Source organism: Mycolicibacterium chubuense (genome assembly GCF_001044255.1).
Taxonomy (GTDB): domain Bacteria; phylum Actinomycetota; class Actinomycetes; order Mycobacteriales; family Mycobacteriaceae; genus Mycobacterium; species Mycobacterium chubuense.
Genome location: NZ_JYNX01000096.1, coordinates 1 through 50,957 on the forward strand (window position 1 = coordinate 1; position 50,957 = coordinate 50,957).

The 50,957-nt window shown below is 68.4% G+C and carries 32 protein-coding genes and 2 pseudogenes; 15 read left to right on the plus strand and 19 right to left on the minus strand.

Features of this window, described 5'->3' with window-relative positions; translation table 11 throughout:
- The 12 genes and pseudogenes from MCHUDSM44219_RS28170 to MCHUDSM44219_RS28215 all read left to right on the plus strand — a co-directional run.
- On the plus strand, positions 1-926 hold a 926-nt coding region (locus tag MCHUDSM44219_RS28170; RefSeq protein ID WP_048421589.1), incomplete at its 5' end, for an HNH endonuclease signature motif containing protein.
- Between the two features lie 53 nt (positions 927-979).
- On the plus strand, positions 980-2,533 hold the full coding sequence (locus tag MCHUDSM44219_RS28175; protein ID WP_048421611.1) for an adenylate/guanylate cyclase domain-containing protein: 1,554 nt from the start codon (positions 980-982) through the stop codon (positions 2,531-2,533).
- 38 nt (positions 2,534-2,571) lie between these two features.
- Positions 2,572-2,967 carry a GtrA family protein gene (locus MCHUDSM44219_RS28180; RefSeq protein WP_048421612.1) on the plus strand — a complete coding sequence of 132 codons (396 nt, stop codon included), beginning with the start codon at positions 2,572-2,574 and terminating at the stop codon, positions 2,965-2,967.
- A gap of 32 nt (positions 2,968-2,999) precedes the next feature.
- Positions 3,000-4,382 (plus strand): decaprenylphosphoryl-beta-D-ribose oxidase, encoded by a 1,383-nt coding sequence (locus MCHUDSM44219_RS28185; RefSeq protein WP_048421613.1) that lies wholly within the window; start codon positions 3,000-3,002, stop codon positions 4,380-4,382.
- Positions 4,383-5,147, plus strand: a complete 765-nt coding sequence (locus MCHUDSM44219_RS28190; RefSeq protein ID WP_048421590.1) for a decaprenylphospho-beta-D-erythro-pentofuranosid-2-ulose 2-reductase — start codon at positions 4,383-4,385, stop codon at positions 5,145-5,147.
- Positions 5,147-7,009: a galactan 5-O-arabinofuranosyltransferase gene (locus MCHUDSM44219_RS28195; RefSeq protein ID WP_048421591.1), complete on the plus strand. Its 1,863-nt coding sequence runs from the start codon at positions 5,147-5,149 to the stop codon at positions 7,007-7,009. Before MCHUDSM44219_RS28190 ends, MCHUDSM44219_RS28195 begins: the two co-directional genes overlap by 1 nt.
- Before the next feature lie 4 nt (positions 7,010-7,013).
- Positions 7,014-8,161: arabinosyltransferase domain-containing protein (locus tag MCHUDSM44219_RS31505; protein ID WP_236695613.1), on the plus strand; the 1,148-nt coding region annotated here is incomplete at its 3' end.
- 69 nt (positions 8,162-8,230) lie between these two features.
- Positions 8,231-10,300 (plus strand): annotated as a pseudogene (locus tag MCHUDSM44219_RS31510) (arabinosyltransferase C-terminal domain-containing protein); the annotation flags it as partial.
- Between the two features lie 136 nt (positions 10,301-10,436).
- Complete coding sequence (locus MCHUDSM44219_RS29870; RefSeq protein ID WP_131722368.1) at positions 10,437-15,176, plus strand: P-loop NTPase; 4,740 nt, start codon at positions 10,437-10,439, stop codon at positions 15,174-15,176.
- 191 nt (positions 15,177-15,367) lie between these two features.
- Positions 15,368-18,649, plus strand: a complete 3,282-nt coding sequence (locus MCHUDSM44219_RS28205; RefSeq protein ID WP_048421592.1) for an arabinosyltransferase domain-containing protein — start codon at positions 15,368-15,370, stop codon at positions 18,647-18,649.
- On the plus strand, positions 18,613-21,813 hold the full coding sequence (locus MCHUDSM44219_RS28210) for an arabinosyltransferase domain-containing protein (RefSeq protein WP_162232112.1): 3,201 nt from the start codon (positions 18,613-18,615) through the stop codon (positions 21,811-21,813). The genes MCHUDSM44219_RS28205 and MCHUDSM44219_RS28210 overlap by 37 nt, the downstream gene beginning before the upstream one ends.
- The gene (locus MCHUDSM44219_RS28215; protein ID WP_048421614.1) at positions 21,810-22,688 is read left to right on the plus strand and encodes an MBL fold metallo-hydrolase; all 879 of its coding nucleotides are present in this window, start codon (positions 21,810-21,812) and stop codon (positions 22,686-22,688) included. Before MCHUDSM44219_RS28210 ends, MCHUDSM44219_RS28215 begins: the two co-directional genes overlap by 4 nt.
- On the opposite strand, the gene MCHUDSM44219_RS28220 is transcribed toward MCHUDSM44219_RS28215, so the two are convergent.
- The 16 genes from MCHUDSM44219_RS28220 to glf all read right to left on the minus strand — a co-directional run bounded on the left by MCHUDSM44219_RS28220 (position 22,685) and on the right by glf (position 45,436).
- Positions 22,685-23,998, minus strand: coding sequence for a serine/threonine-protein kinase (locus MCHUDSM44219_RS28220; protein WP_048421594.1), 1,314 nt, complete (start codon positions 23,996-23,998; stop codon positions 22,685-22,687). The genes MCHUDSM44219_RS28215 and MCHUDSM44219_RS28220 overlap by 4 nt on opposite strands.
- A gap of 25 nt (positions 23,999-24,023) precedes the next feature.
- Positions 24,024-24,455, minus strand: coding sequence for an RDD family protein (locus MCHUDSM44219_RS28225; RefSeq protein ID WP_048421595.1), 432 nt, complete (start codon positions 24,453-24,455; stop codon positions 24,024-24,026).
- Complete coding sequence (locus MCHUDSM44219_RS28230) at positions 24,439-24,867, minus strand: hypothetical protein (RefSeq protein ID WP_109778032.1); 429 nt, start codon at positions 24,865-24,867, stop codon at positions 24,439-24,441. The genes MCHUDSM44219_RS28225 and MCHUDSM44219_RS28230 overlap by 17 nt, the downstream gene beginning before the upstream one ends.
- A gap of 9 nt (positions 24,868-24,876) precedes the next feature.
- A complete protein-coding gene (locus tag MCHUDSM44219_RS28235) occupies positions 24,877-25,791 on the minus strand; it encodes a DUF4331 family protein (RefSeq protein WP_048421616.1) in 915 nt (304 codons plus the stop codon).
- Between the two features lie 26 nt (positions 25,792-25,817).
- Positions 25,818-27,392, minus strand: coding sequence for an acyl-CoA carboxylase subunit beta (locus MCHUDSM44219_RS28240; protein WP_048421596.1), 1,575 nt, complete (start codon positions 27,390-27,392; stop codon positions 25,818-25,820).
- Complete coding sequence (gene pks13, locus MCHUDSM44219_RS28245; protein ID WP_082162443.1) at positions 27,389-32,914, minus strand: polyketide synthase Pks13; 5,526 nt, start codon at positions 32,912-32,914, stop codon at positions 27,389-27,391. The genes MCHUDSM44219_RS28240 and pks13 overlap by 4 nt, the downstream gene beginning before the upstream one ends.
- A gap of 66 nt (positions 32,915-32,980) precedes the next feature.
- Positions 32,981-34,870 carry a long-chain-fatty-acid--AMP ligase FadD32 gene (fadD32, locus tag MCHUDSM44219_RS28250; protein WP_048421597.1) on the minus strand — a complete coding sequence of 630 codons (1,890 nt, stop codon included), beginning with the start codon at positions 34,868-34,870 and terminating at the stop codon, positions 32,981-32,983.
- A gap of 148 nt (positions 34,871-35,018) precedes the next feature.
- Positions 35,019-36,029 carry a carboxylesterase Culp6 gene (gene culp6 / locus MCHUDSM44219_RS28255; RefSeq protein WP_048421598.1) on the minus strand — a complete coding sequence of 337 codons (1,011 nt, stop codon included), beginning with the start codon at positions 36,027-36,029 and terminating at the stop codon, positions 35,019-35,021.
- A 15-nt stretch (positions 36,030-36,044) separates the two neighbouring features.
- Positions 36,045-36,482 carry a DUF732 domain-containing protein gene (locus MCHUDSM44219_RS28260; RefSeq protein ID WP_236695614.1) on the minus strand — a complete coding sequence of 146 codons (438 nt, stop codon included), beginning with the start codon at positions 36,480-36,482 and terminating at the stop codon, positions 36,045-36,047.
- 82 nt (positions 36,483-36,564) lie between these two features.
- On the minus strand, positions 36,565-37,449 hold the full coding sequence (locus tag MCHUDSM44219_RS28265; protein WP_048421599.1) for an esterase family protein: 885 nt from the start codon (positions 37,447-37,449) through the stop codon (positions 36,565-36,567).
- 133 nt (positions 37,450-37,582) lie between these two features.
- Positions 37,583-38,620 (minus strand): esterase family protein, encoded by a 1,038-nt coding sequence (locus MCHUDSM44219_RS28270; RefSeq protein ID WP_048421600.1) that lies wholly within the window; start codon positions 38,618-38,620, stop codon positions 37,583-37,585.
- Positions 38,621-38,840: 220 nt separating this feature from the next.
- A complete protein-coding gene (gene zomB, locus MCHUDSM44219_RS28275; protein ID WP_082162444.1) occupies positions 38,841-40,847 on the minus strand; it encodes a terminal beta-(1->2)-arabinofuranosyltransferase in 2,007 nt (668 codons plus the stop codon).
- A complete protein-coding gene (locus MCHUDSM44219_RS28280) occupies positions 40,825-41,763 on the minus strand; it encodes a decaprenyl-phosphate phosphoribosyltransferase (protein WP_048421601.1) in 939 nt (312 codons plus the stop codon). Before MCHUDSM44219_RS28280 ends, zomB begins: the two co-directional genes overlap by 23 nt.
- Positions 41,760-42,287, minus strand: a complete 528-nt coding sequence (locus MCHUDSM44219_RS28285; RefSeq protein ID WP_048421602.1) for a phosphatase PAP2 family protein — start codon at positions 42,285-42,287, stop codon at positions 41,760-41,762. Before MCHUDSM44219_RS28285 ends, MCHUDSM44219_RS28280 begins: the two co-directional genes overlap by 4 nt.
- On the minus strand, positions 42,280-44,211 hold the full coding sequence (locus MCHUDSM44219_RS28290; RefSeq protein ID WP_048421603.1) for a glycosyltransferase: 1,932 nt from the start codon (positions 44,209-44,211) through the stop codon (positions 42,280-42,282). Before MCHUDSM44219_RS28290 ends, MCHUDSM44219_RS28285 begins: the two co-directional genes overlap by 8 nt.
- A 1-nt stretch (position 44,212) precedes the next feature.
- On the minus strand, positions 44,213-45,436 hold the full coding sequence (gene glf, locus MCHUDSM44219_RS28295; protein ID WP_048421604.1) for a UDP-galactopyranose mutase: 1,224 nt from the start codon (positions 45,434-45,436) through the stop codon (positions 44,213-44,215).
- A gap of 179 nt (positions 45,437-45,615) precedes the next feature.
- Between glf and MCHUDSM44219_RS28300 the strand changes: the two genes are divergently transcribed.
- On the plus strand, positions 45,616-46,581 hold the full coding sequence (locus MCHUDSM44219_RS28300; protein ID WP_048421605.1) for an exported repetitive protein Erp: 966 nt from the start codon (positions 45,616-45,618) through the stop codon (positions 46,579-46,581).
- A gap of 150 nt (positions 46,582-46,731) precedes the next feature.
- The gene (locus MCHUDSM44219_RS28305; RefSeq protein WP_048421606.1) at positions 46,732-48,357 is read left to right on the plus strand and encodes an N-acetylmuramoyl-L-alanine amidase; all 1,626 of its coding nucleotides are present in this window, start codon (positions 46,732-46,734) and stop codon (positions 48,355-48,357) included.
- 1 nt (position 48,358) lies between these two features.
- Here the strand turns inward: MCHUDSM44219_RS28305 and MCHUDSM44219_RS28310 are convergent, their stop codons facing one another.
- The 3 genes from MCHUDSM44219_RS28310 to MCHUDSM44219_RS28320 are packed head-to-tail and all read right to left on the minus strand — an operon-like array spanning position 48,359 to position 50,685.
- Entirely contained in the window at positions 48,359-49,171 is an 813-nt protein-coding gene (locus MCHUDSM44219_RS28310) for a Cof-type HAD-IIB family hydrolase (protein WP_048421607.1), read from the minus strand.
- The gene (locus MCHUDSM44219_RS28315; RefSeq protein WP_048421608.1) at positions 49,168-49,911 is read right to left on the minus strand and encodes a lysophospholipid acyltransferase family protein; all 744 of its coding nucleotides are present in this window, start codon (positions 49,909-49,911) and stop codon (positions 49,168-49,170) included. Before MCHUDSM44219_RS28315 ends, MCHUDSM44219_RS28310 begins: the two co-directional genes overlap by 4 nt.
- Positions 49,912-49,914: 3 nt before the next feature.
- On the minus strand, positions 49,915-50,685 hold the full coding sequence (locus tag MCHUDSM44219_RS28320; protein ID WP_048421609.1) for a lysophospholipid acyltransferase family protein: 771 nt from the start codon (positions 50,683-50,685) through the stop codon (positions 49,915-49,917).
- Positions 50,686-50,722: 37 nt separating this feature from the next.
- On the opposite strand from MCHUDSM44219_RS28320, the pseudogene MCHUDSM44219_RS28325 reads away from it, so the two are divergent.
- A pseudogene (locus tag MCHUDSM44219_RS28325) lies at positions 50,723-50,957 on the plus strand (aminoglycoside 3'-phosphotransferase); the annotation flags it as partial.

A 50,957-nucleotide genomic window follows, 5' to 3' on the forward strand; every position in this document is an offset into this window, starting at 1 on the left:
CCTGCCGCTGCGCCACCCCGGACTGCCCGGCCGCGCAGCTCGACGACGGTCGTGGGTCGCGTTTCACGATCACCGTGATCGCCGAGCCCACCGCGCTGGACGCCACCGTCGACCCCCAGCTGCACGGCGAACCCGCCGAGCAGCCCGCGCCGGCGCCAGAACCGGAGCCGGAACCCGCCAAGCCACAACCGGATTCACAACCTGCGCCGCAGCCCGCGCCCGCACGCCGCACGGCGGCGTTGATTCCTGGCTTCCGCAATGCGATCCTGCCTGCGCCGCTGCTGGCCGAGTTGATCGCCCACGGCGCGACCGTGCGGTTCCTCACCGACCCGGCCGCCCTGGGCGCCACCGACGGCTACCGCCCCTGCGCTGCGCTGGAGCGGTTCGTCCGCGCCCGCGACCTGACCTGCCGCTTCCCCGGCTGCGACCGGCCCGCAGTGTTCGCCGACATCGACCACACCCAGCCCTACCCGTACGGCGCCACTCACGCCTCGAACACCAAATGCTATTGCCGCCAACATCATCTGGTGAAAACGTTCTGGGAAGGCTGGACCGACACCCAGGCCGCCGACGGGACCGTGCGGGTCACCACACCCACCGGACACACCTACACCACCAAACCGTTCTCAACACTGCTGTTCCCGTCCTGGAACACCACCACCGGACCCCCACCACCGGCATCGGGGACCACACCGCCACGCCACCCCGGGCGGACCTCAATGATGCCCACCCGACGACGCACCCGCACCCAGAACCGCGCCGCCTACATCACCCGCGAACGCGAACTCAACGCCCTCCAACGCCAACACGAGCGCAACGCCGACGCGCAAGCCACCGCCGAGCGCAACGCCAAACGCCAAACTCGACAACACGACACCACCGGCACACCCCCACCCGACTATGGCGACGACCCACCACCCTTCTGAGTGGCTGCTCCAAAGCCGGTGCGCGACGTCCGGGAAACCGTATGGTCAGGACTGTGCCGGAAACGTCGTACGCATCTTGCGGCGGTCTGAGCCTGGCCTATCAGGTGTTCGGAAACGGGCCGATCGACCTCGTGTTCGTCGGGTCGTTCGTCAGCCATGTCGAATTGGTGTGGACGGTGCCCGAATGCGTCGCGTTCATGGAGCGGCTCGGCACATTCAGCCGCGTGTTGCTGTTCGACAAAGCCGGGGTCGGGGTGTCCGATCCGGTTCCCCGGGTGCGCACCCTCGACGATCGTGCGGCCGAGATCGAGGCCGTGATGGACGCGGTCGGCTTCGACAAGGCGGTGCTGTTCGGAGGAAGCGAGAGTGGCCCCTCGTCGATCTTCTTCGCCGCCACCCGCCCCGAACGCACACAGGCGCTGGTCCTCACCGGGACATTCGCGTATTTCGGCTTCACCGGTTGGGACGATCTCGAGGTCGACCCGGTCGAGTTACGGGCGCGCTTGGTGACGGAACTGGGCGAGGAGTTCACGCCGTCGGTCCCCCAGCTCGCCCGCTGGCAGTCCTGGGCACGCGCCGCAGGCACTGAGTGGGGCAGCGGTGAAGCGACCAAGGCCCTGTTGCCCTCCGTCCGGTCGTTGCGCCAACTGGGCATGGTCGAACGCATGAGCGCCAGCCCGGGCATGGCGCGTGTGGCGCTGGAGGCGGTGTTCCGTCTCGACGTGCGCGCCATCCTGCCCACCATCAGCGTGCCCACCCTGGTCATCCACGCCCGCGACGAAGTCATCCCGGTCCAGGAAGGGCGCTACCTGGCCGCGCACATCCCCGGCGCCCAGCTGCTCGAAGTCGATGGCAGGGACCACGTCCCCTGGCTCAGCGATCCCGACACGATCCTCACAACGGTCGAGGAGTTCCTGACCGGCAGCCATGCCGCGCCGTCGCTGACCCGTCGGGCGCTGCGCAGCGTGCTGTTCACCGACATCGTCGCCTCCACCAGCCGGGCCGCCGCGATCGGCGACGAACGGTGGCGTGCGCTGCTACGCCGTTTCGACGAGATCACCCACGAGCTGACGCAACGATTCGGCGGCACGGTCTTGGACAGCACCGGCGACGGCCACCTCATCACCTTCGAGGGGCCGACCCAGGCGATCCGCTGCGCCGAAGCCCTCCGGGACGGCGCCCGCAGCGTCGGCCTGCAGATCCGCGCCGGCATCCACACCGGCGAATGCGAACTCGGCGACGACAGCCTGGGCGGCATCGCCGTGCACATCGCCGCACGCATCGTCGACCGGGCGGGCGCAGACGAGATCCTCGTCTCGCGCACCGTGCGGGATCTGGTCGTCGGCTCGGGCACGGGCTTCGAGGACCGCGGCAGCACCGAACTCAAGGGCGTGCCCGGCACGTGGCAGCTGCTCGCGGTCGACCGCCACGGTCCGGGTGCCGGATCCTCCGAAGCACGTCTGGTGTCCGCGGCCACCCCGGGACCCCGCAAGACCATGCGCCGCTCCGATCGCGCGGCCGCGACGGTCGCCAAACGCACCCCCTGGCTGCTGCGCGGCGTCGCCCGCATCGCGCCCGCCACCAGCCGCCGCGGCAGCGGACGGTGACCGCCAGCCCGTAAGCTGCCCCGGTGGCCGAGCCCCCGATGTCACCGCAGCTGAGCCTGACGACGCAGATCTGGCGCTTCGTCGTGACCGGCGGGCTCTCCGCGATCGTCGACTTCGGCCTCTACGTCGCGCTGCTCGCCGCGGGGTTGCACGTCAACATCGCCAAGACCCTGAGCTTCATCGCCGGCACGACGACGGCCTACCTGATCAACCGGCGCTGGACGTTCCAGGCGCCGCCGAGCCGCGCCCGCTTCATCGCGGTGGTCGCCCTCTACGCCGTCACCTACGCCGTCCAGGTCGGCATCAACTACGTCTTCTACATGCGGTTCGAGGACCAGCCGTGGCGCGTGCCGGTGGCCTTCGTCATCGCACAGGGCACCGCGACGGTGATCAACTTCATCGTGCAGCGCGCGGTCATCTTCCGGCTGCGCTAGCCGGACCGCCGCAGGCGGTACCCTCTGTGACGATGTTTCGCACCGAGTTCCCGACCACCACCAAGCGCCTTTCCGGCTGGGGCCGCACCGCCCCGACGGTCGCGCAGGTGCTGTCGACGCCGGATCCGGAGGTGATCGTCCAGGCCGTCACCCGCGCCGCGCAGGAGTCCGACCGCGGCGTTCTCGCCCGCGGCCTCGGCCGCTCCTACGGCGACAACGCCCAGAACGGCGGCGGCCTCGTCATCGACATGAATGCGCTCAACCGCATCCACTCGATCAACACCGACGACGCCACCGTCGACGTCGACGCCGGCGTGAACCTCGACCAGCTGATGCGCGCCGCGCTGCCCTTGGGCCTGTGGGTTCCCGTGCTGCCCGGCACCCGCCAAGTCACCATCGGCGGCGCCATCGCCTGCGACATCCACGGCAAGAACCACCACAGCGCCGGCAGCTTCGGCAACCACGTCCGCTCGATGGACCTCCTGACCGCCGACGGTCGGGTCCGCACGCTCACCCCGACCGGCTCCGACAGCGACCTGTTCTGGGCCACCGTCGGTGGTAACGGACTGACCGGCATCATTCTGCGCGCCACCGTCGCGATGACGCCTACCGAGACGGCCTACTTCATCGCCGACGGCGACGTCACCCACAGCCTCGACGAGACCATCGCCTTCCACAGCGACGGCACGGAGGACAACTACACCTATTCCAGCGCGTGGTTCGACGCCATCAGCGCCCCACCGAAGCTGGGCCGCGCCGCGATCTCCCGCGGCTCGCTGGCCACCCTCGACCAGTTGCCCAAAAAGCTTCAGAAGAACCCTCTGAAATTCGATGCGCCGCAACTGCTCACGCTGCCCGACATCTTCCCCAACGGGCTGGCCAACAAATACACGTTCATGCCGATCGGCGAGCTCTGGTACCGCAAGTCGGGCACCTACCGCGGCAAGGTCCAGAACCTGACGCAGTTCTACCACCCCCTCGACATGTTCGGAGAGTGGAACCGCGCCTACGGATCCTCCGGCTTCAGCCAGTACCAGTTCGTCGTCCCCACCGACGCCGTCGAGGAGTTCAAGGCGATCCTCGTCGACATCCAGCGGTCCGGGTTCTACTCGTTCCTCAACGTGTTCAAGCTGTTCGGACCGGGAAACCAAGCGCCGCTCAGCTTTCCGATCCCCGGCTGGAACGTCTGCGTGGACTTCCCGATCACCGCAGGCCTCAACGAGTTCCTCAACGGCCTCGACCAGCGGGTGCTCGAATTCGGCGGACGGCTCTACACCGCCAAGGATTCCCGCACCACCGCCGAGACCTTCCACGCGATGTATCCCCGCATCGACGAATGGATCGCGTTGCGCCGCAAGGTAGATCCCGACGGCGTCTTCGCCTCCGACATGGCTCGACGACTGGAGCTCCTCTAAATGGTGTTTGATGCCACCGGCAATCCCCAGACCATCCTGCTCCTCGGGGGCACCTCCGAGATCGGGCTGGCGATCTGCGCGCGCTATCTGCGCAACGCCAAAGCCCGGGTGATCCTCGCCTGCATGCCCGGCGACCCGCTTCGCGATGCCGCGCAGACCCAGATGCAGGAAGCCGGCGCAAAAGCGGTGGAGGTCATCGACTTCGACGCCGTCGATACCGACAGCCATCCCGCCGTCTTCGACAAGGCCTGGGCCCACGGTGACGTCGACGTCGCGATCGTCGCGTTCGGTCTGCTCGGCGACGCCGAGGAACTCTGGCAGAACCAGCGCAAGGCCGTGCAGATCGCCGACATCAACTACACCGCGGCGGTGTCGGTCGGCGTGCTGCTCGGTGAGAAGATGCGCGCCCAGGGTTCCGGGCAGATCATCGCGATGAGCTCCGCGGCCGGCGAACGCGTGCGGCGGTCCAACTTCGTCTACGGCTCCACCAAGGCCGGCCTCGACGGCTTCTACCTCGGCTTGGGAGAAGCGTTGCGCGAGTATGGGGTTCGCGTGCTCGTGATCCGGCCAGGCCAGGTTCGCACCCGGATGAGCGCCCACGTCAAGGAAGCCCCGCTGACCGTCGACAAGGAGTACGTCGCCGAGCTCGCGGTCACCGCCTCGGCCAAGGGCAAGGATCTGGTCTGGGCGCCCGGCGCCTTCCGCTACGTGATGGTGGTGCTGCGCCACATCCCCCGTCCAATCTTCCGCAAGCTGCCCATCTGATGCGCAGCGCCCTGGCCGTGCTCGGCCAGATGGTCGTTGCGACCGTCCTCGCCGCCCTGGTCGCGGTGATCAGCCTGGCTGCGATCGCGCGCGTCGAGTGGCCCGCCTACAACTCCTCCAATCAGCTGCACGCGCTCACCACCGTCGGCCAAGTCGTCTGCCTGACAGGCCTTCTCGCCGCCGGACTGGTGTGGCGGCGCGGCCGCCGCACCGTGGCCCGCGTCGGCGCGGTGCTCTTCCTCGCCGCCTTCTCCGTGGTGACGCTGGCCATGCCGCTGGGGGCCACCAAGCTCTACCTGTTCGGCATCTCCGTCGACCAGCAGTTCCGCACCGAATACCTGACCCGGCTGACGGACTCGGCGAGCCTGCACGACATGACCTACATCGGTCTACCGCCGTACTACCCGCCGGGCTGGTTCTGGATCGGCGGCCGGCTCGCCGCGCTGACCGGCACCCCGGCCTGGGAGATGTTCAAGCCGTGGTCGATCCTGTCGATCACCGTCGCCATCGTGCTCGCGCTGGTGCTGTGGTCCGCGATGGTGCGTTTCGAGTACGCACTGGTCGTCGCCACCGCCACCGCCGCCGCCGCGCTCGCCTACTCCCCCGCCGAGCCCTACGCCGCCATCATCACCGTGCTGCTACCGCCCGTCTTCGTGCTCGCCTGGTCGGGTCTGCGGGGTAAAACCCGGGCCGGCGGCTGGGCGGCCGTCGTCGCGGTCGGCATCTTCCTCGGTGGCGCCGCGCTGTTCTACACCCTGCTGTTGGGCTACGCCGCGTTCACGCTGACCATCATGGCCGTGCTGCTGGCCGTCTCCCGGCGCGCGCTCGATCCGCTGCTGCGCCTGCTCGTCATCGCGGCGATCTCCGGGGCGATCGCGCTGATCGGGTGGGGCCCCTACCTGATCGCCGCGGCCAAGGGCACCCCCGCGGACCGGGGCACCGCCCAGCACTACCTGCCCGTAGACGGCGCCCAGCTGTCCTTCCCGATGCTGCAGTTCACCCTGCTCGGCGCGCTGTGCATGCTGGGCACGCTGTGGCTGGTCGTGCGGGCGCGCAGCTCCACGCGGGCGGGCGGCCTGGCCGTCGCCGTGCTCGCCGTCTACGCCTGGTCGATCCTGTCGATGCTGACCACGCTGGTGGGCACCACGCTGCTGTCCTTCCGGCTGCAGCCGACGCTGACCGTGCTGCTGACCGCAGCCGGGGCGTTCGGCTTCCTCGAGACGGCCCGCGCCCTCGCCGCCCGCGTCGCCGCCCCGAACGCGCACCGCGTCATCGCCGTCGCCACCGCGGTCGGTGCGCTCGGCGCCGTCACCTTCAGCCAGGACATCCCCGACGTGCTGCGCTCCGACATCGTCGTCGCCTACACCGACACCGACGGCTCCGGTCAGCGGGCCGACCGCCGGCCCCCGGGCGCCGAGCAGTACTACCGGGAGGTCGACGCGAAGATCCAGGAGGTGACCGGTCGCCCGCGCAACGAGACCGTGGTCATGACCGCCGACTACAGCTTCCTGTCCTACTACCCCTACTACGGCTTCCAGGGCCTGACGTCGCACTACGCCAACCCGCTTGCCCAGTTCACCGAGCGAGCCGGCGCCATCGAGGGCTGGTCCATGCTGACGACCGCCGACCAGTTCGTCGCCGCGCTCGACGCGCTGCCCTGGCCCCCGCCCACGGTGTTCCTGATGCGCCGCGGCGCCAACGACACCTACACGCTGCGCCTCGCTGAGGACGTCTACCCGAACCAGCCCAACGTGCGCCGCTACCACGTCGCACTCGACGACGCGCTGTTCGACGATCCGCGCTTCGACGTGTCCACCATCGGGCCGTTCGTGCTGGCCATCCGCAAGCCATCTACCATCTAGCCCCGTGGTGAAGCAGCCGGGAACAGGGGGCAACCACCGCACCGCGCGACTGATCGCGATCGTCGCGGGCCTGCTGGGCACCCTGCTGGCGATCGCCACCCCGCTGCTGCCCGTCAACCAGACCACCGCACAGCTGAACTGGCCGCAGAACGGCGTGCTCGCCAGCGTCGACGCCCCCCTGATCGGCTACGTGGCCACCGACCTGCAGATCACCATCCCGTGCCGCGCCGCCGCCGGCCTGGACCGCCCCGGACGCACAGTGCTCTTGTCCACCGTGCCCAAGCAGGCGCCCAAGGCCGTCGACCGCGGACTGCTGATCGAGCGCGTCAACAACGACCTGCTCGTCATCGTCCGCAACACCCCTGTGGTCAGCGCGCCGCTGGACCAGGTTCTCAGCCCCGCCTGCCGTGAGCTGACGTTCACCGCCTACGCCGACAAGGTGACCGGCGAGTTCGTCGGCCTCACCCAGCCGCCCGACTCCTCCGACGCCGGCGAGCCGTTGCGCGGCGAGCGCGGCGGCTACGACTTCCGCCCGCAGATCGTCGGCGTGTTCACCGACCTGTCCGGCCCCGCCCCGCCGGGCCTGCAGTTCTCGGCGACCGTCGACTCCCGCTACAGCACGTCCCCGACGCTGCTCAAGCTCGTCGCGATGATCGTCGGGGTCGCGATGACGATCGTCTCGCTGGGCGCCCTGCACGTGCTCGACAGCGCCGACGGCCGCAGGCACAAGCGGTTCCTGCCGCCCCGCTGGTGGTCGCTGTCGCCGCTGGACGGGCTGGTCACCGCGGTGATGGTGTGGTGGCACTTCGTCGGCGCCAACACCGCCGACGACGGCTACATCCTCACCATGGCCCGGGTGTCGGAGAACGCCGGCTACATGGCCAACTACTACCGCTGGTTCGGCACCCCGGAGTCGCCGTTCGGCTGGTACTACGACCTGCTCGCGCTGTGGGCGCACGTCAGCACCACCAGCGTGTGGATGCGACTGCCCACGCTGCTGATGGGGCTGGCCTGCTGGTGGGTGATCAGCCGCGAGGTGCTGCCCCGGCTGGGCACCGCGGTCAAGCACAGCCGCGCCGCGGCGTGGACGGCCGCCGGACTGTTCCTGGCGTTCTGGCTGCCGCTGAACAACGGTCTGCGGCCCGAGCCGATNGCGGTCGCGGTGCCCTCGGTGCTGCTGTACCGGATCCTGACGTGCTGGCTGCCGGTGTTCATCGGCTGCCGATCATCGCGCTGGGCATCCTGCTCACCTGGTGCTCGGTGGAACGGGGCGTGGCCACCAGCCGGCTGCTACCCGTCGCGGTGGCCGTCATCATCGGGGCGTTGACGTTGTTCTCCGGACCCACCGGCATCGCCGCGGTCGGCGCGCTGCTGGTCGCCATCGGACCGCTGAAAACCATTGTCGCCGCGCATGTCTCGCGGTTCGGATACTGGGCGCTGCTGGCCCCCATCGCCGCCGCGGGCACGGTCACGATCTTCCTGATCTTCCGCGACCAGACGTTGGCCGCCGAACTGCAGGCCAGCAGCTTCAAGTCGGCCGTCGGCCCGAGCCTGGCCTGGTTCGACGAGCACATCCGCTACTCGCGGCTGTTCACCACCAGCCCCGACGGTTCGGTGGCACGCCGGTTCGCGGTCCTGACGCTGCTGCTCGCGCTCGCCGTGTCGGTGGCGATGTCGTTGCGCAAGGGCCGCATTCCCGGCACCGCCCTCGGTCCGAGCCGCCGCATCGTCGGCATCACGATCATCTCGTTCCTGGCGATGATGTTCACCCCGACCAAGTGGACGCACCACTTCGGGGTGTTCGCCGGGCTGGCCGGATCCCTCGGCGCACTGGCCGCCGTCGCGGTCTCCGCCGCCGCGATGCGCTCACGCCGCAACCGCACCGTGTTCGCCGCGGCCGTGCTGTTCATCGCCGCGCTGTCGTTCGCGACCGTCAACGGCTGGTGGTACGTCTCGAACTTCGGTGTGCCGTGGTCGAATTCGTTCCCCGAGTGGCACTTCGGCTTCACCACGATCCTGCTCGGCTTCTCCGTGCTCGCCCTGCTGGTCGCCGCGTGGCTGCACTTCTCCGGCCGCGACGGCGCCCCGGAGGACGAGCCGCGGCGGTGGCGGGGCATCGGGCGGGCGCCCCTGGCGATCGCGACGTGGGCGCTGGTGGTCTTCGAGGTCGGGTCACTGACCCTGGCGATGACGGGCCAGTACCCGGCGTGGACCGTCGGCCGCTCCAACCTCGAAGCCCTGACCGGGAAGACGTGCGGCATGGCCGAGGACGTCATGGTCGAACAGGACCCCAACGCCGGCATCCTGACCCCCGTGGGTGTGCCCGTCCGCGACTCACTGGGCGCGGCGCGGTCAGAGGGCTTCAGCGCCAACGGTATTCCGTCGGACGTCTCCGCCGACCCGGTGATGGAACAACCCGGCTCGGACAACTTCGCCGACAGCGACAGCGGCGTGGTTTCCGGCAGCGAGGCGGGCACCGAGGGCGGCACGATCGCTGCGGCCGGCATCAACGGCTCCCGCGCGCGGCTGCCCTACGGGCTCGACCCCGCCCGCGTCCCCGTGCTCGGCAGCTGGCGCAGCGGCATCCAGCAGCCGGCGTTCCTGCGGTCGGCCTGGTACCAGCTGCCCCCGGGCTGGAGCGAGGGCGACCGCTCCGACTCGCTGCTGGTGGTGTCCGCGGCGGGCCGGTTCGACCCGAGCGACGTCGCGGTGCAGTGGGCCACCACCGGTGACGACCCGGCCGGCAGCATCGGCTTCGCCGACGTCGGCGCTTCCCCGGCGTGGCGGAACCTGCGCGCGCCGCTCAGCGCGATCCCCGCCGACGCCACCCGGGTGCGCTTGGTCGCGACCGATGACGACCTGAGCCCGACGCACTGGATCGCGCTGACCCCGCCCCGCATCCCCCAGCTGCGCACCCTGCAGGACGTCGTGGGGTCCTCGGATCCGGTGCTGCTGGACTGGCTGGTCGGGCTGGCGTTCCCGTGCCAGCGCCCGTTCGGGCACCGCAACGGCGTCGTCGAGGTGCCCAAGTGGCGGATCATGCCCGACCGCTTCGGCGCCGAGGCCAACTCGCCGGTGATGGACTACCTGGGCGGCGGACCGCTCGGCATCACCGAGCTCCTGCTGCGCGCCACGACGGTGCCGACCTACCTGAAGTACGACTGGTTCCGCGACTGGGGCGCGCTGCAGCAGCTCACGCCGTACTACCCGGGCGCCCAACCCGCCCGGCTCGAGCTCGGTTCGGCAACGCGCAGCGGTCTGTGGAGCCCGGCGCCGCTGCGGCTGAGCTAGACCCGTTTACCATCGAGCCTCTTGCCTGCCCAAGCGCAACAATTTCCCTTCACGGGACCCGTCAAAGGGCAAAGCCGCGTCATGAGCGTTAGCCGACTTGGCACACTGCGCCAGAAGTATCTTTAGACTTATTCGAATGAGCCAAGATGGGGGACAGACGGCCACACAGGACGCGTCGGACACGCCAACAGCCGATGCAATGGAACTGATTCGATCTCACTTCGCCGGCGCAACGGTCGAACTTATCCGACCTCTGTCTGGTGGCAAGTCGGGCGCCCAAGTTCTGTTGATAGATCTCACAGACGCCACGCAAAGACGTGACGGGCAATATGTGGCCAAGGTTCAAGCCGCGAGGACCGCGCACGGCAACCCCAACGAACGGTTCCGCACGCTGGGGGCCTACACGCTCGGGCATACGCCTGAAATACCGCTTATTGAGGTGAAAGATGGCGTCTCCGTAGAGCTATATGATCTCGCTGGCTTCAGCACTAAAACCACGCGTACCTTCCGAGAAGTACGTAATCAGAACGACAAACAGCATATTTTGTCCGAACTGGTGCTGGGGCTCATAAGCGACCAATTTGATGTTGAATCTCGACGGGCATCCTATGATATCTCGCCTATTGACATCCTTCAGGAGTGGTTAGGTGAGAAGTTTTGGACCACTGAGCGTTACAAGAAACTATCCAGCGGCACTTCAATAGGTTTCGCGGACGAAGCGAAAGTCTTTCTATTTGCCGCAGAGCTGCTGCCAAACCCCATTTCTATCATTTCCGAGCTGGCGAAGCAGGATCACGCGCGCGTGGGTGTCATTGCCGGGTTGAACCACGGCGATCTTCACACAGCGAATATACTTGTTCAAGGTAGCACTCTCTCCACGCAAGTGCACCATTGGATCATCGACGCTAACTGGGCGGATGAATCTCCGCTTCTATACGACTATTCTTACCTCGAAGTGTCACTGATCCTCGACTCGCTATCATCTTCGACTCATCTCGAAATTCTGTCGGTTTTGAGATCGATCAACAAACAGAATGGGAACGAACATCAATTCGATCTCGGGCATACGGACCTTATTAGCAACATCTGCACAATTAGAGATATTGTTTGTGGTTACCTTGAGGAACACCAGCAACGGCGTGCCGACGTCTGGCAGCAGCAACTCCTGCTGTCGCGAATAGCCGCTGGCTTGAATTGGGCGTCGAAGCCTATGGACGCGAACCAAAGGTCCGTGGGTTTCCTGTACGCCTGTTGGGCTCTGCGCGACTGGCTCACTCGGTACTTGCCCGACTACTGGCAGTCCGCGGCCACGATAGCCGACAAGGGGTCGACCGCGGTTCGTGTAAAAGAAGCCGACGTATCGGTTGAGGACGGTGAGGCGAAGCTACGTCACTATTGGGAACTACTTCAGTCGATTCCCACAGACACCGATTTGATCATCGTCACGGGCAGAGTTCGTCACCTGAGCTCGCGCATCGAAACGCTGGCCACAATGAGGATCGCAGCAGTAGTAGATCTTGACCCGGACAGCGACACGGAGGGACTGCTCGGCGCGCTCGGCGACTACCTCCGAGTGAGTCGCCGTCTCAATGTGTTCGGCTCGAACGAGAACTTCGTGAGTACCAGGCGTTCGACAAACTGGTTAATGGCCAACGGCTGGAGCACGCGATCCGAGGCGACAGCCGATGAAGTAACCCAGTGGCGTCGCGGCGGGTACCTGGCTCGCGTTCGTCGCGTGATAGACAGTACGGTCGCCGCGAGCACATCGAGATCTGTGTATGTGCTGTCAATAAGAGACGAAACGACACGGGATATGGCGCTCAGAGTTTTAGAGTACATCGACGAAACATACTCGGGCATTGTCGAGCAGATTGACCTTTCCGCGACAATCGCGTCGCCATTCTCCGTACACCGCTTTGTCGATGCGCGCGAGAATGCAATACTCTCCGACGTTTCGAATTCAGCTGTTCGTATACCAGGTAGTAACGGGCGGGTTGAGGTCGATGTCGTCACGCTTCACCGGTATGAAGCGGACCTCGAGCTGCTTCACGATCAAATCCTGACGCGCCCAAGTTCCGCATCTTCCGCAGGGTTGGTCGATGAGTTCTGGCGCGGACGCCCACCGACGTGGGACGAGATAGCCGCCGGCATCGATATCCGCCGCCAAGAAGAAGCGACTTTCATCGACACATGCCGCAAAGCTATTAATGAGGGCCGATCAACGATTCTGCGTTTGGACCACTCCCCCGGTGCAGGCGCGACCACGCTGGTAAGACGAGTTGCTTGGGAACTCATGACAGAGATGCCTGTGGCTCTGGTAAGTAAGTTCGGGGACACAACTGGCGAGCTGATTGCCGAGATTTCTACTCTAGCAGACTTACCGGTGCTGGTATTCGCTGAGAGCGCCGTGGTCTCCGAGTCTGACCGAGACGCACTATTCGAGTCAATTACAGGCAACCACGGGAAAGCGACCATAGTCTGGATCAACCGGACCACGTCGCCCTCGAATCGGGCTATGCAACTCATAGATCCGATGACTCGGACGGAAAGTGCAAGCTTCATTCACGCATTCTCTGAGTTGAGTCAACACGCGGATTCCCGTGCCGACCTCCAGTCGCTGTTGACTAACTATGATTCCCAGCCCAAGCAGTTTCATTCGCCCTTCTATTACGGCTTAACGGCGTTCGAGCGCGACTTCAACGGAATTGAAGATTTTGTTACCAATCATCTGCATAACCTAGGCCCTCTTCAGATAAAGATCGCGCAGTATCTCGCACTTGTCACTCGCTTTAGCCAGGTAGGACTATACCCAGAGATAGTTCGGAGATGGCTTGGCAGGCCAGAGCGTCCACCGCACGAGATAACTGACGAGTATTTGGTCGAGCTGCTCGGAGCCGACTTAAGACATTTAGTCGTGTCGGATGGCTTTGCTTATCGGTTGCTTCATCCCATTATTGCCGACGGTGTACTAAGTTACTATCATGACAAATACGGGCAACTAAGCTTGGCTCAAATCTCCGTGCGTCTAATTGAGCAAGTGCATGATGTTCTGGGTGAAAGCAGTGAGCCCGCTCGGTCACTTCTTCGAAGCATCTTTATTACTCGATCCGGGGAGTTCCGCCGTGATGGCTTTTCCGAACTGGTTGGGAAATTCTCGCCAGAAGAAGGGCAGTTAGTATTCGAAAAACTTACCGATAAGTTCCCAAACGAACCTCATTTCTGGAACCATCGGGGCAGGTTCCACATTTACAAGGTGCGTGGAGATTACGAGACTGCGGAGTCATATCTAGAACGGGCAGTAGATACCGCGTCTGCCAACTCGAAGGGGACACACCTTCACACCTTGGGGATGGTTCGCAGGCTATGGGTCGAGCGGCAGATCGCCACAATCGCTTCTGGAGATGAAGGTCTTAAAGGCGTTGCACTGATCGAAGTTCTCAGGCCGACGTACGACTCCGCGATGACGGCCTTCCAAGAATCGCGAACATTAGGTTCCGGCTCAAATTATTCTTGGGTAACGCCAATCCAGCTAACAAATACCGTCGTTGAGTTTTTGATAAAGCAGTCTGGCGCAAGCAATCTTCACGAACTACTGGAAACGACAGGTGAGGTAAGTGACTGGGTCGCCGACCAGATGCATCAAGCGGAGAGTTTGCTTGACGTCGTGCGGGTGGACTCCCTGGAGCGCACCCATGACCGCGACTATTACGTCGAACTCAGCGGGAAGATTGACGCGCTATATGGGGACGTTGATACGCTGATTGAGCAGTGGCAAAGCATTCGGGATTCCGGAGCCGGAAACTCTGCGACGCTCGGCTGCTCAATGGCTCGGGCCGTATTCTCGTCGTCGGGCCGTTCATGGGCTCACGTCGATGAAGCGCGCGCGCGTCAACTCGCCGAGATGCTACAACCTGCTGTCGATTCGGGAACGGCATCCGACGCTGACCTCAGAACATGGATCCAGGCATACCGACGTTTGCCGGAATACTCCAGTTCTGCGGCTTTGGAGCGGGTTACGTATTACGCGTCAGAACGGAATTCTGTCGATGGCGCTTATTATGCCTACGTATTGTCGTTCCAGCTTTGGGCGAACGGTGGGCTAGTCGATCAAAATCGCGTGAGGCATTATCTTGACCTCTGCAAGCGTTCAACTCGAGACCGTCGGCAAGATTGGAGCTACGAGTGGATCTCCGTAAGCGGCAAGGCAGAGATCGTGCACTTCAGCGAGTTGGGTCGGTGGACACGCGACCGACGGCAAGTCTGGTCGCAGTCGGAGAAGCTTGGTCGAGTCCGCGGCGTTATCGAAGACGTTGACGACTATCGGAGTGGCTACACGCGCGTCGGCAAGGGCACCTTGACTGCCTTCTTTGCCCCTCAAGGTGAGGTATTGGCTTCTCGGGACATCAACGAACGTGCCGACTTTTATCTGGGCTTTAGTTACAGCGGCCTACGCGGGTGGTCGGTCAAACTGATTACCGACAAGAACGATCAGTCAGACAGCGATCGCTCGGCCGAAAACCTTGAGTACTCGCGTGTTCAGAGTTCAGCAGTTGCTGCACCTGCTAGTCCGAAGAGCATTGACAATGCGCCGACTACAGAAATCTCGGAATCGGCGCCTGTGGACACCTCGTCTCTTTCGGAATTGGACCGAAAAATAAGGGCTTTCTTGGCTCAAGTATGCCACGAACACCCAGGGGGTATCTTCGCTGGCGAGCTAAGCACCTTGGGAAATCTTCTTATTCAACAGTTTGGCGTTGCGGAATACCGGCAGTTTAAGTCCAAGTCGAAAACCTTGCATGCGGGAATACGACGACTGGGTTTCGAACTGCTGGCATCTGACGTCGGCTACTCGATAAAGCCTATCGATTCTTACTGACCGCTCAGCTGCCAACCGGGGAGCCCTTCTCCAGCGATTCGGATCGACGGCGCAACCCGTCGACATCGCCAAGCCGCAGCGGCACGCGCCATGGGCCATACTCGCCGTGGCAGCTTTCCTCCTTCGTGACTTAAGTACCTTGCGGCACGCCATATGTCTGGCCAAAGATTCGTCGCCTACCATCGAGCCTCGTGTCTGCCCGCAGTTCCCGTCTCGTCGCGATCGCCGCGGGCACTCTGGGGATCCTGGGAATCATCCTGTGCGCACTCGCGCCGCTGCTCCCCGTCCGGCAGACCACCGCCACCATCCTGTGGCCGCAGGGGGCCGGCGCCGACGGGAACGTCAGCAGCATCACCGCGCCGCTGGTGTCGGGCGCCCCGAAGTCACTCGACGTCACGATCCCCTGCACCGCGGTGGCGAGCCTGCCCGCCGACGGCGGGCTGGTGTTCTCGACGATCCCGCCGGGCGGCATCGACGCCGGGCGCAACGGACTGTTCGTGCGCGCCAACGCCGACGTCGTCTACGTCGCGTTCCGTGACACCGTCGCCGCGGTCGCGCCCCGCCCCGCGGTGAACACCGGCGCCTGCAGCGCACTGCGGCTGTGGGCCAACGTCGGCGCGGTCGGCGCGGACTTCGTCGGGATCCCCGGCGCCGCCGGCACCCTCAGCCTCGACAAGCGGCCCCAGGTGGCCGGGGTGTTCACCGATCTGCGGGTGCCGATGGACGCGGGAGCCGCCCCGGCGGCGACATCGGACACACGCCTGAACGCGCGCATCGACGTCGACACCCGCTTCATCACGACACCGACCGCGCTGAAGACCCTCGTGATGGTGCTCGGCGTGCTGTGCGTGATCGGGTCGATCGTGGCGCTGGCGCTGCTGGACCGGGTGTCGGGGCGGCGGCCGCCCCGCACGCGCGGCCGGGTCGGATGGGCGACCTGGGTCGCCGACGCCGGCGTGATCGGTGGCCTGCTGGTGTGGCACATCGTCGGCGCGCAGTCCTCCGACGACGGCTACAACCTGACGATCGCGCGGGTGTCCGGCGAGGCCGGCTACAGCGTCAACTACTTCCGCTACTTCGGCGCCTCCGAGGCGCCGTTCGACTGGTACCAGAGCGTGCTCGCCCACCTCGCCTCGATCAGCACCGCCGGGGTCTGGATGCGGCTGCCCGCCACCGCCGCGGGCATCGCGACATGGTTGATCCTGTCCCGGTGCGTGCTGCCGCGGCTGGGCCGGCGGGTGGCCGCCAACAAGGTCGCCGTGTGGACCGCCGGCGTGGTGTTCCTGGCCGCGTGGCTGCCGTTCAACAACGGGTTGCGTCCCGAACCGCTGATCGCGTTCGCGGTGGTCGCGGTGTGGATGCTGGTCGAGTCGACGCTGGGGACGCGGCGGCTCTGGCCCACCGCCGTCGCGATCGTGATCGCGATGTTCTCGGTCACGCTGGCACCGCAGGGCCTCGTCGCACTGGCGCCGCTGCTGGTCGGCGCCCGCGGGATCACGCGCATCGTCTCCGCCCGCCGCCGCGTCGACGGACGGGCGGCCTCGCTGCTACCGCTGGTGGCCGCGCTGTCGTTGGTGTCGGTCATCGTGTTCCGCGACCAGACGCTGGCCACCGTCGCCGAATCGGTGCGCATCAAGTACGTCGTCGGGCCGACCATCCCCTGGTACCAGGAGTTCCTGCGGTACTACTTCCTGACCGTCGAGGACAGCGTGGACGGCTCGCTGACCCGCCGCTTCGCGGTGCTGGTCCTGCTGCTGTGCCTGTTCGGCCTGATCATGGTGCTGCTGCGACGCGGCCGCGTGCCCGGCGCCATCAGCGGCCCGGTGTGGCGGCTGGCCGGCACCACCGCGATCGGCCTGCTGCTGCTGACGCTGACCCCCACGAAATGGGCGGTGCAGTTCGGCGCCTTCGCGGGGCTCGCGGGGGCGCTGGGCGGGGTCACCGCGTTCGCGTTCGCCCGGGTGGGTCTGCACAGCCGACGCAACCTGGCGCTGTACGTGACCGCGCTGCTGTTCGTGCTGGCCTGGGCGACCTCGGGCATCAACGGCTGGTTCTACGTCGGCAACTACGGGGTGCCGTGGTTCGACAAGCAGCCGGTGATCGCCCACTTCCCGGTGACGACGATCTTCCTGGTGCTGGCCATCGCGTGCGGCCTGCTGGCCGGCTGGCTGCACTTCCGGATGGACTACGCCGGCCACACCGAGGTCGCCGACACCAGCCGCAACCGCGCGATCGCCTCCACCCCGCTGCTCGTCGTCGCGACGATCATGGTGGTGCTCGAGTTGGGCTCGCTGCTCAAGGCGACCGTCGGCCGCTACCCCGTCTACACCACCGGGGCCGCCAACATCTCGGCGCTGCGCTCCGGCCTCTCCGACGAGAGCTGCGCGATGGCCGACGACGTCCTCGTCGAAGCCGACACCAACGCCGGCATGCTGGAACCGGTTCCCGGTCAGCGTTGGGGACGGTACGGCCCGCTCGGCGGCGAGAACCCGGTCGGGTTCACCCCCAACGGCATCAGCGACACCCTCGAGCCGGCCGAACCGGTCGCCGCGAACCCGGGCACCGTGAACTCCGACGGCCCGGTCGACAAGCCGAACATCGGCGTCGGCTTCGCGGCGGGCACCGGCGGCGGCTACGGCCCGGAGGGCGTCAACGGGTCGCGAGTGTTCCTGCCGTTCGGGCTGGATCCCAAGCGCACGCCGGTGATGGGTAGCTACGACGAGAACCAGCAGGCCGCCAAGGCCACCTCGGCCTGGTATCAGCTGCCGCCGCGCACCCCGGACCGGCCCCTGGTGACCGTCGCCGCCGCCGGCGCCATCTGGTACTACGAGGAAGACGGCTCGTTCAACTACGGCCAGTCACTCAAGCTGCAGTGGGGCGTGCACCGGCCCGACGGGTCCTACCAGGCCCTGGGCGAGGTCTATCCGATCGACATCTTCCAGCAGAAGGCGTGGCGCAACCTGCGCTTCCCGCTGACCACGGCGCCGCCGGAGGCCAACGTCGCGCGCATCGTCGCCGACGACCCGAACCTGTCCGAGGACCAGTGGTTCGGCTTCACCCCGCCGCGGGTGCCGGTGCTGCAGACCGTCGAGCAGTTCCTCGGCCCCGACACCCCGGTACTGATGGACATCGCCACCGCCGCCAACTTCCCGTGCCAGCGGCCGTTCGCCGAACACTTGGGTATCGCCGAACTGCCGCAGTACCGGATCATCCCGAACTTCAAGCAGATGGTCGCGTCGTCGAACCAGTGGCAGTCGGCCCAGGACGGCGGACCGTTCCTGTTCATCCAGGCGCTGCTGCGCACCGCGACGATCCCGACGTACCTGAACGGCGACTGGTACCGCGACTGGGGATCGCTGGAGCGCTACATCCGCGTGGTGCCGCGTGACCAGGCGCCCGACGCCGTCGTCGAGGAAGGATCGACCCGCGTGTTCGGCTGGAACCGGGGCGGACCCATCAGGGCCCTCCCGTGAACGACGTGAAGGTGGCGCGCTGGGTCGCGACGATCGCCGGTCTGCTCGGCTTCGTGCTGGCGGTGGCCACCCCGCTGCTGCCCGTCACGCAGACCACGGCGACGCTGAACTGGCCCCAGCAGGGCCGGTTCGAGAACGTCACCGCGCCGCTGATCTCCCAAGCCCCCGTCACGCTGAATGCCTCGATCCCGTGCGCGGTGATCCGCGGCATGCCCGCCAAGGGTGGCCTGCTGCTGGGCACCGCACCCGCCCAGGGCCGTGACGCCGCGCTGAACGCGATGCTGGTCAACGTCACCTCCTCGCGCGTCGACGTGATCGTGCGCAACGTCGTGGTGGCCTCGGTGAACCGCGACCGCGTCGCCGGGCCCGGCTGCCAGCGCCTGGACATCACGTCCTCGCACGACGGCACCTTCGCCGACTTCGTCGGCCTCCGGCAGGCCGATGGCTCCCCGCAGCGCACCGGGTACGCCGACCCGAACCTGCGGCCCGCGATCGTCGGGGTGTTCACCGACCTGGTCGGGCCCGCACCCCCCGGGCTGACGTTCTCGGCGACCATCGACACCCGCTTCACCAGCCATCCCAGCGCGCTCAAGCTCGCCGCGATGCTGCTGGCGATCGTGTCGACGGTGATCGCGCTGCTCGCGCTGTGGCGGCTGGACCGCCTCGACGGGCATCGCATGCACCGGCTGATCCCCCAGCGGTGGCGCACCGTCAGCGCCGTCGACGGCGTCGTGGTCGGCGGCTTCGCCCTCTGGTACGTGATCGGCGCCAACAGCAGCGACGACGGCTACATCCTGGCGATGGCCCGGGTGGCCGACCACGCCGGCTACATGTCGAACTACTTCCGCTGGTTCGGCAGCCCCGAGGATCCGTTCGGCTGGTACTACAACGTGCTGGCGCTGATGACCCATGTCAGCGACGCCAGCATCTGGATCCGGCTGCCCGACCTGATCTGCGCGCTGCTGTGCTGGCTGCTGCTGTCCCGCGAGGTGCTGCCGCGCCTGGGCCCCGCCGTGTCGGGCAGCCGGGCGGCGATGTGGGCGGCCGGCTTCGTGCTGCTGGCCGCATGGATGCCGTTCAACAACGGGCTGCGCCCCGAGGGCCAGATCGCCACCGGCGCGCTGGTGACCTACGTGCTGATCGAGCGGGCCATCACCTCCGGCCGGCTCACCCCGGCCGCGTTGGCCATCACCACCGCGGCGTTCACCCTCGGTATCCAGCCGACCGGCCTGATCGCGGTGGCCGCGCTGGTCGCCGGCGGCCGGCCGATCCTGCGCATCCTGATGCGGCGCCGCGCGCTGGTCGGCACCTGGCCGCTGGTGGCGCCGCTGCTGGCGGCCGGCACCGTGGTACTGACCGTCGTGTTCGCCGATCAGACACTGGCAACGGTGTTGGAAGCCACCAGGATTCGCACCGCGATCGGGCCCAGCCAGGAGTGGTACACCGAGAACCTGCGGTACTACTACCTGATCCTGCCGACCACCGACGCCGCGATCTCGCGGCGGGTGGCGTTCCTGTTCACTGCGATGTGCCTGTTCCCGTCGCTGTTCATGATGTTGCGCCGCAAGCGCGTTCCCGGCGTGGCCCGCGGGCCGGCCTGGCGGCTGATGGGCGTGATCTTCGCGACGATCTTCTTCCTGATGTTCACCCCCACCAAGTGGATCCACCACTTCGGGTTGTTCGCCGCGGTGGGCGGCGCGATGGCGGCGCTGGCGACGGTCATGGTGTCGCCGGTGGTGCTGCGTTCGGCGCGCAACCGGATGACGTTCCTGGCGCTGGTGTTCTTCGTGCTGGCGCTGTGCTTCGCGTCCACCAACGGTTGGTGGTACGTCTCCAATTTCGGTGCGCCGTTCAACAATTCGGTGCCGCAGCTGGGCGGGGTGAGCGTCAGCACGGTGTTCTTCGTGCTGTTCGTACTGACCGCGCTGTGGGCGTTCTGGCTGCACGTGCGGCCGGGTCGCGAACCGAGGCTGGTGCGGCTGCTGACCACGGCGCCGATCCCGATCGCCGCGGGCTTCATGGTGTTCGTGTTCATCGCGTCCATGGCGATCGGCGTGGTGCGCCAGTACCCGACCTACTCCAACGGGTGGGCCAACGTGCGGGCCTTCGCCGGGGGCTGCGGCCTCGCCGACGACGTTCTGGTGGAACCTGATTCGAACGCCGGGTTCCTGCAGCCGATGCCCGGCGACTACGGCCCGCTGGGTCCGCTGGGCGGCGCGACGCCGACGGGCTTCTCCCCCAACGGGGTTCCGGAGAAGATCATCGCCGAGGCGATCCGGATCACCAATCCGCAGCCGGGCACCGACTACGACTGGAACCGGCCCGTCAAGCTGTCCCGGCCCGGGGTGAACGGGTCGACGGTGCCCCTGCCTTACGGCCTGGACCCCGCGAAGATCCCGGTCGCCGGTTCGTATTCGACTGCGGCGCAACAGGAGAGCAAGCTCGCCTCGGCATGGTACGCGCTGCCCGCCCCCGACGACGCGCACCCGCTGGTGGTCATCACCGCGGCCGGGACCATCGCCGGCAGCAGCGTCGCCGAGGGCCTCTCGTCGGGTCAGACGGTGGAACTGGAGTACGCCACCCGCGGTCCCGACGGTAAGCCCGTACCGGCCGGCCGGGTCCAGCCCTACGACATCGGCCCCACGCCGTCGTGGCGCAACCTGCGCTACCCGCGCGAACAGATCCCCGCCGACGCGATCGCGGTCCGGGTGATCGCGGAGGACCTGTCGCTGGGCCAGGGCGACTGGGTCGCGGTCACCCCGCCCCGGGTGCCCGAGGTGCGCTCGGTGCAGGAGTACGTCGGCTCCAGCCAGCCGGTGCTGATGGACTGGGCGGTCGGCCTGGCGTTCCCGTGCCAGCAGCCGATGCTGCACGCCAACGGCGTCACCGACATCCCGAGGTTCCGCATCTCCCCGGACTACTACGCCAAGCTGCAGAGCACCGACACCTGGCAGGACGGCAAGAACGGTGGCCTGCTGGGCATCACCGATCTGCTGCTGCGCGCCTCGGTGATGTCGACCTACCTGTCTCACGACTGGGGGCAGGACTGGGGATCGCTGCGCCGCTTCGACACCATCGTCGACGCGCAACCCGCGCAGATCGATCTCGGGGAGACCACCCACTCGGGTCTGTGGACACCCGGGCCGATGCGCATCGAGCCGTGACCGGCACGACCGCGCTCGGCCGGGCCTCGCTCACGCGGGTGGTCGAGCTGCGGGTGCAGATGACGACGTCGCTGTTCGGTCAGACCCCCGCGCCGGCCTGGGCCGACCACGCCGACCTGCTGGAGCCGCTGTTCTGGGACCGCGCCGCCGACCAGTGGAAGATCGTCATGCAGACCTGGGTGGTGCGAGTGGACGGGCTGACCGTGCTCGTGGACACCGGCGTCGGCAACGATCGACACCGGCCGCACTTCGCACCGCTGCACCAGCTGCAGACCGGCTACCTCGACGCGCTGGCCGACGCGGGCGTGACTCCCGAGGCGGTGGACGTGGTGATCAACACCCACCTGCACACCGACCACGTCGGGTGGAACACTCGGCTGGTTGATGGGGAGTGGGCGCCGACGTTCCCCAACGCCCGCTACCTGATGCCCGAGCAGGACTACCGGCACTTCGCCCCCGACGGCGACAGCACCAACGAGGGCATGCGGATCGTGTTCTCCGACAGCGTCTTACCGGTGGCCGACCAAACCGAGCTCTACTCCGGAGACCACCAACTGAGCGAGTCGCTGTGGCTGCGGCCCGCCGCAGGCCACACGCCGGGCTCCTCGGTGGTCTGGCTGGACGCCGGCGCGCCCGCGGTCTTCGTCGGCGACCTGACCCACTGCCCGATCCAGCTGGTGCGCCCCGACGATCCGTGCGCGTTCGACGAGGATCCCGCCGCGGCGGCACGCACCCGGCACCGCGTGCTGACCGAGGCCGCGCGCAGGCGCGCCGCCGTCATCCCCGCGCACTACCCGGGCCGCGGCGGTGCGCGGATCACCGCCGATGACGACGTGTTCGCCGTCGACGACTGGCTCGACCTGCCCGCGATCTAGCCGTCGTTGGCGGTCGGATCGGCGTTCTCGCGGACGATGTCGCCGCGGCAGTCGTCCTGCGATCGGCTGGTCTGCTGCACGCACACCTGCACCGGGATGTCGCCGGTGCCGGTGGGTTTGGGGATGTCCGCCGAATAGAGCGACCACAGCGACTGATCCGAGCCGCTCACCCGTGCGCAGTACGCCTGCGATCCGGACTCGGTCACCCCGGCCGCACCCAGCATCGCGCAGTCCGCCCCGACCACGACGACCGGCACCGCGACCTTGTCGGGGCCGCGCGCAGGCTCGTCGTGCAGCACCACGAACAGTGCGGCCGCGACCGCCAGCAGCGAGAGCAGCAGCGCGAGTACGGCGAACATCCGGCCACGTGACCGCGGCGCGCGCCGGCCCGGGCGGGCGTGCCGCGGCCGGCCGGCCGCCTGCGCCGGCATCGTCGCCTCCGGGTCGGTGGTGCGCGGAAGCGCCACCGGGCCGGTGCGATTCGCCAGCGCGCGGGCGAAGTCGATACAGCGCTCGAACCGGTCCGCCGGCGACTTGGCCAGCGCCTTCTCCAGCGCCCCGCCGAGGCCGGACAGATCGGGCCGGGCCTCCGCGATCGACGGCGGCCGCGCCGACAGGTGCGAGCTGATCACGATCGCCGGATTGGAGTGCTGGAACGGCGGGGACCCGGTCAGCAGCTGATAGGCGGTGGCCGCCAGCGCGTACTGATCGGCCCGGCCGTCGATGTGCTTGTCGGCGGTGAGCTGCTCGGGCGCCGAGTACGCGACCGTGCCGACCGTCATGTCGGTGCCGGTGAGACTACTGACTTCCCCGACCCGGCGGGCGATCCCGAAGTCGGCGAGCATGATCCGCTCGTCGGCGGTCTCCGGGTCGGCGATCAGGATGTTGGCGGGCTTGACGTCGCGGTGCAGCAGGCCGCGGGCGTGGGCGTAGTCGAGAGCCTCACCGACCGCGGTGACGATGCGGACCACCAGATCGGGCGGCATGCCGCCGGGATACCGCTCGGCGAGCAGTTTCGCGGCGTCGGTGCCCTCGACGTGATCCATGGAGATCCACAGCCGGCCGTCGAACTCGCCGCGGTCGTGCACCGCGACGATGTGCGGATGCCACAGCGTGGCCGCCATGTCGGCTTCGCGGCTGAACCGCTCCCGGTACTCGCTGTCGGCACACACCGTCGGCGAGAGCACCTTCAGGGCGTCGTACCGGGGCAGCCGCGGATGCTGCCCGAGGTACACCTCACCCATACCGCCGGCGCCCAGCAACCGCACGATCGTGTAGCCCGCGAGCACGTCCCCCTCGGTCAGCGGCATGCGCGGATCCTATCGGTGCCTGTCGTCATGGGCGCGCGTAGACGACCCGGCTGCCGAACGCGATGTCCTGCAGCGACCTTCGGCGCGCATCCAGCGCCACCCAGGCCAGCCCCAACGGGAACACGACGCACGCCGCGGCGCGCAACAGCGCCACCACCGGCGCCAGCCGCCGCCCCCGGCGGCCCACCACCCGCAACCCCATCACGACCGCGCCGGCGGTGCAGCCCGACACCGCCCAGCAGCCGGCCAGGTAGAGCACCGCTGCACCGAACGCCACGGTCCCCGAGAACACCAGGTTCAGCGCCGGGAAACGGAACGCGCCCGGGTGCAGCGCGAGCCGGGTCAGGATCAGCCCGAGGTACAGCATCGCCAGCAGGACACCGACGACCACCAGGTCGATCACGGCCGCCACGCCCCGGCTGACCACTCCGGCGGCCCGCTCATCGTGGTCGGTCACGGAACCCCTGCCTGCGGCCCAGCACCCGGTCGACGAAACCGGACACCGCGTCGTCGGCACGCTCACCCTGCGTGCGGACATCGGTCATCACGTCGGCGGTCACGGTGCTCGTCGACTCGCGGATGATGGCCGGCAGGTTCACGCCGTCGATCACCTGCTCGGCCAGCCCCACCAGGTCGATGCGGGCGATCACCGCGTCGATCGCCTCCTTGGACACCCGGTCGCGCACGATCGCGGTCAGGTCGAGTTCGTCGATCACCGCCGTCACCAGCAGCGAGAGCACCGCCTGCGCCTCGCGCCTGCCGCGGGAGAACAAGCCGCCGACCAGGGGCAGTGTCTCGCACACCCGGTAGGCGTCCACCAGGGCGGAGTGCGCGGGAGCCGGCGTCGGTGCCGGGTCGGACGACGTCACGGCATGGCTCTAGTGCGGGGCGCAGAGGTAGGGGAAATCGGGAAGGAAGTCCTGGCGCGGTGCGACGTCGGTGAGCGGGGTGCGTCCGTTGGTGAGGAATCGCGCCCGGTAGTCGGCGACGTCGTCGGTCAGCGTGCGCCCGTTCGGGTACGCCGCAGGCTTACGCGGGTTGTAGGTCAGCACGTCCGGCAAGGTGCCCTCGGCGGTGATCGCGTCGATCGCCTCGGCGCGGGTGTAGCCGCCGGTCTCGACCATCAACTCGATCAGGTGCCCCATCCAGCGGCCCTGATCGCGGTTGGGCTCACCGGCGTTGAACTCGGCGAGCTGCTCGTCGTCGGGGAAGAACCCGCTGACCCACGGATGCCCGGCCCGGTCGGCGTGTACCCACGTCCCGTCGCGCACCACGCTCGCGCGGCCCCAGATCCGCACATCGGGGGCGGCGCCGAGGTAGTCGGTGGGCAGTTCGATCGCCATCGCGATCACGTTGGCGTTGGCGAACGATGCGTCGGCGCGCGCCCCGGCGAAGAACGAGAACGACCCCGACCGCGACCGCCACAGGTGCGGTTCGTCGTCGAACGACACGTCGAGCCCGCCGAAGATCTCCGACCCGGCGGCGGCGTCGACCCGGGCCTCGGCCTGCAGGCCGAGGCGGACGTCGACCTTCTGGCGAGGCGCCGTACGGTCGCCGAAAGGTTCCGTGAAGACGAAGTTGAACGCGATGTCGTTGCGCAGATCGCCGTCGTTGTCGATCGCGATCCGGTACACCGCGTCGGGGTGCATCGCGTCCGCCTTCGGGTTGGCGGTGAGGATCAGCGCGGTGCGCCCGGGGTCCTTCGGGGACGGGAACACGTACAGATCGCACAGGTCCAGGCGCGGATCGCCCAGCGGCGCGCCACGACGCAGCCCGGTGAAGTCAGTCGACACGCTGTCCATCCAACCGCACCGGCGATCTAGATGGGCGTCAGGCCATGCTTGCGCTGGACCCGGTTGATCTGCTTGTCCCTCAGCAGACGCATGCAGTTGCGCAGCAACAGCCGGGTCTGGTGCGGCTCGATGACGCCGTCGATGAAGCCGCGTTCGGCCGCGATCCACGGCGTGGCCAGGCTCGTGTTGTAGCCCTCGATGAAATCGGCCCTGATCTTCTGCACCTCGGGCGCCGTCGGATCCGGGAACCGCTTCACGAGCAGCTGGGCCGCACCCTCGGCGCCGATCACGGCGATGCGGGCGGTCGGCCACGCGAAGTTGAAGTCCGATGTCAGCTGCTTGGAGCCCATCACCGCGTAGGCCCCGCCGTAGGACTTGCGGATCGTGATCGTCACCTTCGGGATGTCCGCCTCGACGACGGCGTTGAGGAAGCGGCCACCGCGCTTGATGATGCCGCCCTTCTCCTGCTCCACGCCCGGCATGAAGCCGGGAGTGTCGACGACGAACACCAGCGGGGTGTTGAACGAGTCGCAGAACCGGACGAAGCGGGCCGCCTTGTCGGAGGCCTCGTTGTCGATCGCGCCCGACATGTACATCGGCTGGTTGGCGATGACACCGACGGGCCGGCCGTCGACGCGGGCGAACGCGGTGATGATCGCCGGGCCGGACTGCTCGCCGACCTGGAACACGTCGCCGTCGTCGAAGATCCGCAGCAGGATCTCCATCATGTCGTAGGCCTGGTTGTCCGCGTCCGGCACGATCGCGTCGAGCTCCAGATCGTGCGGGGTCACCTCCGGCTCGAGACCCGGGTTGACGATGGGCGGGTCGTCGAAGGTGTTGCCGGGCAGGAAGCTCAGGTAGTCGCGCACGTACTGGAACGCGGCGGCCTCGGACTCCACCACCTGGTGGATGTTGCCGTAGCGGGCCTGAGCGTCGGCGCCGCCGAGTTCGTCGAGCGTGACGTCCTCGCCGGTGACGTCCTTGATGACGTCGGGGCCGGTGACGAACATGTAGCCCTGGTCGCGCACCGCGACGACGAGGTCGGTCTGGATCGGCGAGTACACCGCACCGCCGGCGCACTTGCCGAAAATCAGCGAGATCTCGGGCACCAGACCGCGCAGCAGTTCGTGCCGGCGGCCCAGCTCGGCGTACCAGGCCAGCGACGTCGCGGTGTCCTGGATGCGGGCGCCCGCGGAGTCGTTGATGCCGATGATCGGGCAGCCGACCATCGCCACCCACTCCATCAGCCGGGCGACCTTGCGGCCGAACATCTCGCCGACCGAGCCCTGGAACACCGTCTGGTCGTGGCTGAACACGCCGACCGGCCGGCCGTTGATGGTGCCGTGCCCGGTGACCACGCCGTCGCCGTAGAGCGCGTCGGGATCGCCCGGCGTCTTGGCCAGCGCACCGATCTCCAGGAAGCTGCCGGGGTCGAGCAGCGCGTGGATCCGGGCTCGCGCGGACGGGATGCCCTTCTTCTCGCGCTTGGCGACGGCCTTCTCGCCGCCGGGCTCCTTGGCGAGCTCCAGCTTCTCCCGGAGTTCGGCCAACAGTTCGGCGCTCGTCTTCGGGTGGTGGGTGGGAGAAATCTCAGTCGTCACTTGCTCTCGCTCTCCGCTACGGCTGCATTGCTCACTGCGTTCGCTTCCGCTGCATTGCTCACTGCGTTCGCTTCCGCTGCATTGCTCACTGCGTTCGCTTCCGCTGCATTGCTCACTGCGTTCGCTTCGATGACGTGGATCGCCTCGCTCAGGTGCGCTCCGACCTTCGCAATGTACGGCTCGTCGATGACCTGGATGTGTTCGCCCCCGACCGGCACGATCTCCAGATCCTCCACGAATTCGCCCCAGCCGCCGTCGGGCTGACGGACGGCGTAGCGCGGTTCGAAGAAGATCGCGTCGTCGTGGTAGCGGTCGGCCATGTACAGCGTGACGTGGCCGTCGTAGGGCTGGATCTCCGCGGTCTCGAGCAGCCGGTTGTCCAGGTACGAGGTGCGCTGGTGCTCGATGATGCCGCCCGGGATCTCCACGCCGGCCTGTTGCACGGCGTCGAGCACGTAGCGGACCTGACCCTCGTCGTCGAGCGCCTCGAGTTCCTCGTAGGGGATCTCGGGGATCTCGACGTTGAAGGTGCGCTGCGCGAACAACGCGTAGCGATCCCACCGGGCCCGCGTCTCCTCCTTGGTCTGCGGGATCTCCTCGCCGGGACGCACCATGTCGATGAGTCCGACGAACCGCACGTCGGCGCCTTCGCGCTTCAGCCCGATCGCGCAGGCGTAGGCCAGCGCCCCGCCCAGCGACCAGCCGACCAGGATGTAGGGGCCGTCGCCCTGGATCTCCCGCAGCTTCGGCAGATACTCGGCGGCGCGCTCCTCGACCGAGCCCTCGACCCGCTCGAACCCGTACATCGGGGTGTCGGGCGGCAGTCGCTTGAGCAGCGGCTCGTAGACGACGGTGGACCCGCCGGCCGGGTGGAAGACGAACACCGGGATCCGTGTGGACCCTTCGGGGCGGGCCCGGATGGTCCGCACGAAACCGTCCACCTTGCCACCCTCGAGGTACTGGCGGACGGTGGTGGACAACTCCTCGATCGTCTTGGCCGCGCGGACGTCATCGACGGTGATCGTGCCCTCGTCGGCGCGTTCGGTGAGCCGCTCGGCGATCTTGGCCGCGGTGGCGTCGTCGAGCTTGGGCAGCTCGGTGAAGATGCCGCCCGGCGACTTACCGGTGACGATCGCCCACGTCGCGAACGTGACGCGCTCGGCGGCGTCACGGGGCGGCACGTCGGCGCCGAGCGCCTCGGTGACCGCCTCCTGGGTCAGCACCTTCGCGGCCAGGCTCGCGGCACTAGGCTTGTCGGGCCCCGCGGGGTTGGTCGGCGGCGGGGGGATGCCGGGTCCCGAGGGGTCGGTCGGCGGAGCGGGGACCGCGACATCGGACTGCGGAGGCGGGACCGTCAGATCCTTCTGGGCCTCCACGGAGTCGGTGGCAATCTTCTCGACGGCGTCGGCGGCGATCGGGTGGCCCGCCTCGGCGAGCTTGGCTTCGAGCTCGGCGACGGTGCTGGCGCCGCCCATCAGCTCGGCCTGCGCGGCCGCGATCTCCTCGGGGGTCTGGCCCTTCTGCGACTCGGCGAGCTGGTCGACCTCGTCGCGGTGCTCGATCGCGTAGGCGATGAGCTTCTCGACGGCGTAGAGGTTCGCGTCGCGCACCGCGGTCAGCTGGATCGGCGGGAGGTCGAAGTCGTATTCGACGCGGTTCTTGATGCGCACCGCCATCAGCGAGTCGAGACCGAGCTCGATCAGCGGCACCTCCCACGGCAGGTCCTCGGGCTCGTAGCCCATGGCCGCGCCGACGATCGCGCCGAGCCGATCGCCGATGGTCTCGCCGGACTCCGGCGACCACTTGGCGAAGCCGGCCGCGAGACCGGCGCCGGCGGTGAGGTTGTCGTGCAGGATCGCCGCGTCGTCCTCGGGCTCGGGTTCGGACGTTGCCACCGCGGCGATCTCGGCGACGGTGCCCGCGCCGACGGCGGTCGGAAGCGCGGTCTGCGCGCCGCCGCGACTGACGATCGCGTCGTAGACGAGCGTGAACGATTCATCGATACGGGCGTGCACCTGCACCGCCGCACCGCCGGGATGACGGGTCAGCGTGGTCACCAGCTTCGACCCCTCGCCGGGCACGGCGCGCTGCTCCGAGGCGACCAGCTTGGCATCCGGAAGCACCGCTACCGCAGCAGATTTCACCAGCGCCGCCAGATCGGTCTCCCCGCGCGGGCTGTACTCCCACACGTGCCGGCCGTCTGGGGTGGCCACGTGGCTGCCGGGCATGACCCCCGAGCTGTCGCCGGTGAAGTGCGCGTCGAGCCAGTGCGGTTTGCGCTTGAAACGGGTCGGCGGGATGGCCGCGAAGTCCAGCGCCCCACCCAGGCCCCGCGACTTCCGGGGGAACAGCGTGCGGAAGTCGAGATCGTGGCCGTGCACGAACAGATGCGCCATGGCCGTGGTCATCGAGTCGACCTCGTCCTGCTTGCGGGCGAGCGTCGGAATCAGTTGCGCGTCATGCAGACCCGCATCGGCGGTGGTCAGCCCGACCTGCATCAGGGCGACCGGGTTCGGCGCCAACTCGAGGAAAGTGGTGTGGCCGTTGTCGACGGCGTTACGGATGCCGTGCGTGAAGTAGACGCTGTGCCGCAGCCCCTTCTTCCAGTAATCCACGTCGTGGATGGGCTCCGCGCCGGCCCGGACCAGGCTGCCCTCGTGCACGGTCGAGTAGTACGCGACCTGCACCGGATGCGCTTCGATGCCTTGCAGTTCCGCGGCGAGCTCACCGAGCAGCGGATCCATCTGCGAGGTGTGGCTGGCGCCCTTGGTCTGGAACTTGCGGGCGAACTTGCCCTCCGACTCCGCGCGGGCGATGATCGCGTCCACCTGGTCGGGCGGGCCGCCGATGACGGTCTGCGTCGGGGCCGCGTAGACGCACACCTCGAGGTCCTTGAAATCCGAGAACACGGTCTCGATCTCCGCGGCGGAGTACTCCACCAGGGCCATCAGTCGGATGTACTCGCCGAACAGCATCGCCTCGCCCTCACCCATCAGGTGGCTGCGCGAGCAGATGGTGCGGGTGGCGTCCTCCAGCGACAGACCGCCGGCGAAGTAGGCCGCGGCGGCTTCGCCGAGTGACTGTCCGATCAGCGCACCGGGTTTCGCGCCGTGCGCCTTGAGCAGCTCACCGAGGGCGACCTGGATCGCGAAGATGACCAGCTGCACCTTCTCGATCGGGAGCTCGGTGGTCTCGTCGGTGTAGTCGATCGCGTCGTCGAGGATGAGCTCGAGGATGGAGTGCCCGCGCTCGTCCTGGATGAGGCTGTCCACCTTGTTGATCCACTCGGCGAAGATCTCGTCGCGCAGGTAGAGGCTCTTGGCCATCTTGCGGTGCTGCGCGCCGAAACCGGCGAGCACCCACACCGGCCCGTTGGTGACGGGCCCGTCGGCGCTGAGCACGATCGGGTTGGGCTTGCCCTCGGCCAGCGCCCGCAGGCCCTTGATCGCCTCGTCGTGGTCGTGGGCCAGCACCACCGCGCGGGAGCGGCCGTGGTTGCGCCGCGACAGCGAGCGGCCGATCGACTCCAGCGACGAGGCGCGCCCCTCGGGGCTGTCGATCCAGTCCGCGAGTTCGGCGGCGGCCGCCTTCTTGCGTGAGGTGAGGAATCCCGAAACAGCAAGCGGCACAACTGGAACGGTCGGGTTCTCCGCCTCGGCGGCCGCCAGCTCCTCGCGGGCCACCTCCAGCAGGCGCAGCGCCTCGTCGGTCAGGCCGGGCAGCTCGTAGTCGTCGCCGGCGGCGGCGGGCACGTCGAGCGCGTCGTCGTCACCGTCATCGTCACCATCGAGAAATTCGCCGTACTCGTCCATCCGCACGCCGCCGACGTAGACGGCCTTGGCGTCGTCGTTGGCGGGTGTCACCACCGCGACGTCGGGTTCGGGGGCCGGCTCGACCAGATCGCTGGCCAGCACCTCGCGCACCACCAGGTGGGCGTTGGCGCCGCCGAAGCCGAACCCGGACACGCCGGCGATGGCGCGGCCACTGTAGCGCGGCCAATCGGTCACCGTGTCGGCGACCTTGAGATGTTCCTTGTCGAAGTCGATGTAGGGGTTCGGGCCGGTGTAGTTGATCGACGGCGGGATCTTGTCGTTGCGCAGCGCCAGCGCGACCTTCGCCAGGCTCGCCGCACCGGCGGCCGACTCGAGGTGTCCCACATTGGATTTCACCGCGCCCAGCAGCGCGGGCTTGTCGGCGGCGCGACCGCGGCCGATGACGCGGCCCAGCGCGTCGGCCTCGATCGGATCGCCGAGGATGGTGCCGGTGCCGTGCGCTTCGACGTAGTCGACGGCGCGCGGGTCGATGCCGGCGTCCTTGTACGCCTTGCGCAGCACCGCTTCCTGAGCGTCCGGGTTCGGCGCGAGCATGCCGTTGGAGCGGCCGTCGTGGTTGACCGCACCGCCGGCGATCACGGCCAGGATGTCGTCGCCGTCGCGGCGCGCGTCGGCGAGCCGCTTGAGCACCACCATGCCGCCGCCCTCGGAGCGCGCGTAGCCGTCGGCGTCCTGGGAGAACGACTTGATCCGGCCGTCGGGCGCCAGCACGCCGCCGACCTCGTCGAAGCCCAACGTGACCAGCGGGGTGATCAACGCGTTGACGCCACCGGCGATCACCACGTCGGCATCCCCGGCGCGCAGCGCCTTCATGCCCTCGTGCACGGCGACCAGCGCCGACGAGCACGCGGTGTCGATGGCCATCGACGGGCCGCGGAAGTCGTAGAAGTAGGAGACCCGGTTGGCGATGACCGCGCTCGAGTTACCGGTGATCGCATACGGGTGCGCGACGGTGGGGTCGGCCACCGACATGAACATGTAGTCGTTGACCGAGCTGCCGATGAACACGCCGACGTTCTCACCTCGCAGGCTCGACGCCGGAATCCGGGCGTGCTCCAACGCTTCCCACGTCAGCTCCAGCGCCATGCGCTGCTGCGGGTCGATGTTGTCGGCTTCCATCTTCGACAGCGCGAAGAACTCGGCATCGAAGCCCTTGATGTCGGTGAGGTATCCGCCGCGGGTGCGGGCCTTGGCGACCCGCTCGGCGATGCGCGGCTCGGACAGGAACTCCGACCACCGGCCCTCGGGCAGGTCGGTGATCGCGTCACGGCCGTCGAGCAGCGCCGACCACATCTCGTCGGGGGTGTTCATGTCGCCGGGGAACCGGGTGCCGACGCCGACGATCGCGATGTTCAGCCGGCCCTCGTCGCCGTCGCGCGACCAGTCCTCGCTGTCGATGTCCGACAGATCATCTTCGGGCTCGCCCTCGATGATCACCGTGGCCAGGGACTCGATCGTCGGGTGCCGGAACGCGATCGTCGCGGTCAGCGTCACACCGGTCAGGTCCTCGATGTCGCTGGCCATCGCGACCGCGTCGCGGGAGGACAGCCCCAGCTCCACCATCGGCGTGGACTCGCTGATGGAGTCGGGTGACTGGCCGGTCGCGTTGCCGATCCAGTTGCGCAGCCACTCCCGCATCTCGTTGACGGTCATGTCCTGACCGCCCGGATTGTCTTGCGACTCAGCCATGTTCCATACCCTCACGATCGACAGGCGGCCCGCACGGGCCGCCGTTGCCGTTGCTGTAGTTGAGCGTCAGTCCGTCTCGTCCGGGAAGGCGTTGGCCACCTTGCCGCTGCGCAGGCTGCCGTCGAGATACGCCGACCGGCAGGCCCGGCGGCCGATCTTGCCGCTCGACGTCCGCGGGATGGCCCCGGCGGGCGTGAGCAGCACGTCGCGCACGGTCACGCCGTGCCGCACCGCGATCGCGGCGCGGATGTCGTCGGCGATCGGTCCCATCTCGAGCTTGTGCGCGCCGGGCGCCCGCTCGCCGACGATCACCAGCTGCTCGGACGTGTCGTTGGGGTCACGCTTGAGCCCGGAGTGGGCGTCGGCGAACACCTCGTCGGGCAGCTGGTTGGCCGGCACGGAGAACGCCGCGACGAACCCGGTGCGCAGCGCCTTGGTGGCCTCCTGCGCGGAGTACTCCAGGTCCTGCGGGTAGTGGTTGCGGCCGTCGATGATCACCAGGTCCTTGGTGCGGCCGGTGATGAACAGCTCACCGTCGTGGTAGGCGCCGAGGTCGCCCGTCCGGACCCAGGTCGCGTCGTCGGCGGCGCCTTCGGCGTGCGACGGTTCGGTGCGCGACTTGAGGATGTTGTGGAAAGTGGCGGCGGTTTCGTCGGGCTTGCCCCAGTAGCCGGTGCCCATGTTCTGGCCGCTGATCCATACTTCACCGATCTGACCGTCGGGCAGCTCGGTGGCACTGTCGGCGTCGACGATGACCGCCCACTCCGCGACACCGATCTTGCCGGCGCCGGCCTGCGCGACCGCCTTGGGCGAATCCGCCGGCACTTCGACGAAGCGGTGGCTGTTGAGCTCGTCGCGGTCGACGTGGATGATCCGCGGCTCGGCGTTCATCGGGGTGGTCGACACGAACAGCGTGGCCTCGGCTAGGCCGTAGGACGGCTTGATCGCCTGCGGCTTGAACCCGAACGGGCTGAACGCCTCGTTGAACCGGTTCACCGTGGCCGCCGAGATCGGCTCGCTGCCGTTGAGGATGCACTTGATGTTGGACAGATCGATCGCCGGCTCATCTTCTTTGGGGACGCCGCGTGCCGCCGCATGGTCGAACGCGAAGTTCGGCGCCACCGAGATGGTGCCGCCGGTGTCGCCCTCTTTGCGCGCCATCTCGCGGATCCACCGGCCGGGGCGGCGGACGAACGCGGCGGGCGTCATGAACGTGATGTAGTGCCCGAGCATCGGGGACAGCAGCACCGTGATGAGACCCATGTCGTGGAAGAACGGCAGCCACGAGACGCCGCGGTCGCCCTCCTGGCCGTCGAGCGCCTCGATCACCTGCACGACGTTGGTGGCGAGGTTGAGGTGGGTGATCTGCACGCCGGTCGGGATGCGGGTCGAACCCGATGTGTACTGCAGGTAGGCGATCGTGTCGTGTGTGACCTCGACCGGTTCCCATGTCGCGCCGACCTCGTCGGGCACGGCGTCGACGGCGATCACGCGCGGGCGCTGATTGGCCGGGCGGGTGCGGAAGAATTTACGGACGCCCTCAGCGGCCGCCGTCGTGGTCAGGATCGCCGTCGGGTGGCAGTCGTCGAGCACGGCGTGCAGGCGCCCCACATGGCCGGGCTCGTTCGGATCGAACAGGGGTACCGCGATGCGGCCGGCGTACAGGGTTCCGAAGAAGGCGACGAGATAGTCGAGGTTCTGCGGGCACAGGATAGCGACCCGGTCACCGGGCTGGGTCACCTGCTGCAGCCGGGCACCGACGGCCTTGTTGCGCGCGCCGAAGTCGGCCCAGTGCAGGTCGCGGTTGACGCCGTCGCGCTCGGTCGAGAAGTCGACGAACCGGTAGGCGAGCTTGTCTCCACGAACCTTCGCCCATCGTTCGACGTGCTTGACCAGGTTCCCGTTGTCGGGGAACTTGATCAGTCCGTCCTTGATGAACGGGTTATGGAAGGCCATCTCAACTCCAATCACATGGGATAGATCCCAAGCCCCGAAGATCGTACCGGGGCAACGGCTCCCCGCCCTTCAGCCGCGTCAAACGCTCTTAGATTTCCCTTAATGTTAGGGGACGGCCACACGCGGGCCAAATCCCCTCGGTCACGTGTCAGCCATGTTTCGGACGCGGAGCGTTATCGATCAGGCCCTGCGCCCAGTTCAGCGTCCACGCGGTGGCCGGTTGGCCGTCGATGTTCCAGAACTGCGGCGTGGCGTACAACGCGTGCACCGGCTGGCCCGCGCCACCGCTGAGCACCTCGATCGTCCTGGGCAGCTGGGTGATGTTGAACGCCGACGTCGGCGCCGCGCAGATCAGGTCACCGCGCGCGCAGATCTCGTTGGTGCGGTCGTTGAGCGCCCCGAAACCACCTGGCCGCGGGCCTGTCATCGTCAGACCCAGCGCCGAGAGCGTCGGCACCTCGTGCAGCGTGATCTCCGCGCCCTGACCGTCCGGGTTGGGGCCGATGTCCTGCCCGACGCCGTCCTGCCTGCGGCCGTCGGCCACCAGCGTCACCCCGAGCACCAGGTCCTGGTCGACGGGTCCGCGCCCGTTGCCGATGTCGCTGGCGATGTCACCGGCGATCACCGCACCCTGGGAGAACCCGATCAGCACGTAGCTGGTCAGCGGGCAGCGGTTGTTCATGTCCGTCATCGCCTGCACCGCGGCCCGGGTGCCCTCCGCGCGGCTGTCGTTGTACGACATCTGAGTGTCCGCCGAGAGCGGATTGTGGAACTGCGCGGTGTAGGGAACCGTGAACACCTCGACGCGGTCGGTGCCGAACTGAGCCCGGATCGGGTTGGTGACGTTGAGCAGCAGCGCCGCCGGGAACTGCGCCGGGTTGAACGGATCCAGCACCGGCGAGGACTCCCAGGTGCCCGGGATCGAGATCAGCTGCACGTCCGGGCAGCTGGCGTCCTGGAACTCCGGGCGCGGCTTACTCGGCGATGACGGCGCGCCGGTCGGCGGCACGGCCGAGGGCGGAACCGCCGTCGGCGGGCTCTCGGGCCGGCGCAGCACGACGATGACGACCGCCACGATCAGGACGACGACGAGGCCCACCGCCCCGGCGGCGAACAGCGCCAGCAGGCGGTGGCGTTTCCGCCGATTGGTCTTGGCCATGGATTCTGGAGGCTCCTAGCAGAGTCGGTCTGTCGCGATGCGAATGTAGTCGGCGGTCTCGTCGTGGAGTTCACTCGCCGACGGCTTGCCCGCGTGGGCGTCGGAGCCCGGATCGCTGGCGTCGTTGCGCACCAGCGGCGCGACGAACTCCCAGACCGCCTGATCGGGCTGCTTGGCCGCGCGCGCCTGGCAGACGTAAGAGCCGATGCTCAGCGCCGACAGATCGCTGGTGGGCCGCACGCCTTCCGAGCGGAGTGCGTCGAGATAGGCACGCTGGCGCGGCGTCACCATCAGCGCGTTGGACTGCCCGCCCGGCGCAGGGGGCCCGGGCGGCTGCGCCCCGCCCTGTCCGTGCGTCGGCGCCGGCTCGACCTCGGAGTTCATCCCCGAGATCACGTCGTCGCCGGCCGAGCATCCGGTCAGCCACGCCGACGAGGCGACGAGCAGGCACACTCCTGCTGCTCCCGCTCGCGCGGACCGTGACCCGTGTTGCACGTCCTCCAAGGTACCGGGGGCACCAGCGGGTGCCCGGGACCTACCGGATGGTCGTGACCAGCTCGCCGGACATCGCGGCCAACTGTCCGCTCCACGTGCCCCAGTCGTGATTGCCCGAGGTCGGGAAGTCGAAGTGGCCGTTGCCTCCGCCGATCGAGCGGTAGTGCTGGTAGAACGTGCGGTTGCTGCCCTGGGCCTGGTCGCAGTAGCCGATCATCGCCGGCACGTCGGTGCAGGTCGTGGTCGACGGGCTGAAGACCCACAGCCGGGTGTTGTTGTCCACCAGCAACTGTGCGTGCACGTCCGGGTCGTGCCACTTCCAGCGGCCCAGCTGTGGCAGACCCCACATGTTCCGGGTGTCCACGCCGCCGAACTGTGCGAGCCCGGCGGTGATCGCGCCGTTCATGTAGGTGTTGGACGGGGTCAGGAAGCCCGACAGCGAGCCGGCGAACCGGTAGCGGTCGGGATGGAAGGTCGCCATCGTCAACGCGCCGGTGCCGCCCATCGAAGCGCCGACGATGCCGTGCCCACCGGGGGCCAGCCCCTTGTTGGCGGCCAGCCAGTTCGGCAGCTCGTCAGCCAGGAAGGTCTCCCACTGCTTGGAGCCGTCCTGCTCCCAGTTGGTGTACATGCTCCACGCGCCGCCGGCCGGGGCGACCACCGAGATGCCCTTGCCGGCCAGGGTGTTCATCGCATTGCCGGCCGTCACCCAGTTGCTGACGTCGGGCGCGCCGTTGAACGCGTCGAGGAGTACCACCGCGTGCGGGCCGCCGCCCTGGAACGCGACCGGGATCGCGCGACCCATCGCCGCCGAGGGCACCATCAGCATCTCGACGCCCTGCGCGTGACCGGTGCCTGCCCCTCCGGCGAAGACTGCCGCCACAGCCAGCACCGTCGCCATGATTGTCCGGATCAGCGCACGCATCGACCCCCACCTCTCCTATCGCCCGACCGCAACGTAGTGAACCACATCACCCCGACGCGGCGGGGCGCAAGCGACTGACGGCGGTGACCCGTGGGGGTCACCGCCGTCAGAATCGGTCTCGCTGGGCTCAGGCTCAGCCGGCCGGGGCGGGCGCCGGAGCATCCGCCGGGGCGGCCGGAGCCGAAGGCTGCGGCACCGCGCCGAGCACCCGCTGGACGTCGGGCTTCATCTGCTGGAGCTGCTGGCCCCAGTAGCCCCAGTCGTGGGCACCGGACGACGGGAAGTTGAAGACCCCGTTGGTGCCACCGGCCTTGAGGTACTCCTCTTGGAAGGTCCGGTTGGTGCGGATCGTGAGGCCCTCGAGGAACTTGGCGGGCAGGTTGTTGCCGCCCAGCTCCGACGGCTTGCCGTTGCCGCAGTAGATCCAGATGCGGGTGTTGTTGGCGACGAGCTTGCCGATGTTGACCAACGGGTCGTTGCGCTTCCACGCGCTGTTGGGATCCTCGGTGGGGCCCCACATGTCGTTGGCCTTGTAGCCGCCGGCGTCACCCATCGAGATGTTGACCAGCGCAGGCCACCAGCCCTCGGAGAGGTTCAGGAAGCCCGACAGCGAGCCGGCGTACTGGAACTGCTGCGGGTGGTAGATCGCCAGCGTCAGCGCCGCCGATCCCGCCATCGAGAGGCCGACGGCCGCGTTGCGGTTGGGGTTCACACCCTTGTTGGCCGCGAGGTAGGCGGGGAGCTCCTGGGTGAGGAAGGTCTCCCACTTGTAGGTCTGGCAACCGGACTTGCCGCACGCCGGCTTGTACCAGTCGCTGTAGAAGCTGGACTGGCCGCCGACCGGCATGATCGTGGCCAGACCGGAGTCCAGGTACCACTCGAATGCCTGCGTGTTGATGTCCCAGCCGTTGAAGTCGTCCTGCGCACGCAGGCCGTCGAGCAGGTAGAGGCCGGGCGCGTTCGGCCCGCCGCTCTGGAACTGGACCTTGATGTCGCGCCCCATACCGGCCGACGGCACCATCAGGTACTCCACCGGCAGACCCGGACGGGAGAAAGCTCCCGCGGTCGCGGAGCCGCCGACGGCCCCGATCACGGCCGGCAACACGGCGGCCACCAGGGCCGCGATCGTGAGCCGGCGCGCATTGGCGCGCAGCATTCCAACGAACTTCATGCTTGTTTCTGTCCCATCTGTTTTCGTACAGCAGCAACGAGCCGCCGATCCCCGACCCGGCATCGTGCCCGTGTAGTCAACCACACCTTTGTGGTCATCTCTTCTCGCCGCGAGCCTCGCCCGCGATCCCCGTCACATGCCTTATCCGACGGACGTGTCCACTACGTTACGTAAGCAGAAAACCCTCCGACTGGCCAAATCCGGCACAGATTCCGATCACTCACGGCCCGGTCGGGGGCAGCCCGGTGTACGGCGGATCGACCGGTTCGGGGACCGGAAGACCGCACCGCGCAAGCTCATACAGCGGCACCCTGTCGATGCGGTACCGGGTGTACTCCGCGGCGTGCATCACATTGGACAGAAAGCGCCGGAAACCCATCGGCGCGCGGATCGCGTCGAGCACCTTGTCGGTCTCGGGACACTTCAGCGCGGCCTCGGCCTGCCGGATCCAGTCCTCGTCCAGATACTGCGGAATCCACGGCGGTTCCTTGAGGAACGGGCCCTCGGCCACCGCCCAGTCGGGGAACAGGTTCTTGTCGTGGCCGATGCGGCCGTCGGTGAGCCGCGCGGTGTGGGCGGCCAGCGGGTTCGCCAGCCCGATCTGGTCGATCACCCGCACGTCGAGCCCGACGTTCATGCCGAGCATGCCGAGGTTGGTGAAGAACACCGTGTGCGGGCCGACGTACCCGCCGACGGCCGCCGCGCGCACGTCCGGCGGCGGAGGCAGCGCCGGCACCACGTCCCACCGGTCGTAGTCGCCCGACGGCAACAGCAACGCCCCGTCGGGGGTGTTCTCGATCGCGGTGAGCACCGCCCGCATCCGCGGATAGTCCAGATAGTCGGCCGCGGTCAACGGGTGCGCGTGACCGGTCGCCTGGGAGTAGAACCGGCGCTCGTCGACGATGCCGCTGTAGGTGACGCGGGTGGCGTCGGCGCCCATCCCCGGCGAATTGGCCGCCCACAGCGCCCATCCCGCCACGGCCAGCCACAGCACCGCGGTGGCCCCGGCGTAGAGGTATCCGGCGCCGCGCGCCATCCGGGACCGGTCCGGCAGCAGCAGCGGGATCACCGCCACCGGGGCCAGCAGGCAGAACAGCGGGGTCAGCAACACCCGGCCGTGCATGAAATCGCCGCCCTGCCGGATCCAGTACACCGCCTGCAGCAGACCGGAGATCAGCATGAACGCCACGACCGCGGGCGGGCTCTGCACCGTGCGGGCGATCCAGCCGGACTCCTTGCGGGCGCCCCGGTCGCCCCAGGAGGGCCGTCCGCGCAGTAACAGCACCATCAGGCCGAGCCCGATGAGCAGGACCGCGGGCGCCCACAGCAGGTACGGCTGATTGAAGTTGGCGAGATAGACCAGGCCCTGGTCCCACTTGGCGCCGGAGGCGTCCTTGGCCAGTGCGGTGCCCGGCACCAGCAGCCCGTAGTAACCCATCCGGAAGATCTGGTAGGCCACCGGGATCAGGCCGCCCACGACGACGAGCGCCAGCCGCCGTCGCCACGTGGGCGCCGCGACGAGCATCATCACCAGCGCGAGGCCGCCGATCAGCGCGAGCTCGGGGCGCACCAGCACCGACATTCCGGCGACCACCGCCAGCGTCGCGTCGAATCCGCGTGAGGTGCGTTCGCCGTCGGGGCGGCGCAGGCCCTGCGACCAGCACACCATCATCCACCACAGCAGGCCCAGATAGGCCAGCACCAAACCATTTTCGAGGCCGGAGGTGGCGAAGTCGCGCGCCGGCGGGATCGCGATGTAGACCAGTGCGCCTGCGGGCAGGAACACCGCGCGCCGCCCGGTCAGGCCGGGGGCGTACAGCCGGGCGGTGCCGAACATCACCAGCACCACACCGAGCACGCTGAGCGTCAGCGCGAGCACCAGCGCGACGTACTCGAGCCGGGCGGAGCCCGCCACGAATCCGCCGAGGGTGACCAGATAGGACCACACCGTCGAGGTGTTCGCCTCCACCCGCTCGCCGGCGTTGAACACCGGGCCGTTACCCGCCAACAGGTTTCGCACCGTGCGGAGCACGATCAGGCCGTCGTCGGCGATCCAGCGGCGCTGCCAGGCGCCCCAGCCGAACAGCGCGGCCACCGTCACCACGCTCACCCACAGGCTGACCCGCACCCACACGTGGTACGGGAAGGCGGGCCACCGGTTCAGCCGGGTGGCCGCCGCCTCCGTGAACGGGCGGCTCAGCCGATCAGCTGAGGAAGATTGCGGCACCGACGGTTCCGATCCACGCCACCGCGAGCAGTTGCAGCACCCGGTCCTTCAACGCGATCTCCTCGGGCTCGCCGGCCAGGCCGCCGTCGACGTCGACCGCGTAGCGCAGTATCGCGATCACGAACGGCACCATCGACACCACGAACCAGGAGGTGTCGCCCATCGCATCGCGTTCGAAGGCCCACAGCCCGTAGCAGAGCACCAGCGCGGTCGCCGAGAGCGTCCACACGAAGCGCAGGTACGAGCTGGTGTAGCTCTCCAGGGATTTGCGGATCTTCGCGCCGGTCCGTTCGGCCAGTTGCAGTTCGGCGTAGCGCTTGCCGGCCGCCATGAACAGCGAGCCGAACGCCATCATCAACAGGAACCATTGCGACAGCGGCACATTGGCCGCGACGCCACCGGCGATCGCCCGGATCAGGAAGCCCGACGACACGATGCAGATGTCGATGACGGCCTGGTGCTTCAGGCCGAAGCAGTAGGCCAGCTGGATGCCGATGTAGACCGCCATCACCAGCGCCAGGTTCGGGGTGACCATCCACGAGATCGCCAGGGACGCAACGCCGAGCACCACGGCCAGCGTGTAGGCCAGCCACTCGGGCACCACCCCGGCGGCGATCGGCCGGAAGCGCTTGGTGGGATGTGCCCGGTCGGCCTCCACGTCGCGGGCGTCGTTGACCAGGTACACCGACGACGCCGCGAGGCTGAACACGACGAACGCGATCGACACCCGGATGAGGACGTCGCGGTAGTCGTAGGCGTAGCGGTCGTCGCCGAGGGCGGCCAGCGGCGCCGCGAACACCAGGACGTTCTTGACCCACTGACGCGGGCGCAGCGCCTTGACGAGGCCGGCGGGAAGGCTCTTGGGAGGCCCGGCCGACGACGAGCCCGTCTGCTGACCCACCTGGGATGCGCTCATCGTGTCGCTCCTTCGACCCCGTCGGCCACCCTGCCGACCACGTTGGCAACGATCGCCCCGACGGCCACCCCGGTGAGCACGTCGCTCGGGTAGTGCACACCGAGCACCATGCGCGACAACGCCATCGGGGGCACCAGCAGCGCCGGCAGCGGCAGCCCGGTGGGCCGGGCCAGCAACACGGCCGCCGCGGTGGTGGACGTCGCGTGCGCCGACGGGAAGCTCAGCCGGCTCGGGGTGCCGACGTTGACCGCGATGGCCGGATGGTGCGGGCGTTCGCGGCGCACCACCCGTTTGATGATCACCGCGGCGGCGTGGGCGGCGAACGCTCCCACCCCGGCGGTCAGGTACTCGCGGCGCCGGGCCGGCGCCAGCCAGGCTCCGAGCGCGGCGACGGTGAGCCAGCCCAGACTGTGCTCGCCGAAGTGCGACAGCGCGCGGGCCAGCGGCAGCACGCCGGGCCGGTCGGCCACCGCCGACTGCACGGCCACCAGCACGGCGTCCTCGCCGTGTGGCGTGTCAGGCATGGGAGCTCTCGAGCAGGACGGTCTCCCACTTCTGCGTGCTGGTCAGCATCGGCAGCGCGGCGCGGTACGCCTTGCGCATCCGGTTGAACTTGCGGGCCAGCAGCGCCTGGCGCTTCAGCGACTCGCGCAGCAACGCGAACATCTTCTCGCGGTCACGCTGGCGGTAGACCACGCCACGGCCGTCGGCGGTGGTCACCGTGACACCGTCGACGTTGCACAGCGAGAACCAGCGGGCGTCCTGGGTCGCGACGTTGACCTGCGGGCGGCGGTGGTGCTCGGGATCGTGCGCCTTGAGCTGATGCACGACGCCGCGGCCCAGGCGCAGCGAGATGGACACCGGGTTGGTGGGGATCTCCACCTTCTTGCGCCAGCGCTTGTCCGACGGCGTCGGCAGCGTCGTCGCGCTCGGCAGCACGACCGCGTCGGGGTACTGCGCGCGCATCGCGCGCACGTCGGGCAGCGACGACTCCAGGATCGAGAACAGGTTCTCGGGCCCGGCGAGGAAGTCGTCCATCGCCTTGTTCTGGATCGCAACCGTCGAATACTCAAGGCAGAGAAGGTGTTTCAGGGTGGCCTTGAGGTGGCTGCGGAGCAGCCCCTTGACATTGCCGTCCCAGTGCAGCGCCGCCACGATCAGCCGGTTGCGCAGGTGGAAGTACGCCTGCCAGTCGATCGCGTCGTCCTTGTCGCTCCACGCCATGTGCCAGATCGCCGCGCCCGGCAACGTCACCGTGGGATAGCCGTGCTCGCCGGCGCGCAGACCGTAGTCGGCGTCGTCCCACTTGATGAACAGGGGCAGCGGCTGACCGAGCTCCTCGGCCACCTGCCGCGGGATCATGCACATCCACCAGCCGTTGTAGTCGACGTCGATGCGGCGGTGCAGCAGCCGGCTGCGGTACTCGTCCTCGTCGTTGAGCGGGTACTTGGCGAAGTTGTGGTCGTACTCGGTGTTGACCGCCCCGGTCCACATGAAGTTCTCGGAGTCGACCATCTCGCCCATCACGTGCAGGTGGCTGGGCTCCTGCAGGTTGAGCATCTGGCCGCCGACGAGCGTGGGCACCTTGGCGAAGCGGTTCATCGCCAGGGCCCGCAGGATCGAGTCCGGCTCGATGCGGATGTCGTCGTCCATGAACAGGATCTGTTCGCAGTCGGTGTTCTTCAGCGCCTCGTACATCACCCGGCTGTAGCCGCCGGAGCCGCCGAGGTTCGGCTGGTCGTGCACCGAGAGCCGGTTGCCCAGCGCCGCGGCGGCGGCCGCGAAGCCCGGATGGTCCTTGGCCTTCTGGGTGCCCTGGTCGGAGACGATCACCGCGCTGATCACCTCGTCGACCAACGGGTCGAAGGTCAGGGCGGCCAGCGCGTTGACGCAGTCCGAGGGCCGGTTGAACGTCGGGATCCCCACGGCCACGTTCGCGCGCCCCGGGGCGGGGATCGGCGCGTACCAGCCGGCGTGGTGCAGCGTCGAACGGGCGTCGGTGGTGATGTCGAACCAGATCCAGCCGCCGTCTTCGAACGGGGTCAGGTCGACCTCGAACTCCAGCACGGCCGGCTCGTCGCCGGAGCCGGCGATGGGCGCGCCGCCGACGGTGATCCGGGCGCCGGTGGCCTTGGAGCGGTAGACGTCGACGCGGGCGCTGCCGGTCAGCTCCACCCGCAGCACCACGGACTCCAGGATCGACCAGCGTCGCCAGTAGCTGGCCGGGAACGCGTTGAAGTAGGTCGCGAACGACACCTCGGACTCCGCGCCGATCTCCAGCGTGGTGCGGGTGGGGGCGTGCGCGCGCCGGGCGTTGGTGTCGTTCTCGGAGATGTAGAGCTGGCGGACGTCGAGCGGCTCGCCGGGGCGGGGCAGGATGACGCGGGACAGGGGGCTCACGGCCTGTGACTGCCCGGCCTCGAGCGCGCCGGACGGGATGTCACTCATATCAATTGCTTTCTGTGTCGGGGTCGACCAGCGGCGCACCGTCGCGCAGGTGCGGAGCCAGCGTGTTGTCGTACATGTTCAGCGCGCTGGCGATCGCCATGTGCATGTCGAGGTACTGGTAGGTGCCGAGCCGGCCGCCGAACAGTACCTTCGCCGCAGCCGTCTCGGCCTTGGCGCGTGACCGGTAGGTCGCCAGCAGGGCGCGGTCGGTCTCGGTGTTGATCGGGTAGTACGGCTCGTCGTCGTCGGCGGCGAAGCGGGAGTACTCCCGCATGATCACCGTCTTGTCGTCCGGATAGGACCGCTCCGGGTGGAAATGCCGGAACTCGTGGATACGGGTGAACGGCACATCGGCGTCGTTGTAGTTCATGACGGGCGTGCCCTGGAAGTCTCCCGTGGGCAGGACCTCGAGTTCGAAGTCCAGCGTGCGCCAGCCCAGCCGGCCCTCGGCGTAGTCGAAGTAGCGGTCCAGCGGGCCGGTGTAGACCACCGGTGCATCGGGGTTGGCCGCCCGCAGTTCGTCGCGGACGTCGAACCAGTCGGTGTCCAGCCGTACCTCGATCCGCTCGTCGGCGGCCATGTTCTCCAGCCACGCGGTGTACCCGTCGACGGGCAGGCCCTCGTAGGTGTCGTTGAAGTAGCGGTTGTCGAAGGTGTAGCGGACCGGCAGCCGGCTGATGGTCGAGGCGGGCAGCTCCTTGGGATCGGTCTGCCACTGCTTGGCGGTGTAGTCCTTGACGAACGCCTCGTAGAGCGGGCGGCCGATCAGCGAGATCGCCTTCTCCTCGAGGTTCTGCGCCTCGGCGGTGTCGATCTCGGCCGACTGGTCGGCGATCAGCGCGCGCGCCTCGTCGGGGGTGAAATACCGTCCGAAGAACTGGCTGACCAGGCCCAACCCCATCGGGAACTGATACGCCTGGCCGTTGTGCAGTGCGAAGACGCGGTGCTGGTAGCCGGTGAACTCGGTGAACTGCCGCACGTAGTCCCACACCCGCTGGTTGCTGGTGTGGAACAGGTGCGCGCCGTAGCGGTGCACCTCGATGCCGGTCTGCGGTTCGGGCTCGGAGTAGGCGTTGCCGCCCAGGTGTGAGCGCCGCTCGAGGACCAGCACCCGCTTGTTCAGCTGGGTGGCCACCCGTTCGGCGATCGTCAGACCGAAGAACCCGGAGCCGACGACGTAGAGGTCGAAAGGACCGGTCGACGGGCGGGAATCAGAGGAGAACATCGGCAGCAAGGGTATCCGACGGCGGGTGCCGACCCCGAGTTGGCGCAGCGGCGCAGGTCGCGATTAGCTCACGATTCCATATCGTCACTCTAGTCTCACCAGTCACATCAGTACCATCAAACGCGTACGACGTGTATCCGCGCTCTACCGCCTGTAGTCCATGTATTGAGGAGACTTCCGTGCCGAACCGACGTCGCCGCCGGCTCTCGACAGCCCTGAGCACAGTCGCCGCTCTGGCCGTCGCGGGTCCCGTTGCAGTTGTCGCCGCCTCCCAGCTGACCGGCCCGTCCCAGGAGCCGCAGCACCGCGAGTTCCGGCAGGCCGCCACCATCACCGACCTTCCCGGCGAACTGATCAACGCCCTCTCGCAGGGTCTTTCGCAGTTCGGGATCAATCTGCCGCCGTTGCCGACCGGCCTGCTGACCGGGACCGGGGCGTCGTCGCCGACCACCCTGTCCCCCGGCCTGGGTGCCACCGGCCTGGGCGGCACCGGTCTGGGCGGCACCGGTCTGGGCACGCCGTCGCTGACCGACCCCGGCCTGGCCAACCCCGCGCTGACCAGCCCGGTCGGCGCGACCCCGTCGCTCACCGACCCGGCGCTGACGGCCCCCGGCCTGACCACACCAAGCCTGACCACGCCCGGGCTGACCACACCAAGCCTCACCACGCCCGGGCTGACCACACCCAGCCTGACGACACCCGGCTTGACGACACCGAGCCTCACCACGCCGGGCCTCAGCACGCCGGCCGCGCTGACCGACCCGGTCCTCGGTGCCGCGCCGATCTCGACGGCCGGCCTGCCGGCCGCCGGTGAGGTGCCGATCTCGGCGCCGGTCGGCCTGGATCCCGCGCTGGGCGCCTACCCGATCCTCGGCGACCCGTCGCTCGCCGCCACCCAGCCGGTGGCGTCCAGCAGCGGCGGCCTGCTCGGCGATCTGACCAGTGCGGCCAACTCGCTGGGCGCAGGCGAGGCCATCGACCTGCTCAAGGGCGTGCTGATGCCCGCGATCATGTCGGCGGTCAAGCCGCCTGCCGCGGCAGCCGCCGCCGCACCTGCCGCGGCGGCCGACGCCGCGGGCGCTGCTGCGGCTCCGGTGCAGGCCGGCCTCGGCGCCGCCGAAGCGGCGGTGGAATCCGGCGCCTGACGCCATCCACCAACAACGACGTTCCACCCGCTCCCCCGGTCCACCCACGACGACGGCACCGCAGACGCCCAGCGCTGTGCGGTGCCGTCGGCGCGCGTTCCGCGCGTGTCGGAACACCAGTAACACCTGACGCATACGTAACATCGATCCGTGCTGTGTCGTCGCCGGAGGTCGACGCTGATCGCCGCGCTCGCGGGGACGGTGTTGCTGATGGCGCTGCTCGTGCGCGGCATCGCCGTCGCGCCGGACCCCGATCCGTCGCCCGCCATCGCCGCGCCCCAGGTCGTCTCGCAACCGCTCGCCGCGCTCGGCGGCGGTGAGACCATCCGGGAGATCCACCAGGACACCCCGTTCTCGATAGTCGCGCTGACCTCCGGTGATCTGACCGGTACCACCGCGCGGGTGCGGGCGAAGAAGCCCGACGGCTCCTGGGGTCCGTGGTACGACGCCGAGACGCTCGAGGGCGTCGGCCCCACCGGCCACAGCGCCCCGCGCGGCACCGAGCCGCTCTTCGTCGGACGCACCACCACCGTGCAGATCGCGGTCACCCGGCCTCACGACGCCCCGACCACCGGGCCCGCCACCCCGGCGCCCGGGACACGCCCCGCGCTGGGCTACAAGCCCGCCACCGTCGAACAGCCCTTCGGCGAGAACATCAACGCCGTGCTGATCAGTCCGCCGGAGACGCCGGCCGACCTCGCTCCGCTACCCAACGCGGCCACCCCGCCGGGCCAGCCACCGCACATCATCAATCGTGCAGAGTGGGGCGCCGACGAATCGATGCGCTGCGGAGAACCGCGCTACGACACCAGGATTCAGGCCGCCGTCGTGCACCACTCCGCGGGCAGCAACGACTACACGCCGCAGGATTCGGCGGGGATCGTCCGGTCGATCTACGAGTACCACACCCGCACGCTCGGCTGGTGCGACATCGCGTACAACGCCCTGGTGGACAAGTACGGCCAGGTGTTCGAGGGCCGGGCCGGCGGGATGACCCGGCCCGTCGAGGGCTCCCACACCGGCGGGTTCAACCACAACACGTGGGGCGTGGCGATGCTCGGCAACTTCACCGACGTCCCCCCGACCCCGATCCAACTGCGCACCACCGCAAGACTTCTCGGCTGGGTACTGGGTCAGGCCGGCGTCGACCCCCGCGGCACGGTGGTGCTGCCGTCCGAAGGCGGCTCGTTCACGAAGTTCCCGTTCGGCTCGTCGCCCACTCTGCCGACGATCTTCACCCACCGCGACGTCGGCAACACCGAGTGCCCCGGCAACGCGGCCTACGCGGTGATGGACCAGATCCGCGACATCGCCGCGCGATTCAACGATCCGCCCGGGCCCGAGCAGCTCGCCGAACAGTTGCGCGGCGGTGCGATCTTCGCCAAGTGGGACTCGCTGGGCGGGATGAGAAGCTATCTCGGCAAGCCCACCTCGCCCGAGGCATCGGGCGAGGGCTCGGCGCGGTACGTCACGTTCGAACGCGGTGCGGTGTACTGGTCTCCGGAGAGCGGCGCCGAACCCGTCACCGGTGAGCTGTACAAGGCTTGGGGCGCATTGGGATTCGAGCGCGGTGCGCTCGGTCTGCCGACCAGCTCCGAGATCGCCGAGCCGCTGTGGATCGTGCAGAACTTCCAGCACGGCACGCTCAACTTCGACCGCGAGAAGGGCACGGTCACCCGGGTGGTCGACGGTGTCCCCGTGGAACTGCCGCACCAGACCGACGGCCCGGCACCGGTTCAGCTCGAACGCTTCACCCCGCCGATCAATCCGGCCTGAGTCAGCCCCACCACCGCTCGAGGACGCGGGCCACGCCGTCCTCGGCATTGGTCGCCGTCACCTCGTCGGCCGCGGCCACCGCCTCGGGATGAGCGTTACCCATCGCCACGCCCAGTCCCGCCCAGGCGAGCATCGGCACGTCGTTGGGCATGTCCCCGAACGTCACCACCTGGGCCACGTCGATGTCCAGCGGCCGGATCAGCTCCTCGATGCCGGTGGCCTTGCTCACGCCGAGCGGCACGATCTCGATCAGCCCGTTGTTCGTCGAATAGGTGATGTCCCCGGAGAGGCCGACGTGCGCGGCCAGGGCCGCGGCCATGTCGGCGCTGCGCGCACCGGCCTTGCGGATCAGCAGCTTGACCGCGGGCGCGCTGAGCAGGTCCTCGACCGACACCTCGGTGTTGTCCGGATTCAGCCAGGCGTGCTCGTAGCCCGGGGAACTGACGAACTGCGGGGTGGCGGCGTCGTGCGCGCTGGCGCCCACCCGCTCCACCGCGAGACCGGCCCCCGGGATCACCCGGCCGGCGATCTCGGCGAGCTCCCCGAGGGCGTCGGTCGACAGCGTGCGGGCGCTGACGATGCGGTCGACCGCGGGGTCGTAGATGACGGCGCCGTTGGCGCACACCGCCATCGGGGCGAAGCCGAGCTGGTCGACGACCGGGGTCACCCAGCGTGGCGGCCGGCCGGTGGCGAGGACGAACCGGGCGCCGGAGTCGACGACGGCGTGCACCGCCGCGCGGGTGCGCGGGCTGACGGTCTCGTCGTCGTCGAGCAGCGTTCCGTCGACGTCGGTCGCGACGAGTTCCGGTGTCATGACTCGCCCCGTCTGCGCGCCCGCTCGGCGAGCTCGGCCTCGTCGAGCAGCCGGGCCTGCGCCGGTGTCGGCGCGGTACCGCCCAGCCGCCGCGGCAGCCAGGGCGCTCCCGGGGGTTGCGGATAACCCTGCTGGGTCTCGTACAGCACGCCGGTCATCGCCTCCCGCATCGCGTGGCTCAACTCGTCGACGGTGCCGCGCGGCGGGATCGGCGCTCCGACCGCGACGGTGACCGGAATCTTTTTGCGGCCCAACGCCTTCGGCTGGTCCTTGGTCCAGATCCGCTGAGCGCCCCAGACGATCAGCGGGACGATGGGCACGTCGGCCTCCAGCGCCATCCGCGCCGCACCCGTCTTGAACTCCTTGAGCTCGAAGCTGCGGCTGATGGTGGCCTCCGGGTAGACACCGACGATCTCGCCGTCGCGCAGCGCCTCGACGGCGCGGGCGTACGCGCCGGCACCGGCTCTGCGGTCCACCGGGATCGTCTTGGTGTGCTTGATCAGGTAGGCGACGGTCCTCACCTCGTTCATCTCGGCCTTGATCATGAAACGCATGCGCCGCTTCCGGTGCATCGCGGCCAGCGCCGCCGGCAACCAGTCGACATAGCCGGTGTGGTTGATCGCGATGACAGCGCCTCCGGAGGTGGGCAGGTGCTCGAGCCCGTGAAAGGTGATCGTCGTTCCGGTGGCCCGTACCGCCAGCATCGCCACGATCTCGAGCGAGCGGAAGACCGGTTCCACGGCTTACCCCGGCGCCTCGGTGGACGGTCCGGCGCGGCGGGCGGCCTTGGCGGCCGCCTCCTCGGCATCCATCCGGTTCGCCTCGGCCAGCGTCGGCGCGCCACCGCCGAGACGATGCGGCACCCAGAACTCCCCCGGCGGATACGGCCCGTAGGCGTCCTGCACCTCGGCGAGCAGATGCTGCATGCGCGAATGCAGCAGCGCGGTCAGCTCCGCGGCGGGCAGCGTGGGCTCGATCGGCGCACCGACGGCGACGGAGATCGGCACCTTGGGCCGCTTCATGTTCTTCGGGTGACCCTTGGTCCAGATCCGCTGGGCGCCCCACACGATGTGCGGCACGATCGGCACGTCGGCGGCGATCGCCATCCGGGCCGCGCCCGACTTGAAGTCCTTGATCTCGAAGCTGCGGCTGATCGTGGCCTCCGGATAGACGCCGACGAACTCGCCCTCTTTCAGCATCCGGACCGCCTCGGCGAACGACGCGGCCCCGTTGTCGCGGTCCACCTCGATGTGCCGCAGGCTGCGCATGATCGGGCCGGTGACCTTGTGGTCGAAGACCTCTCTCTTGGCCATGAACCGGACCTTGCGGCCCAGGTGCTGTTGGTAGGCGGGCAGCCCGGCGAAGGTGAAGTCGAAGTAGCTGGTGTGGTTGATCGCGATGACCGCGCCGCCGGTGCGCGGCAGGTTCTCGACGCCGGTGACGGTGAACCTCAGGCCCTGCGCGCGCCAGACCAGGCGGGCGAGCTGGATGACTGTGCCGTATACCGGTTCCACAGCCGCAAGCGTAGTGCGTGAGGGGGTGGCCACTGCCGTGAGTACGCCGAGCCGACCGGTTCACGTGCCGAGGGTGGTCGCCGAGATCGCCGGAGACCGGCAGGTCAGCGCGGTCTGGGTCAACGAGCTCGGCGGAGTGACGTTCCGCGTCGGCGGGGTCGACTCGGTGGAGTACGTCAAGACCTACCCCGACGCGGTGGCGCACCTGCTCGACGACGAGGTGGTGCGGCTGCGGTGGGCGCGCCCGCACGCCACCGTGCCGGAGGTGCTCG

Excerpts from the sequence above, each read along its gene's own strand:
- MCHUDSM44219_RS28180 (WP_048421612.1), top strand. The coding sequence starts at position 2,572 with ATGTCACCGCAGCTGAGCCTGACGACGCAGATCTGGCGCTTCGTCGTG.
- MCHUDSM44219_RS28185 (WP_048421613.1), top strand. The coding sequence starts at position 3,000 with ATGTTTCGCACCGAGTTCCCGACCACCACCAAGCGCCTTTCCGGCTGG.
- MCHUDSM44219_RS28190 (WP_048421590.1), top strand. The coding sequence starts at position 4,383 with ATGGTGTTTGATGCCACCGGCAATCCCCAGACCATCCTGCTCCTCGGG.
- MCHUDSM44219_RS28195 (WP_048421591.1), top strand. The coding sequence starts at position 5,147 with ATGCGCAGCGCCCTGGCCGTGCTCGGCCAGATGGTCGTTGCGACCGTC.
- MCHUDSM44219_RS29870 (WP_131722368.1), top strand. The coding sequence starts at position 10,437 with ATGAGCCAAGATGGGGGACAGACGGCCACACAGGACGCGTCGGACACG.
- MCHUDSM44219_RS28220 (WP_048421594.1), bottom strand. The coding sequence starts at position 23,998 with ATGCCGCTGACCGAGGGGGACGTGCTCGCGGGCTACACGATCGTGCGG.
- pks13 (WP_082162443.1), bottom strand. The coding sequence starts at position 32,914 with ATGGCTGAGTCGCAAGACAATCCGGGCGGTCAGGACATGACCGTCAAC.
- fadD32 (WP_048421597.1), bottom strand. The coding sequence starts at position 34,870 with ATGGCCTTCCATAACCCGTTCATCAAGGACGGACTGATCAAGTTCCCC.
- culp6 (WP_048421598.1), bottom strand. The coding sequence starts at position 36,029 with ATGGCCAAGACCAATCGGCGGAAACGCCACCGCCTGCTGGCGCTGTTC.
- MCHUDSM44219_RS28265 (WP_048421599.1), bottom strand. The coding sequence starts at position 37,449 with ATGCGTGCGCTGATCCGGACAATCATGGCGACGGTGCTGGCTGTGGCG.
- MCHUDSM44219_RS28270 (WP_048421600.1), bottom strand. The coding sequence starts at position 38,620 with ATGAAGTTCGTTGGAATGCTGCGCGCCAATGCGCGCCGGCTCACGATC.
- MCHUDSM44219_RS28280 (WP_048421601.1), bottom strand. The coding sequence starts at position 41,763 with ATGAGCGCATCCCAGGTGGGTCAGCAGACGGGCTCGTCGTCGGCCGGG.
- MCHUDSM44219_RS28285 (WP_048421602.1), bottom strand. The coding sequence starts at position 42,287 with ATGCCTGACACGCCACACGGCGAGGACGCCGTGCTGGTGGCCGTGCAG.
- MCHUDSM44219_RS28290 (WP_048421603.1), bottom strand. The coding sequence starts at position 44,211 with ATGAGTGACATCCCGTCCGGCGCGCTCGAGGCCGGGCAGTCACAGGCC.
- glf (WP_048421604.1), bottom strand. The coding sequence starts at position 45,436 with ATGTTCTCCTCTGATTCCCGCCCGTCGACCGGTCCTTTCGACCTCTAC.
- MCHUDSM44219_RS28310 (WP_048421607.1), bottom strand. The coding sequence starts at position 49,171 with ATGACACCGGAACTCGTCGCGACCGACGTCGACGGAACGCTGCTCGAC.